This is a genomic window from Sinomonas sp. ASV486 (assembly GCF_030908215.1).
GTDB lineage: Bacteria > Actinomycetota > Actinomycetes > Actinomycetales > Micrococcaceae > Sinomonas > Sinomonas puerhi.
Genome location: NZ_JAVFJK010000014.1, coordinates 1 through 55,372 on the forward strand (window position 1 = coordinate 1; position 55,372 = coordinate 55,372).

The following is a 55,372-nucleotide window of genomic DNA, read 5'->3' on the forward strand; positions in this document are numbered from 1 at the left end:
CCCGCCACACCCCTCCCCCCGACCAGCACCACACCCCGGAACCAGAAGGAGCAACCCATGGCAGAACGCACCGCGACCATCGGCTCACGCGTCGGCCTCCACGCCCGCCCCGCCGCCATCTTCGCCGAAGCCGCCGGACAGGCAGGCCTCGAAGTCACCATCGCCAAGCCCGGCGAGCCCGCCGAGGAGGCCATGGACGCCTCCAGCATCCTCTCCCTCATGTCCCTCGGCGCCGAATACGGCCAACAGGTCATCCTCCGCGCCGACGGACCCGGCGCCGACCAGGCCCTCGACCACCTCGTCACCGTCCTCGAAACCGACCACGACGCCGAATAGGACACCGAATAGATAACCGAACAGACAGCCCGGGAGCGCTGCTGGGGTCTGCACGATCCGGCTTCAGGGCACTGCGACCCGATTGGTAGTCTGGCGAAGTGGACCAACCCAGCTGGCGCGCCGCCGTCATGCGTCACCCCGAGCCGCTCCCGGGCTCGAGCCCGTGGGTGGGTCCGCCGCCCACTCCGGTCCCGATCCGGATCGTGGAGTACGACGCCGCATGGCCGGAGCAGTTCGAGGCCGTCGCCGCCGGGATCCGCGCCGCGTTAGGCCCCGAGGCGCTCTCGATCGAGCATGTGGGCTCCACGTCGGTGCCAGGTCTGCCCGCCAAGCCGGTGATCGACGTCGACCTCACGGTCGCTGACTCTGCCAGCGAGCAGGACTACGTGCCCTTGCTCGAGGGGGCAGGCTACCGGCTGCGGATCCGCGAGCCGGAGTGGCACGAGCACCGCTGCCTCGTCCGCGACAGCCCCGAGGATGACCCGCAGGTCAACCTCCACGTGTTCGGCCCGGGGTGTCCCGAGACAGTGCGCCACCGCATGTTCCGTGACTGGCTGCGTGCCAACCCTGCCAGCCTCGCGGAGTACCGGGACGCCAAAGTCGCTGCCGCAAGCGCGAGCACGGAACAGCGCGTCATGGACTACAACCAGCGCAAGCAACCGGTGATCCGGGCAATCTACGAGCGCCTGTTCCGCGCGGCCGGCTGGCTCGACGGCACCGTATCCAACGCCGAGCCCAGCACCGAGCCCAACCCAGAGGAGTGACCCATGGTCCAGACCTTCGTCTTCGTCGCCTGCGCAGGGGACGGCGCCGTCGACACGCTCGCCCTCAATCCCGCGACCGGCGCGCTCGAGCATCTCTCCCGCACTGACGGCCTCCAGCATGTCTCGACGATGGCGCTCGATCCGGCGGGGACGCTGTTCGCCGGCGTCAACGGGAATCGGGGGGAACCGCACCGCACGGTCGCCCTCGGCTTGGACCCGGAGTCCGGTGCCGCGAGGAGCGGCCCCGCCGAGGAGGTCCCGGCGAGCACATGCTTCATCGCGCTCGGGCCGGACCGCCGCACCATCTTCAGCGCCTCCTACCATGAGGGCCTCATGGTGAGCTACCCAGTCCCCAGGGCCTCGACGGGCCGGCGGTTCACCGAGTATCGGTCCGGCCCCAACACGCACAGTGCCGTCCCGAGCGCCGACGGGCGCTTCGTCTATACGGCGTCGCTCGGCTCTGACCGCATCTCCTGGTTCCCGATCGGATCCCAGACGCCGGGTGGTGCCGAAGAAGCGGCCGGTCACGGCGCCGTCGTACACGCGGCCGGGTCCATCGCCTCGGCCCAGGGGTCGGGACCCCGGCATCTCCGCCACAGCGCGGACGGTACGCGCGTGTACGCGCTGCACGAGCTCTCCGGCGAGGTTGCCGTGTACTCACGGGACGCCGCGACGGGCAGCCTCGAGGAACTGCAGCGAGTCTCGTCGGTCGAGGGCCTGGGGCTCACGCCCGGCCCGGTCAGGTCCCCGAGCACCCCGGATCCGGGTCCCGGCGTCGTGTGGTGCGCTGATCTGCGCCTCACCCCGGACGGACGCTTCCTGTTCGCCACCGAGCGCTCAACGAGCACCATCGCCGCCTTCGCCGTGGGCACCGACGGCCTTCTGACGTACCTGCGGCGCACTGACACCGAGTCCCAGCCGCGCGGCATCGCCGTCGACCCCTCGGGGCGCTGGCTGCTCGCGTGCGGCGAGCGCTCGGACCATGTCACCTCGTACGCGATCGGCCCCGACGGCGAGCTCGACGCCGTCTCACGGGCCGAGACGGCGGCGGGCCCGCTGTGGATCGAATGCTGGGAGGCTCCAGCGCGGGCTTGAATGCAAGGCGCCGACTAGTGTTGACGCATGGGTGACGTGGGGACCAGCACCGCTCCGTCGGCGGGAGGAGAAGCGCCTGCGCGGGGGCTGACGGCCGAGGAGGTGGCCCAGCGGGTCGCGGATGGCAGGACCAACGACGTCCCGCCGCGCGCGAGCCGCAGCACGTGGGAGATCGTGCGGGCGAACGTCTTCACCCGGATCAACGCGATCTTCGCGGTTCTGGCCGTCATCATCTTCTCGACCGGCCACTATCTGGACGGGCTCTTCGCGGGCCTCATCGTGGCCAACAGCATCGTGGGCATCGTCCAGGAGCTGCGCGCGAAGCGCACCTTGGACAAGCTCGCGATCGTCGGCCAGGCGCACCCGCAGGTGCGCCGCGACGGCCGCACGGCCGCGATCCCGCCGCATGGGATCGTGCTCGATGACGTCATAGAACTCGGCCCCGGCGATCAGGCCGTCGTGGACGGCGAGGTCCTCTCCGCGGAAGGCCTCGAGCTCGACGAATCCCTGCTCACCGGGGAGGCGGACCCGATCCCGAAGACCCCCGGCAGCCCGGTCCTCTCCGGCTCCTACGTCTCCTCGGGCACTGGCCTCTACCGCGCCACGAAGGTGGGCCGCGAGGCGTACGCGGCTCAGCTCGAGGCGGAGGCGAGCAAGTTCACGCTCGTGAACTCGGAGCTGCGCAACGGCATCAACACGATCCTCACAGTCATCACGTGGCTGCTCATCCCCGCGGGCATCCTCTCGGTGTACAACCAGCTCACGGGCAGCCAGACGCTCCCCGATGCGCTGCGCGGCATGGTCGCGGCCCTCGTGCCGATGGTCCCCGAGGGCCTCATCCTCATGACGACGATCGCGTTCGCCGTCGGCGTGGTGCGGCTCGGCCGGCGCAATTGCCTCGTGAACGAGCTCCCTGCGATCGAGGGCCTCGCCCGGGTAGACGTAGTGTGCGCGGACAAGACCGGGACGCTCACCGAGAACGCGATGGAGCTGGCCGAGGTGCGCGAGCTCGCCGTTGGCGCGCCCTCCCGAGAGACGACGCACGACGGCGCCGCGCACCCCGTGCCGTCGGGCCTCGGACCCGCGTCCCTCCCCGCAGAAGCACTCCCATCTCTGGCCCTCGCAGCTCTGGCCGCCGCCGACAAGCGACCCAACGCGAGCATGCAGGCCGTCCTCGCCGCATACCCGGAATCCCCCGGCTGGACCGTCGAGGAGACGCTCCCCTTCTCCTCGGCACGCAAGTACGGCGGTGTGCGGTTCGCCGAGCATGGCGCGTGGATCCTCGGGGCGCCGGACGTGCTCCTGCCCGAGGGCTCGCCGGCACGGCACGAGGCCGAGGAAGTCGGCGCCCACGGCCTGCGGGTTCTCCTCCTGGCCCGCGCGGAGGAGCTCCCCGCGTCCGCCCCGTCCGTCGGCGAGCCCGCGAGCGCAAGCCGGGCGGGCGGCGCCGTGCCTCACATGGAGCCCGCAGCGCTCGTGGTCCTCGATCAGAAGGTGCGCGACGACGTGCGTCCCACCCTTGACTTCTTCGAGGCGCAGAAGGTCACGGTCAAGGTCATCTCGGGGGACAACGCGGCCTCGGTCGGAGCCGTGGCGGACCAGCTCGCCCTCCCGGGCGCGGGCTCCCCCGTCGACGCGCGCGGGCTGCCCGAGGACGAGGAGCAGCTGGCCGCCGCGCTCGAGGAGCGGACAGTGTTCGGGCGTGTGAGTCCCGCTCAGAAGCGGGGCATGGTCCGGGCACTGCAGTCGCGCGGGCACACCGTGGCCATGACGGGTGACGGCGTCAATGACGTCCTCGCACTCAAGGACGCGGACATCGGGGTCGCGATGGGCGCCGGCAGCCCGGCAGCCCGCGCGGTCGCGCAGATCGTGCTGCTCGACAACAAGTTCTCGACGCTCCCCCACGTGGTCGGAGAGGGCCGCCGCGTGATCGGGAACATCGAGCGGGTCGCGAACCTGTTCCTCACCAAGACCGTGTACTCGGTGCTGCTCGCGCTCATGGTGGGCGTGCCGGGGCTCATCGGATTCGAGGCCCTGCCGTATCCGTTCCTCCCGCGGCACGTGACGATCACGGGCTGGTTCACGATCGGCCTGCCTGCCTTCGTCCTCTCGCTCGCACCGAACCACGACCGTGCCCGGCCGGGCTTCGTGGGGCGCGTCATGCGGATGGCGATCCCCGCGGGGATCGTGATCGCTGTGGCATCGTTCACGAGCTACCTCCTCGTGCGGCCCTCGGTGGCCGGGGGCGGCACCACCCAAGTGCAGGCCAGCACCTCGGCGCTCATCACCCTCATCGCCATCGCGCTGTGGGTGCTCGCGATCGTTGCCCGCCCGTACGCGTGGTGGAAGGTCGTGCTCGTGGTCGTCATGATGGCGGCATCGTTCGCGATGTTCGCGATGCCGCTCACGCGAACGCTGTTCGAGCTCGACCCCTCGAACTGGGGGCACACATGGACGGCGCTGGCCTGCGCGGGCGCCGGGATCGTGCTCGTGGAGCTCGCGTGGTGGATCGACGGCTGGCTGCGCCGGGCCAAGGCGACCCGGGGATGACTCGCTGACATCGGTCCGGGCTAAGCGGGTGCCGGCGGCTCTCCCAGCCACAGGGTCCAGCGCGTCACACGCTCGGTCACGAGCACCGTGCCATGCCACGGGTCGCCCCTGAACGCCGAAGCCGCGGCCCGCGCGTCGTCGGCTGCTACCAGCACGAGCGCGGGGCCCTCGTCGACGTCGTCACCGAGCGGGCCGCCCAGGAGCACGACGCCGCGGCGCACCAGACCGTCCATGAACGCGGCATGCTCGTCCCACCCGTCCTGGGCGCGCCGCGGACAGTCGGGCGACCACCGGGGGCCGCGGCCGAACGTCACGACGAAGTACGCCACGTTCAGCCCCGATGGCTCCACCCGAGGGGCGCCGATCCGTAGCGCTCGGACGGGTGGGGGTACTCGAGCTGGGTTCCGTCCAGGATCAGCGGGGGCGGGACGAAGTCGAGGCGTCCGTACGCCGAGTCGGCGTGCCGGGTCTCGACGACCAGCGCCACTGGCCCACCTGACGGATCGGGCACGCTGGCCCGGAGCAGCTCGTTGGCCGTTGCGATGAGGCTCAGGCGCGCGCTGCCCGTGACGCCGCGGCTCCGGACTGCGAGCAGCGCGACGGCGGACGCCGCCACGGCCATCCCCGTCGCGTGGTCGAGTGCCTGCACGGGCAATGCTCCCGGCCGCCACGCGGCGTCGCGCGTCGACGGACCGGACGGAGCACGGCCCGGCGGAACGGTGCTGGACGCACCGGTGCCGGCAGGCAAGCCTCCATAGAGGTGCGCGATCCCGCACGCTGCCTGCACGATGCTGTCGAAGCCTCGGCCGTCGGCCCACGGCCCGGTCCATCCCCACGCGCTCAGGGCCACGACGGCAAGGTGGGGGAATGCCTCCCGGAGCGAGTCGATGTCCAGCCCGTACCGCGCGAGCGACGCCTGCCGGTAGCCCAGGAGCACGACGTCGGCCTCGCCTGCGAGCGTGCGCACCCTCGCCGCCTGCTCGGGGTTCCGGAGGTCGGCGACGGCGCTGCGTTTGGCGAAGCCCGTGTCGAGGTGCGCGTCGAGGAGCTCGGGATGCTGCGGCGGATCGACGCGGAGCACGTCGGCTCCGAGCGCGCCGAGGAGCCGCGTGGCGCTCGGACCGGCGATGACGCGTGTGAGGTCGAGGACGCGGATGCCGGACAGCGGGAGGCCGCCCACGCCGTCGTGCGGAAGGGGCCGCGGCGAGGGGGCCTCGTCGAGCGCGAGGCCGACCCATGGCTCGCCCGCCGCGGCGAGTCCCATGGGCGTGGCCGCCCACTCGTCAGGGGTCCGGACGGCCGCCGCCACTCCCCCGCCCGACCGCACGGCGTCCTCGATCTCGAGCGCGTCCCGTTCGAGGAGGGCGGCGTCGAGCTGGTCTGCGGACGTCATGCCCATCGCGGCCAAGAGCCGCTCGGCGTGGTGCGGGTAGTTCGCGTGGAGGCGCACCCAGCCGTCGCGCGTCCGCCGGAACCCGGACATCGGCGCCCAGATGTCCGCCGAATTCCCGTCGACACGAAGGTGGCGGATGGAGTCGAAGGACGCCGCCACGAGCGCGGACGACGTCGCCACGCGGCTGCCGCTGGCGGCGTCGCCCTGGGCGCTGTCCAGCGCCGCAAGGGCCGAGACCAGGGCGCCGATCGAGCCTAGGGCCAACCCCTCGGCGTCGAGCGCACCGGCCCACCAGCGGCGCGGCCCTGACCACCAGCCATCCGGCGCGGGCACGGTCTCGAGGGCAGGGGCGAGATAGCTCCTGAGGTCGAGGAGCCCTGGCTGGCGGTCGGAGTCCACAGCGGCTCAGGCCTTCCCTTCTCGCTGGGACGCGGCCGCTGCGGGATCGAGATCGTTCAGCGTGAGCCTTCGCCGCGGATGGTCCGGGAACGGAAACGTACGGGTCGTCGTCAGGTCGCTGCCCACGTGCAGGAGCGTGCCGGGCTCCATCATCTCCCAGCGGGGATCGTCGGCCATCGGCTCGGTGGCCACGAGGACGTGGTCGCCCACGTCCTTGCCGTGGGCAGAGATCCGGGGGCTCCGGGCGTTGAGGTGGCGGCCGACGTCGGGGGCGTCGCTGATGTTCTCGAGCATGTGCAGCTCATGCGTGTCCGGGTAGCGGACGGCCCAGAGGTCGGTGGCGGTCGTGATGATGCAGTTCAGACTCAGGACGGGCAGGTTCTCAGCGATCCACGTCAGGGCCGCCGCGATGCCAGCGCCGACGTCTCCGCCCGCCCGGCGGGTCTCGGCGGTGATGAGCGCGAACATGCGCTCGCTGTCCGTCTGCCCCTGCACGAGCCCGCTGGCCCCCAGCTCGCGGAGCTGCCCGTCCAGCGTCTGGACCTCGGAGAACGCACCGTTGTGGGCGAAGAGCCTGGCGTCCTGCTCGAAGGGGTGGGTGTTGACGTAGGTGTGGGCGCCGAGGCTCGCGTAGCGCACGTGTGCCAAGAACGTGGTGCTTTCCACATGCCTGGCCTCACGGGCGAACGCGCGGTCCTCCCAGGCGGCGACGGGCTGCTTGTCCACCCGGGGCTGGCCGTCCGCGGTGAAGGTACCGATCCCCGTGCCGTCAGGTTCGCGACGGCTCTGCACCTCGAGGCTGTCCGGGGCGGTGAGGAGCCAGAACGTGGCCCTCACGGCCGCGTGGCCTGCATGCATTCCGAACAGCCGGCACATCGCCCCTCCTCCGGACGTCCGATCACGGCTCAGGCTACCCTCGGCACCCCTGACCGTGCATGAGGTGGCGCGCACGACGGCGGCGGGCCGGTCGCGTACCCGGCCCACCGCCGTCGTGCGCTGGACAGACCAGCAGTTACAGGTTGTACTCGGTGACCCCGCCCTGATGCAGGCTGATGATGTTCCCGTCCGGATCCGCGAACCACGAGCAGCGCTCGCCGCCGAGGTCGAAGATGTGGTGCTCATCGGTCTTGATGTCCGGGAGGTCGTAGTCCTCGAAGTGGATACCGTGGGATTCGAGGTCCGCCATGGCGCCTTCGAGGTTGTCGACCTCGAACTGCACGGCGGTGTGGCCCGTGCGGATGGCATTCTCATCCACCATCAGGCCCAGCAGTGCGGTTCCGTCCAGACTCAGGATGGTCATCCCGGTCGGGTCCTTTCCGCGGACAGGGAGCCCCAGCGCTCCCTCGTAGAAGTCCCTGGCGCGGGCCTCGTCGGCCACCGTCAGGATTGTCATTGCAGGGTTCATCGCCAGAGTCATGGCGCACCTCCACGAAGGGAACTGACGGGAACCAGTTTAAGCCCGGGAGCGGGAATCTAGGCGGCCAAGTGGAAGGTGTTCGCGAAGCGGCCCAGGAGGACATGCGGACCCCGCAGCACCTCGATGACGCCTGCCGCGATCGCGCGGTCCGGGGCGATCTCTCCGGAGATGAGCCGGTGGATGCCCGGCCCCGCTGCGAAGGCGAGGTCGGAGGGCCCGTCTCCGCGGGCCACGTCGAGGTTGGCGCCGTCCACTCGGATGAGCAGCTCGGCCGCGCCGAAGCGCCCGGCGTAGGCGGTCGGGGGCAGGCCAGCGGCCACGTGCGGGCGGAACGCGGTGCGGAGGGCCATCGTCATCGAGTCGGGCGTGATGATCTGCTCCTCGCGCGGCTCTCCCATGGCCTTGAAGCCCCAGGCACCGAGCGCGAGCACCACGGGCTCGAGCTCGCGGCCGTAGTCCGTGAGCTCGTACACGACGACGCGCGAGCGCGGCGCCCGGCGGAGGACGCCGGCCTCCTGCAGCTCCTTGAGCCGCGCCGCCAGGATGTTGCTGGGGATGCGGGGCAGGCCCGCGGCGAGCTCCCCGTAGCGGCGCGGCCCGACCAGCAGATCGCGGACGATCAGCAGGGCCCACCGTTCTCCGACGAGCTCAAGTGCTCGGGTGAGGCCGCAGTACTGCCCGTAGTCGCGTGCGGCCATCAGGCCTGCTGGTTGGCGAAGGCCTCGGGGCCCTGCTCGGCGGCGGCCGGGTCCATCCAGCCGAACTCGAGGAGGTTGCCGTCCGGGTCGGTCAGCTGACGCTGGTACATGAATCCGTAGTCTGCGGCGGGACGCGCTTCCGCGCCTCCCGCGGCGAGGCCGTCGGCGACCGCGGCGTCGACGGCATCACGGCTGTCGAGGAAGATCGCGGTCGAGACCGACGGATTCACCGCAGGGTCGCCGATGGGCAGGTCGGTGAAGGTCTGGAAGAACTCACGCACCAGGATCATGAAGTAGCTGTGGTCTTCTTCCACGACGACACAGGCGGCGTTGTGGTCCGTGAAGAGGGGGTTGATGGTGAATCCGATCGCCGTGTAGAACGCCTTGGCGCGATCCAAGTCGGTCACCGGCAGATTGACGAACATGGCAGTCATTGCGGTCTCCCCTGTGGGTTCGGATGGTGATTGCGTTAACACTTGCAAAAAACAAGTGGATGGTCAAGGGCTCACACAGACCTGCTCCGGAGCGCACGACGGCGGTGGGCTGGGTATGGAACCCGGCCCACCGCCGTCGCCTGTTACGGCCCCACCTCGCACTCACACGGCCCGACCTCGGCGCCACACGGGGTGACCTCGGCGGGAGGGGTCAGGCCTTCTTCGGCCACTCCTTCTCAACGAGCGTCAGGACGTCGTAGTTGGCGATGAGCTCGTCGTCCTGGTTGGTCAGGACGGCGTCCCAGCGGACCTCGCCGTACTCGTCCGTGACCCGCGGGGTGATCTGCTTCGCCGTGAGGGTCACGCGGATCGAATCGCCGGCAGGCACGGGCTGGAGGAAGCGCAGGTTGTCGAGGCCGTAGTTCAGCAGCACCGGGCCGGGCTCGGGCGAGACGAACAGGCCGGCGGCCCAGCTCACGAGCAGGTAGCCGTGCGCCACGATCCCCGGGAACACGCCGGCGGCGCGGGCCGCCTCATCGTCCATGTGGGCGTAGAACGTGTCGCCGGTCTCGGCGGCGAACTTCGAGATGTCCTCGCGCGTGATCTGGCGCAGCTCGGAGCGCATCGCGTCGCCCACGCGGAGCTCCGCGAGCGACTTGCGGAACGGGTGCGTCGACGGGTCGGCAGGGTCCGCGAGGTTCCTGTCCGCACCCGTGTGCCACAGGCCCGTCACCGCGGTGAGCATGTTGGGCGAACCCTGGAGGGCGGTGCGCTGCATGTGGTGCTTGACGGAGCGGATGCCGCCGAGTTCCTCGCCGCCGCCCGCGCGGCCCGGGCCGCCGTGGACGAGGTGCGGGACCGGGGAACCGTGGCCGGTCGAAGTCTTGGCGTCCTCGCGGTTGAGCACGAGCACGCGACCATGGTGCGCGGCGATGCCGGTCACGAGGGTCCGCGCGACCTCCGGGTCGTTCGTGGCGACCGAGGCGACGAGCGAGCCCGCGCCCATCGCCGCGAGCTTCACAGCCTCGTCGAGGCTCGAGTAGCCGACCACGGACGAGACCGGGCCGAACGCCTCGGTGCCGTGCAGGGCCGGAGCGAGCGCGTCTTCCCACGTCAGGACCACGGGAGACATGAACGCGCCGTCTCCGACGACGGCCTTCTGGCCGCTGGCCGTGACGACCTCCGGGGCCTCGAGCGAACCGAACGCGATGCGCCCGCCTGCGGCGACGAGCGATTCGACGGCGCCCCGCACGTCCTTGAGCTGCTCCATCGACGCGAGTGCGCCCATCGTGACGCCCTCGGCCCGAGGGTCGCCGACCACGACGCGCTCCGTCACCCGCGCACCGATGGCGGCAACGACGTCGTCCACGAGTTCCGCGGGGACGATACTGCGGCGCACCGCCGTGCACTTCTGGCCAGCCTTGACCGTCATCTCGGTGACCACGGACTTCACGAACGCGTCGAACTCTGGGGTGCCGGGAACGGCGTCGGGACCGAGGATCGCGGCGTTGAGGGAATCGGTCTCCGAGGTGAAGCGGACCCCGCCGTGCACAACGTTCGGGTGCGACTTGAGGAGGTTCGCGGTGCCGGCCGAGCCGGTGAAGGAGACCATGTCGCGGTAGTCGAGCTCGTCCAGGAGCGTCCGCGCGGAGCCGGAGATGAGCTGGATCGAGCCGGCCGGGAGGATGCCGGACTCGACCATGAGGCGCACCATCGCCTCGGCCACGTAGCCGGTCGGGGTAGCGGGCTTGACGATCGTCGGGACGCCGGCGATGAACGCGGGGGCGAACTTCTCGAGCATGCCCCACACGGGGAAGTTGAACGCGTTGATCTGCGCGGCGACGCCGGGGATACGGGTGTAGATGTGCTCGCCCGCGAATGAGCCGTCCTTGGAGAGGACCTCAAGGGGACCGTCCACGATCACGTTTGAGTTCGGCAGCTCGCGGCGCCCCTTCGAGCCGAACGTGAAGAGCACGCCGATGCCGCCGTCGATGTCCACCATGTTGTCGATCTTCGTTGCGCCGGTCCGGAACGAGAGCTCGTAGAGCTCCTGCTTGCGCCCGTTGAGGAACTGGGCCAGCTCCTTGAGCTTGAGGGCGCGCTCGTGGATGGTGAGCTTGCCGAGCCCCGCCTGGCCCACCGTGCGAGCGTGCTCGACCATGGCCTTCAGGTCGAGGCCGTCCGCATTCACGACGGCGAGCAGCTCGCCCGTGCTCGCATCCCTGACCTCAGTGCCCTTGCTGGTCGATTCGGCGGGCGTCCACCAGGTGTCGCGGATGTAGCTGGGCACGACGGCGACCCGGGTCGCCTCTGGTGCAGTGGTCTCCGGGGCAGTGGTCATCGTCGACGGATCCTTCCGGTCGGGGCGGGGAGCCATGAAGCGACCGGGCCAACCTTCTCAGAGGCATTACTGACCGGCCGTTCGGTAATGGGTCAAGAATACACGGAAGGCCTGCAGGGCACGAGGGGAGCCGAAACAAGCGTCCTCCGCCCCTTCTGCTACAAGACCCCACTGCCTAGGATGACGCGAGTCAGGACTGTTAGCCTCCGCGGCGCCAGTCCACCGGCTGGGGGATGGACGACGGCGTGGGGGCACCTCGAGTGAGGACCTCACATGAACGCGCTCACCAACCACCCGCCCACACGCAGACCATCCCCCATCGCCCGGGCCCTTCTGGCCCTCCTGACGGCCTTCGGGCTCGTCGCGGGCACCGCTGTCCTCCCTGCATCGGCTACACCGCCGTCGGCCTACGTCGGTCTTGGCGACTCAATCGCGGCCGGGACGGGGGGGTCAGACTATGTGGATGCCACGTGCCTTCGCACCGCCGAGGCCTATCCCACGCAGCTCGGCGGTCTGAACAACGCGTGTTTCGGTGCCACCACCTCAATCGTTGTGCAGACCCAACTCGGGGCGCTCAACGGTGCAGTGCGGCGCGTCTCGGTGACCGTGGGGGCAAACGACATCGGCTCCGGCCAGGTAGCGGCCGCCTGTATGAGCGCACCGCAGTCCACGACCTGCCAGCAAGCCCTCGCAAAATCCCTCTTCGTAGACCTGCCCCAGCTTCCGGGGAAGATCCGGACCATGATCACAGCGATCCGAGCCAAGGCCCCGAACGCCGCCATTGTCCTGACCGGCTACCCGCGGCTGTTCACAGTGTCGCCGACCGAGCCGGTTATCCAGCGGACGATGGAAGACACCATCAACTACGCAACGGATCTCCTCAACACCACGATCGCCACCTCGGCCTATGCGAACGGCACCTCGTTCTCCTCAGTGACGTGGGCCTTCATCGGGCACGGCATCGGCTCGGCGGCCCCGTGGATTCACAGCCCGCGGGACACAACCAACCAACTCGAGTGGTTCCACCCGAACGACTCCGGATACACGCTCGGCTATGTGCCGGCCGTCCGACCTTACGTGCAGTAGCCACGGTCAGCCCCGTCCGTCCCCTTCCCGCCCTGCCAAGTCAAGGAGAACCATGAGCCACACCAGCCGGACAGCGTCGCCGATCACCAGAGGGGTCACGGCGCTGGTCGCTGCCATCAGCCTCGTCGCGGGGGTGAGCGCCCTTCCCGCCACCGCAACACCGCCGCCCCCCGTCAACTACGTGAATCTCGGCGACTCCTATTCCGCCGGCTGGGGCGCTGGCGCACCGGAGGTGAACCCGAACTACTCCGCCCCCGTATGCTATGGCTCCGGACCTGACCACGTGACCCTGCTCTCCGCCCTGATGTCGGTGAACTTGGTGGGCGACTTTGCCTGCGCCGGCGCCACGTTAGCGCCCGGAGCCAGCTACCCGAGCATCCCCGATCAGATACGCGTCGCAGTGAACAAGGGGGCGCTCACCACGAGCACGGGCCTCGTCACTCTGACGGGCGGCGGTAACGATCTCGGCTTTGTCGGCCTCCTCGAACAGTGCGGGGCCTTGAAGCAGAGCGGTCAGAGCTGCGTCACCCTCTTCCATAACGGGGCCGAGGCAGCCCCTACCGTGGTCACCCCACTGGTAGCCCGGGTTGCCGCACAGATCCGGGACGCCGCCGAGAATGCGCGCATCGCGTGGCTCGGCTATCCGCACCTCTTCGCGGTGGCTGGCCAGCCGACGACGATCCTCCCAGGCGATGGCTTCCTGACGAATGACGAGGCCGTCGCGCTCAACGAGGCTGCAGATGCGCTCAACTCGTCGATCAAGGATGGCCTGAAAGGCGTAAAGAACGCGCAGTTCGCCAACGTCGTCCCGAAGTTCGACGGCCACGAGCTCGGCTCCTCTGCCCCCTGGATCACCCCACTCGTCCTTAACCCGGCCGATCCCGGATACATCTTCAACCTCCACCCGACGGCAACCGGCTACGCAGAGGGGTATTACCCCGTCGCGGTCAGGCAGGTGAAGCCCGCTCAGATTCCCCAGGCCGCAAAGCTCTGATCCCTGACCGAGCTGCGCCTCACCCCCTGTGGGCGACGCGCAGCTCGAGTCCGTTCCGGACCATGGGCCACTCGGAGGCGACGATCGAATAGACCACCGTGTCCCGGAGCGAGCCGTCGGGCATGAGCTGGTGGCTGCGGAGCACACCGTCCTGCTTCGCGCCGAGTCGCTCGATCGCAGCGCGCGACTGGCGGTTCATCCAGTGCGTTCGGAACTCCACGGCGATGCAGCCGAGCGTCTCGAAAGCGTGCCGCAGCAACAGCAGCTTGGACTCGGGGTTTGTCCCAGTGCCCTGCGCGCTCAGAGCATTCCAGGTGGATCCGATCTCGACGCGGCGGTTCACAGCGTCGACATTCATGTACGTCGTCATGCCGATGATGCGGCCGTCGGAGACGCGTCGCGTCGCGAACGGGAGCATCGAGCCAGCGCTCTGGAGCGCGAGCCTGCGGTCGATCTCGGCCGCCATATCCTCAGGGCGCGGCACTGACGTGTACCAGAGGTTCCACAGGTCGCCGTCGCGCACGGCGTCCTCAAGGGCCTCGCAGTGATCAGAGGAGAGCGGTTCAAGGGTCACGAGGCGGCCCCGCAGAATCACGGGTTCGACGAAGGACATGCGGTGAGTCTATGCGCGGAGCTTTGCTCTCACGGCGGCGAGCTCGGCGCGGCTGAGGCCGTGATCGAGAAGGAACCCCTCGAAGTATTGGCGGCATCCGGTGCGGGCGCTAATATCTCCATCGTATGGATTTAATGACTCGCTCTCAGGGGGAAACCATGTTCCGTCACAATCGCCTCATCCGCGCCTTGTCGGTCATCTCTAGCACACTGCTCATCACAGGCGGCGCAGCCACGCTGTCTGCCGCAGCGCCGCCGCCTCCCGTCAACTACGTCAACCTCGGCGATTCCTTCGGCGCCGGCATGGGCTCCGGGGACGACACTGTCAGACCGGCCTACAACCTGCAGCCACCAAGCCTCTTCGACGGCCAGTGTCTGGGCGGCGGCTACGACCACGTGACGAAGTTCTCCCACCGCAAAGGGATCAACCTCGTGGCCGACGCCGCGTGCGGAGGGGCGACGTCAACGGACATGGCGGCCATCGCCGACATCGCCGCAGGCCGTGGCGAGCTGGGCACGTCGACCCAGCTGGTCAGCATGACGGTCGGCGGCAACGACCTCGGTCTCTACCAGCTCTTCCTCACCTGCTCGAAGTTCCGCGACCAGGCGCCCTTCCCGCTGCCGAGTTGCGCGGACGCCGTCGCCGGCATCGCCACAGCCCTTCCCTCCCAGGCAGCCATCTACGCCGCGAACCTCGCGCACGTGCGCGCGCTCGCGCCGAACGCCAAGGTGGTCTGGCTCGGCTACCCGCGCATCTTCTCGCCTGGATACCTCACGGACGCCGACCCGTTCATCACCCCGGCGAATGCCGCGATGCTCAACGCAGGGATCGACCGGCTCAACGCCACCCTCGCGGCGGTGGCCACGGGCGGTGGCGCGACCTTCGCGGACGTCACGTCCCGATTCGACGGCCACGGCTACGGTTCCCCGACCCCGTGGATCAACTCGGGCCCCTGGGCCAGCCTCGACGACTTCTTCAACAGCCCTGCCCTGCACCCCAACGAGACGGGCTACATCGAGGGATACTACCCGGCGTTGAATAGTTCGGTCGTGGTCCCGGCACTGCAACGCTGACCGGTTCCGGCCGCCGCTGAGGAGGCTCAGCGGCGGCCGAGCTTGGCTCGCACGGCGGCGAGCTCGGCGCGGCTGAGGCCGTGATCGAGAAGGAACCTCTCGACGTCGAGCCCGGCGGCGAACGCTGCGAGCGCCGACTGCCGTTCGGCCAGCAGCGGCGCGAGCTCGGCGTCGTTGTGGTAGCGCTCGTACGGGTGCCTCACCGGGCTGATGCGGTGCCACTCGTTGATGCCCCGCGCGCTCGCCTCGTACTGCTCGGCGGCCGCCGCGCGCGCCGCGGCGGGATCGGCGAGCTGCAGAAGCATCGTGACAATGAGGCCCGTTCGGTCCCGCCCTGCCGAGCAGTGGAGCACGACGCCGCCCTGCGCCTCGCCGATGGCGCGGAAGACCGTGGCAAGACGTTCGGGAAACAGCCGGACGATGCCCGCGTAGCCGCTCGGGTGGCTGAGGTAAGGCGGGCTCTGGCCGGCGAACTGCTCCGCGAGCTCGGGGTGGTCCGGGTCCTCCGTCGGAGCATTGACGACGACGATCCCCGCCATCGCGTCGGGCCGCACCTCAGGATCGGTGGGACGCCGGCGCTGCTCGCCCGGGTTGCGGAGGTCGATGATGGTGCGGACGCCGTCGTCGTGCATCTGCCGCCACCCGCGTTCGGTGAGCCACTCGCGACGGCCCATGCGGTACACGCTCCCGAGAACATGGCGGGCGTTGACGGCGCCCTCCCATCCAACGGGCATCATCCGAGGGGCGCCATGCTGGCGGGGAGCACTCGCCGAACGAGCCGGACTGCGGCCCAGCCCGTCACCGCGGCCATCGCAACGGCCATCGCGGCCGCCCCCAGCGCACCGATGACCAAGACAAGAATCAGTGGCTGGCCCTCGTTCCACAAGGGCGGCGCAATCATGAAGAAGGCGCCCAGGCCCACGCACCATGCGGCAGCCGTCGCGAGGACCCAGATCCAGGCATGGGGCACGTGGCGACGCAGCTCCAGCCACTGGCCCACGCCGATGCTCGCAAGGAGCACGAGTCCGAGCACGAGTCCGACGGCGACCGTGAGCGGCATGGACCAATCGATCCACACCGCGGCGGTGACGACCGGCAGCATGCCGACTGCCCACGCGATGGCCGCCGCCACGGCGGTGAACACGATGAACCTGCGGCGATTCAGCGAGGGTATCCGCCGGGAGAAGCGCCAGGCCATGGCCGTACCGAGCACAGCTCCCTCGCCTAGCCCCGCGACCACGAGCAGTCCCGCGCCCGGAAGGTCCGGCAGGTCCGCGGCGATGACGAGCGACTCGGCGCCCATTGGTATGAGGAAGCCGACGAATTCGCCAAGCGCCACCCAGCCCAGCCACGGCGCGAAGAACGGCTCGGTGCGATCTGGGGCGGCAGCGCGTTGGATGCTCACGCGACCATCTTCCCCCACCCCTTCACTTGCGGGGTCTCTGGCGGGCGCGTGTGGGGTCTCTGGCGCGCCCGTTGACCCGGGCGGGACCGCTCATTGGGTCGCCAAAGACCCCTCAACGCTTTGCCAGGGACCCCTCAACGGCAGGGGTGGGGGGTCAGTTCCAGGTGTAGAAGCCTTTGCCGGTCTTGCGGCCGAGTTCGCCGTTGGCGACCTTGTCGCGCAGGATCTGCGGCGGGGCGAACCGGTCGCCGAGGGTCGAGTGGAGGTATTCGGCGATGCCGAGGCGGACGTCGAGTCCGACGATGTCGGTGGTCTTCAGCGGCCCGGTGGGGTGCTTGTAGCCCAGGACCATGGCGTTGTCGATGTCCTCCGCACTGGCGACGCCCTCTTCGACCATGCGCATCGCCTCCAGCGCGATGGCGACCCCGAGGCGGGAGGACGCGAAGCCGGGGGCGTCGCGGACGACGACGGCGGTCTTGCCCAATGCCTCGGTCCAGGCCTTCGCCGCGGCGGCCAGCTCCGGTGCGGTCTTCTCCGCCACGACGACCTCGATCAGGGTCGAGGCCGGGACGGGGTTGAAGAAGTGCAGGCCCAGGAACCGCTCCGGCCGGGCCAGGGACTCCGCCAGCTTGGACACCGACAGCGAGGACGTGTTCGTGGCCAGGAACGCCCCCGCGCCCAGCACCGCCTCGACGCCGGTCAAGGCCGCCTTCTTGAGGGCCGGGTCCTCGGGGACGGCCTCGACGACCAGGTCGCGGTCGGCGAACGCGGCATAGTCCAGCGAGGTGGTGAACGACTCCAGGATCGCTGCCTTCGCCTCCGGCAGGGCCCCGTCCACTGCGCCGCGCTCGATGGACTTCGCGACGGAGGACTCGACCCGCTCCCGCGCGCCCTCCTCGGCCTGCTCGTCACGCTCGACCACGACCACCTCCGCGCCCTTCATCAGGAACGCGTGGGCGATGCCGGCGCCCATCCTGCCTCCGCCCAGGACCCCCACGCGTGCGGGGAGGCCCTCTGCCAGGTTGATCTTTCCCATCACTGCTTCTTCCCGTCTGTCTTCTTGCTGCCCGTGCCGTTGGTCTTCTTGTCCAGGAATGCCTGCATGCGGTCGAACTTGGCCTGGGACTCGAAGAGCATGCCCTGGGCCAGGGTGTCGATGAGGGGGTGGACCTCCCGGGGGGTGTGGAACACGGCCTTGGAGATCCGCACCGCGAGGGGGTCCTGCGCGGCGATGCGGTCCGCGAGGGCGTGCGCTGCGGGCAGGAGCTGCTCGGGCTCGACGAGTTCGGTGACCAGGCCCGCCGCGAGGCACTGCTCGCCGGTGAGGACCTTGCCCGCGAGGAGGACCTCCTTCGCGAGGGGTTCGCCGACGAGCTCGCGCAGGCGCCAGGTGGCCCCGGCCGCGGCCATGATCCCCAGACCGGTCTCGGGGTTCCCGACCCGCAGCGACTCGGTGCCGATGCGGAAGTCCGCGGCGTAGGCCAGCTCCGCCCCGCCGCCGAGGGCGTACCCCTCCAGGGCGGCGATGACGGGCATCGGGAGCTTCGCGATGCGGTCGAAGACGGCCGAGTTGATCCCGGCCAGGGCGTCGTCTCGGCGGCGTTCGCGCAGCTGGGCGATGTCCGCCCCCGACGCGAAGATCCCCTTCCCTCCCGGGGCCACGGAGGCGGGGGTGCCGGAGAGGATCAGGACCTTCGGATGCGCCTCGAGGTGCGCGCACACGGCGTGCAGCTCGTCCACCATCGTCTGGTCGATCGCGTTCCGCACCGCCGGGCGGTGCAGCCGCGCATGCACCCGGTCGGCCCGCTCCTGAACCACGAGCGTGCTGAACCCGGACGCGTCAAGCCGCGTAGCGTCATTGTTCGACGCTGCGTCGTGCGCCGGGTCGGCGGAGGGCGCGGACGACGGCGCGGCCTCGCCCCCGGGGGTGGCGGAACCCGACGGGGTGCCCGACCCCGCGGGGCCGTCCTGCGCGCCGGTGCCGTCTGCCGGGATGCCCGCAGCTGTCGGCCCGTCCGACGTGGTGCCCGGCCCCGCGGGGCGGCCCTGCGCGCCGGTGCCCTGGGCCATCTAGATGCCCTCGATGAGGAGGGCTGTGCCCTGGCCGACCCCGACGCACATCGTGGCCAGGCCGAGCTTGCGGCCCGGGCCGGTGAGTTCGCGGTCCATGCGGCCCAGCAGGGTCACGACGAGGCGGGACCCGGAGGAGCCCAGGGGGTGGCCCAGGGCGATCGCCCCGCCGTCGCGGTTGACGGTCTCCTGGTCGAGCTTGAGCTCGCGGATCACGGCCAGGGACTGGGAGGCGAAGGCCTCGTTGAGCTCCACCGCGCCCAGATCGGCGACCGAGAGGCCCGCCCGGTCCAGGACCTTGCGGGTCGCCGGGACCGGGCCGATCCCCATGACCTCGGGCGCGACCCCTGCGGAGGCGCCGTCCAGGATGCGGGCGCGCGGGGTCAGGCCGTACCGCTCGATGGCGGCCTCCGAGGCCACCACGACCGCCGAGGCGCCGTCGTTCAGGGTCGAGGCGTTGCCAGCCGTGACCACGGAGCCGCCAGCCACGACCGGGCGGAGCCCTGCGAGGACGTCCATGGTGGTGCCCGCCCGCGGGCCCTCGTCGGTGTCCACGACCGTCTGGGCGCCCTTGCGGCCCGTGACCGTCACCGGGACGATCTCCTCGGCGAAGCGGCCCGCCTGAATCGCGGCGAGCGCCCGCTCGTGGGAGCGGACGGCGAACGCGTCGCAGTCCTCGCGGGAGGTGCCGTAGACGCGGGCGACCTCCTCCGCAGTCTCCGGCATCGAGTACGACGCCTTGCCGTCCCGGGAGAGCTCCCCGGAGAGGAAGGCGGGGTTGGTGAAGCGCCACCCGATCGAGGTGTCGAACACCGCCCCGGGCTTGGCGAACGCCGTGCCGGGCTTCTCCATGACCCACGGGGCGCGGCTCATGGACTCCACCCCGCCGGCGACGACGAGGTCCGCGGCGCCGGCCTTGACCATATGGGAGGCCATGATGATCGCGGACAGGCCCGAGGCGCACAGCCGGTTCACCGTGATCCCCGGCACGCTGTCCGGGTAGTCGGCCAGCAGCCACGCCATCCGGGCCACGTTCCGGTTCTCCTCCCCGGCCCCGTTCGCGTTGCCCAGGACCACCTCGTCCACCAGTGCCGGATCGATCCCGGCCCGCTCCACCGCCGCCCGCACCACCAGGGCGGCCAGGTCATCCGGACGCACCCCCGAGAGCGCACCCCCGTACCGCCCCACCGGGGTCCGCGCCCCACCCACCAGAAACGCCTCAGCCATGTGCACTCCCTCATGCCTCGTCGCGCAGGACACGGCCTCCATCGGCGTGCCGGCACGAATAGTTACCGACCGTTCGTTCTATAAAGATTCTCATTCCCTCCCCCACTGGTCAACCTATGCCCAGGCGCGAACGGAACCCACAGTGCTGCGCATTCGTTCTGACCTTGATGCTCCGATCGTCCTCAACGTCGCCTGCCAAGCCACGACGTTTCTCCCGCTACACGCCCGCTGATGCACTCGCCGTCGTGCTCTACCTCGGCCTGCCGTTGGCCCTCGTGTTCCTCCCGCTCGACCGTCTCCCTTGGCTCACGCGGGACCCGCTGCTCGGCGCGTACCTGCTCAACCTCGGGGTGTATGCGGCGGTCTTCATCGTCGCCATCATCGCCGCACGTCACTACGTGGCCCGCGACCTGCGGATCCTGGCCACTCGACCGTGGTTCACGATCGGGGTCCTCCCGCTGCTGCTCGTGGTGATGCTCATTGTGACGGCGATCGTCGTGGCCCTCGCCGGCGGCGTCGAGGTGTCCGTCAACCAATCGGGCCTCGAGGAGATGACCGCGCATGTCCCGTGGTACCTCACGGCACCGCTGCTCGTGCTCGTGGGGCCGTTCGTCGAGGAGTACGTCTTCCGGCACCTCATGATCGGCAAGCTCAGCCGGTATGTGAACCGCTGGGTCTGCTACGTGACCTCAGTGGTATTATTCGCAGCGCTGCACATCGCGGGCCGCGAGGCCATCACCGTCCAGGCGCTCGCGCCGTACCTGGCGCTGGGTCTCGTGCTCGTCTTCGCTTATGCGTGGACAGCCAACAACCTGATGTTCAGCTACTCACTGCACGCCCTGAAGAACCTGCTGTCCGTGGTGCTCATGTATACGGTGGACATCAGTTCGCTGACCTCCTAGGAACCCGTGACCAAGCGCGCCCTCCTCGTCCCCCTCGGCATTGTGGTGGCGGTGATCCTCGCCGTTGTCATCGGCGGTCCGATCATCTCCTCGGCCCTCAGTCCGAAGCAGGTGGACCCGTTCAGCGTCACGGCCGGCGCCTCTCAGGTGAGCACGACGCCGCGCCCCACCGGCGCGGACAATGGCACCTGGACCGTGGGCAGCGGCTCGCAGGCCGGCTACCGGGTCAACGAAGTGCTCAACGGCAATGCTGTGGCCGTGGTGGGGCGCACGGACAGGGTCACGGGCTCGGCTACCGTGGCCAACGGGAACCTCACGGCCGCAAGCATCGCGGTCGAGGCCGGGACCATCGCCACCGACAACTCCGGCCGCGACAACTACTTCCGCTTCACCGTGATCTCCGCAGGCAAGTACCCTCAGGCAACCTTCACCCTCAACTCCCCCGTGACCCTGCCTGAGATCGGCGGAACGCCGGTTGAGGTCAAGGTTCCGGGGACCCTCGCGCTGGCAGGCGCTCAGCGAGCGGTCACGGCGGACCTGCAGGTGCTGCGCGACGGCGACCGCATCGTCGCCGTCGGCACGATCCCGATCGCGGTGAAGGACTTCGGCATCGACCCCCCGAACTTGGGCTTCGTCAAGGTCGAGGACCACGCCCAGGTCGAGTTCCGGGTGAACCTCTCCCAGGGCGGCTGAGCGCCCCAGCTTCTGAGGGTCGTCTCCTGGGAGTCAGCTCCTCAATGGTGCGCGTGGAGGCGTCCCGCAGACCCGACGGGCTCGAGAGCGAGCCGACGGTGGCCCTCGCGATCTCCCCCGCCGACCGCGGCGCCCGCACCAAGCCCCTCGAACCATCGCGCCATGGCGCGGTCATGGCTCGCCACGACCAGCGTGCCGCGGTACCTCGTGAGGGCATCCTCGAGCTCGCCGACCAACAGCGGGGCGAGGTGGTTGGTTGGCTCGTCGAGGAGGAGCAGCTCGGGCCGTGTTGCCAGCAGGCGCGCGAGGGCGAGCCGCCGGTACTGCCCTGCCGAAAGAGAGCCGACGGGCACGAAGAAGTCCTGGACGCGGAACAGGCCAGTATGCATGAGCGCCTCGGCATGGTCGTCCAGCCCGCCGGTGAGGCCCGCCGCGTAGGCTGCAAGGAGGCGCGCGTTCGGGTTCGCGGGCGGTGGGACCTCTTGGGGCAGGAACCCGACAACGGGGCCTATCGACTCTGCGCCGCCGCGCTCAACCACCGTGACCGCCGCACCTGTGTACGGGACGACACCGGCCAGGATGCCGAGCAGCGTCGACTTCCCCGCACCGTTGGGCCCGGTGACAAGGAGTCGCGCCCCGGGCTTGAGGCTCAGATCGACGGGTGCGAGCCGCCCGGGCGAGGCCACTCGGGACAGCGTCACGCTAGCGCCCGTCTCCACCTCGAAGGCCGCGGCCAGGTGCAGCGGCTTCGACGGGGGCAAAATGGGCTGTGCCTCGAGCCGCCGCAGTCGCTCGCGCGCGGAGCGGATCTGGCTCTCGACCGCCGCCGAGACGCGCTGGCCGAAGTAGTTGTACCCGGACTTGTCGTTGTCCGTCATGCGGCCGTAGGCGACTCGGTCTGTGACCCCGGTGGCCTTGTCGCGCTCGTGCTCCTTGGCCCCGACCCACTCGATGTACGCCCGCTCCCAGCCACGCCGCTCGCGGGCCTTCTCGGCGCGGTACCCCGCGTACCCGGTGCCATAGCGGCGCACGGTGCGGGTATCGGCGTCGACCTCCAGGATCACGCTCGCGAACCGCTCGAGGAAGTCGCGGTCGTGGGAGACCGCCACGACGATCCCCGGCCGCGCAGCGATCTCGGCCTCCAGCCACGCCAGGGCGGCTGCGTCGAGGTGATTGGTGGGCTCGTCGAGGAGCAGGATCGGGGCTGGGTCCGCGAGTGCGAGGGCCAAGGCCACCCTTTCGGCCTCCCCGCCTGAGAGGCTGCCGAGCGTTCGGTCGCGGCCCTCGCGGGCGAGGTGCCCTACCCCGAGGCGCTCGAGCGCGATGGCCGCCGCGACCTCCGCCCGCACGACGGCGCTGGCCGCCTCGTCGGGGTCTGCCTCCTCGCCGCTCTGCTCGCCGCTGCCCGTGGCTGCGGCCGTGCCTGCTCCAGCGACCCCCTCCCATGAGGCCGTTCCCGACGCTGCCGTCTCCGATGCGGCGGTGAGAAGCCCGCCGATGGTCGCGGCGGCGTCCTGCGTCTGGGCAAGGCGTGAAACGCGCCCATGGACCGCAATCGTGCCAGATTCGGGAGGCTCGTCGCCTGCGAGGAGGCGCAGGAGCGTGGACTTTCCCGAGCCGTTCTCGCCCACGACCGCGATGCGCTCGCCGTCGCCGATGACGAGGTCCACTCGGTCAAGGAGGAGCCGGTCGCCGTAGCCGTGGGAGACGCCGGCGGCGGTGATATGGACGGAGCTGCGGGGCGCGATGCCCGCGTGATCGGGCGGTTCGGGGCGACTGGAGTGGAAACGATGGAGAGGCGCATGCATGGCGGGACTCGCTTCGGGGGCTCGCGGGCACACCGATGCCCGGGCGGAACTGGACAGAGAAGCGATCAGCGGAGCATGCGTTATAGCGTCCCGGCCCGTGGCCGGCGTGTCAAGGCGCCCGCCGTCAGAGACCCGACTTGGCGAAGATCTGGTTGACGAAGGCTGCCAGCGCCTCGGCCGCGGGCTGCACCTCTGCCTCGGTGGCACGGACATCGTCCACTTCGATCGTCAGGCTTCCCCGCCGGGCGGCGACCGCAAGGTGCTTCTGCCCGGTGCCGTCTGAAAGCTCATAGACGACGGCGTAGCTCGCGTCGCCACCCGGCACCGCCGTCAGCGGCCTGAGCGACGACCACGCGCGGCCTTGGCTTCCACCCAGGACCTTCTCTGTGATCGACGAGCAGGTCCGGAGCGCCTCTGCACGGGTGTCGAAGGGATAAGGGGTCGCGATCGACCCTGCCATGCTGACCGCGCGGAGAGTCAGGAACGACTTCTTTGCCGGGCTTCCCGAGTAGGTGCCTTGGACCATCGACGAGCCGCCGAGCGCGCCGAGGTATGCGGCGTCGTCAAGGGTGCACGCCGTCTGGCTGGGCGGCGCTGACGCGGCGGCCTCTGCTGGGATGAGCTGGGCGTGGACCAGGGCTGTGCTGCCGTCAGGTCCGGGAATGCCCTGGATCAGGGCTGCCAGCTGCTCAGGCGTGCGGGAGTTGGGCGTGGGCGTGCTCACCGCCGGAGGGTTGGTCGCCGCCTCATCGAGGAGGTCTCGCGCGATGCCTGCCATGGACTCCACAGCAGGCTGCAGGTCGCCGTCCGGCGTCACGCTGAGCGAGAGGGCGAGGGACAGCGTTCCCGCAAGGACGTTGAGCGTTGCTCCGCCAAGATCGCCCGGCCCTCGCGGCTTCGTGGTCTGCACAGCAGCGAAAGAGCGCTCACCGATGGTCGGGGCCGGGAGCAGTCGCACGGTGTACGTCGAGGCGTTCGATCCCTCAGTATGCTGCAGATCGAACTGGCTGCAGCGCGCGAGCAGATCGTCGTTGTAGTTGAAGTCGGAGGAGGCGAGGACGTCCTTGGCCGCGCTTCTGATGGTGAACATGACCGTCGTCGTGGGACCACCGGAGCCGCCCGAGATGGGCAGCGCACCGGTGGCGAAGCTTGTGCCGGCGTCCTTGGCAATGTCTATCGGATCCTTGGCCACAAAGGGCTGGCACTCGCCGGGTGTGGCGACTGTTGTGCGTGCCGGCCACGTGTTTGCCGTGGCGCCGATGCGCAGGCTGCGGGAATCCTGCGCACCATAGGGAACGTTGCGGCGCGCGGCCACTGCGTTGATGACGGCCATGAGTTCTCCGTCGTGAACACCTTCGCGGAAGGAGCTGAAGGCCCGCTAGCCGACGCCGAAGCCGACACCGTTGAACTCGGCGCCGAGCTCCCTGATGAGCAGCCGGCCACGGCAAGTGCGGTCATCGCGAGGGCTGCGGTCCAGGCCAAAGGCCCCCCGCTGTCCCGCCGATCTCCAGTGTTCGGAGGGACCTGGGTCACCCAACGGACTCCTGACATCGCTGGCCTCCTCTAGCCGTCCGGCTCCCAGACTCACCGAAGCCAGGCGGACCGGTTAGAGGACTACGTCCCGAGCCCTCGGCAGGGGTCGAGGAAGCCTTCCCACCATGCGGACACCAGCTGTCCGCTTCTGCCTTCCCTCCCACACCAGCGGAACCCTACCGTGGGGCGCATGGCATACAGATTCCAAGTGGTTATCGACAGCCGCGACCCGCACGCGCAGGCCGATTGGTGGGCGGAAACGATGGGCTGGGTCGTCGAGCCGAGCGACGAGGCGTTCATCCGGCGCATGGTCTCCGAGGGCTTCGCGACGGAGGCCGAGACCACCACCCACCAGGGCGTGCTCGTGTGGGCCAGCGCCCAGGCGATCTGCCCGCCGGACCAGGTCGGACAGAAGGAGCGCCAGCGGTTCCTGTTCCAGACCGTCCCGGAGGGCAAGACGGTCAAGAACCGCGTGCACTGGGACGTCCGTCTCGACGGCGATGACAAGGACGAGATCCGCACCGCGCTCGAGTCCCGCGGCGCAACGTTCCTCTGGGAAGGCCGTGAGGGCCCGCACGGGTGGTACACCATGGCAGATCCGGAGGGCAACGAGTTCTGCATCTCGTGAGCCGCGTCGGTTGAGGCATCGCGGTCGGGCGACGGCGAGCGCGCGGGAAACCCGGGTAGGCTCACCATGTGCGCATCCCGGGTAGCTCGCCGTGACGCCGCTCGTGTGGGTGCTAGCCGGGGCTGCCGCCCTCGCCTCGCTCGTCGACTGGCGGGCGACGGCGCGCGGTGCAACCCGAGTGCGGCACCGCACCAAGCCGGCTCCGATGGTGCTGCTGATCGGCGCCGCTGCCGCGGTCCAGCCGTGGCACGGGTGGACCCAGGTGCTGCTCCTCGCGGCGTTCACGGCGTCGCTAGCAGGCGATGTCCTCCTGCTCCCCGGCCGCTCGCTGGGCCCCGGGCTCGCCGCGTTCCTCTTGGCCCACGTGGCCTTCGTCGCCGCGTTCGTCACGCAGGCAACATCCGTGGCGGGGACGCTGTTCGCCGCCGCGATGCTCGTCGTCGTGCTGCCGCTCGCGGCTCCCCCGCTGCTGCGCGCGGTCAGACGCCAGAGCCCGGGGCTGAGCATCCCGGTCGGGACCTACATCGCAGCGCTGGCCGCGCTCGCGCTCACCGCAGGAACCACCGGCTCACCGTGGGCGCTCGGCGGCGCTGCCCTCTTCCTCGCCTCTGACCTGCTGCTCGGCTGGCGCGCATTCGTCGGGCCGGTATTGAAGGAATGGCACGTCATGGCGACGTACCACGTGGCGCAATTCGCGTTCCTCGTCTGGCTCGCTGGCCTTTCCTAGGGCTCGGTCCTCAGTACCCCAGCGACTGAACCGAGGCCCGCAGCGCATCGGCCGACCGCGCGAGCCGCGCCAGCTCGCCGTCGTCCATCGGAACCTCGAGGACGCGGCGCACGCCGCCGGCCCCCACCACAGACGGCAGGCTCAGCGCGACGCCGTCGATTCCGTACTGCCCCGACAGGACGGTCGAGACGGGCAGCACGGCGTCCTCGCGCCCGAGCACCGCCTCGACGATACGCGCAGTCGAGAGCCCGATCGCGTAGTTCGTGGCGCCCTTGCCCTCGATCACGCGGTAGGCGGCGGTGCGGACCTCGTGGGCAAGAGCCTCGAGGGACTCGGGGGTGAAGGCCCTCGAACCATCCGCGTCGACCCAGTCCTGCAGCGGAACGCCGCCGATCGTCGCGCACGTCCACAGCGGGAACTCGGTGTCGCCGTGCTCGCCCACAATGTAGGCGTGCACGCTCGAGCGGGACACCCCGACGTGCTCGCCCAGGAGCCACCGCAGCCGCGAGGTGTCCAGCACGGTTCCGGAGGCGAAGACGCGGCCCGCGGGCAGCGCCGTGATGCGCTGCGCGATCACCGTGAGCACGTCGCACGGGTTGGTGACGAGGACATATACAGCATCCGGGGACTGCTCGAGGAGCCGCGGCAGGAGGCCTTCGAGGATGCGCGCGTTGGTGCCCGCGAGCTCGAGGCGCGTCTGGCCCGGCTTCTGCTTGGCGCCGGCCGTGATCACGACGACGTCGGCACCCGCTGTGAGCGCAACGTCGGTTCCTCCCGTGATGCTCGAGGCCCCGGTGAACTGGGTGCCGTGGGCGAGGTCCAGTACCTCGGCCTCGACTTTGGACGCGTCGATGTCGTACAGAACCACCTCGCGCGCGGAGGCTCGGATGAGCGCCGCATAGGCGGCCGAGCTCCCCACTGCGCCAGCGCCGACCACCACGAGCTTGCCCGTCTGAGCTGCCATGGGGACAGCGTAGCGCCCGGGAGTCGACTCGCCTCAACCACCCCCGACTAGACTCTTCTCACGTGACCCCCTCTGCCCCGACCGAGCCCCCCGTCCTGCCCGAGAATGTCTCCGACACGTTCGACCCCACACGCTGGCGCGTCGTCGAGGGCTTCGACTTCGAAGACCTCACATACCACCGGCAGGTCGAGCGGGACGAGCGCGGCGCCGTCGTGCGCGACCTGCCCACGGTGCGGATCGCCTTCAACCGACCCGAGGTGCGCAATGCGTTCCGTCCCGGCACGGTCGATGAGCTCTACCGCGCGATGGACCACGCCCGCATGACACCGGACGTCGCAACCGTGCTGCTGACAGGCAACGGCCCGTCCCCCAAGGACGGCGGCCACGCGTTCTGCTCGGGCGGCGACCAGCGGATCCGCGGCCGTGAGGGCTACAAGTACGCCTCGGGTGCGACCGCCGAGACCATTGACCCCGCGCGCGCGGGCCGGCTCCACATCCTCGAGGTGCAGCGGCTCATGCGGACCATGCCCAAGGTGGTCATCGCCGTCGTGAACGGGTGGGCAGCGGGCGGCGGGCACTCGCTGCACGTCGTCTCGGACCTGACCATCGCGAGCCGTGAGCACGGACGATTCAAGCAGACGGACGCGACTGTCGGCTCGTTCGACGCCGGCTACGGCTCCGCGCTCCTGGCCCGCCAGATCGGGCAGAAGAACGCGCGTGCCATCTTCTTCCTCGCCAGGGAGTACTCGGCCGAGGACATGGTCGCGATGGGCGCAGTCAACGAGGCCGTGGACCACGCCCGCCTGGAGGAGGTCGCGCTCGAGTACGCGGCGGACATCGCGCGCCAGTCGCCGCAGGCCATCCGCATGCTCAAGTTCGCGTTCAACCTCGCCGACGACGGCCTCGCGGGCCAGCAGGTGTTCGCTGGCGAGGCGACCCGGCTTGCCTACATGACGGACGAGGCCGTCGAGGGCCGCGACGCGTTCCTCCAGAAGCGGGATCCTGACTGGAGCCCGTTCCCGTACTACTTCTGACCCCGCAAGCCCAAGACGTGACCCCGCAACGAGAGGCGCACCGTGAACCTGGATCCAGTGCTCAAGGCACTCGCCGCCGCACTCGCGGGCGAGGGCCCGGCCGTCGAGTTCGGCCCCGCCGGGGGCGAGAACAGCGGCCGCCCGCGGGACCTCCGGGCCCAGGCGCACGACGGCGCGTGGCGGCTGTGGCGCCGATCGGAAAGCGCCGCGGCACTCCCCGAGGGGACGGCAGTAGTGGTGCGCACGTCGGGGTCGACGGGGGCCCCGAAGGCCACAGCGCTCACCGTCGACGCGCTCGCGGCGTCCTCGATGGCCACCGCGATGGCGCTGAAGGGCGAGGGCCAGTGGCTCCTCGCGCTCCCGCTCGAGTACGTCGCGGGCGTGCAGGTGCTCGTCCGGTCGCTGTTCGCGGGCACGCGGCCGTGGGCCATGGACCTCTCCGGGGGGTTCACTCCGGAAGCGTTCGCGGACGCCGCAGAGCAGCTCACGGACCCGGTCCGGTTCACGTCGCTCGTCCCGACCCAGCTGCGCCGCCTCGTCGACGACGACTCCCCGCGCGTGCAGATCGCGCTCGCGCGGTTCATGGCGATCCTGCTCGGCGGGGCGCCCATCCCGCCCGGGCTCCTGGACCGCGCGCGGGCGGCCGGTGTTCGGGTCGTCACCACATACGGCTCGGCCGAGACCTGCGGCGGGTGCGTGTACGACGGCGAGCCGCTCGAGGGCGTCGAGGTCGAGCTCGTGGACGGCCGGGTGTGGCTCGGCGGCGAGGTGGTCGCGGCCGGATACGTGGGCGACCCAGAGCGCACGGCCGAGCACTTCCGCACCGACGAGGATGGGCAGCGCTGGTATGTGAGCTCGGATGTGGGCGAGATCGCCCCGGACGGCCGACTGCGGATCCTGGGCCGCGCGGACGATGTAGTGATCACGGGCGGCGTGAAGGCCTCCGCCGCGCGGGTGGCCGCCGAGCTCGAGTCGCTCCCCGGCGTGCGTGAGTCGTTCGTGGCCGGCGTCGAGGACCCCGAATGGGGGCAGGCGCTCGCGGCGGCCGTGGTCCTCACGCCGCCGGGCGCGCCCGAAGCAGGCCAGCCCGAGGCGACCTTCACCGCAGTGCGGGAGGCCGCCGTCGTGCGCCTCGGCAGGCTCGCCCCGAAGACCTGGCTTGTCCTCGAGGCCCTCCCCCATCTGCCCAACGGCAAGCCCGACCGGAGGGCGATCACCGACCTCCTGCGGGCCCGACACGCTGGCACGTAAGCCGCCCCGGAACGCCCAACCACCTACCCACCTAGCTAGCTCCAGAGGAACAACCACGTGGCCACAACCGCCCAATGGATCTCCGGCTCGCGGCCGCGCACCCTGCCGATGGCCGTCGCGCCCGTCGTCATCGGCAGCGCTGCCGCGTTCGGACTCGGGGCGTTCAAGCCCGTGAACGCCCTTCTCGCGGCGCTCGTAGCGCTCGCGCTGCAGGTGGGCGTGAACTACGCGAACGACTATTCGGACGGCATCCGCGGCACCGACGATGACCGTGTGGGCCCCTTCAGGCTCACGGGGTCGAAGGCCGCCGAGCCGGCCGCGGTCAAGCGCGCAGCGTTCCTGGCGTTCGGCGTCGCCATGCTGTTCGGCCTGTTCCTCGTGGTGCTCTCCCAGGCGTGGTGGCTGCTTCTCGTGGGGGCCGGCTCCGTGGCCGCGGCCTGGGGCTATACAGGCGGCAAGCACCCGTACGGCTACATGGGCCTCGGCGACGTTTTCGTGTTCATCTTCTTCGGCCTCGTGGCCACGCTCGGCACCACGTTCACGCAGGCGGGCACCCTGAGCCCCGCGGCGTGGGTCGGAGCGATCGGGACCGGGCTCATCGCGGACGCGCTCCTCATGGCCAACAATGTCCGCGACATCCCCACGGACCGCGCGTCCGGCAAGCGGACGCTCGCGGTCCGGCTCGGGGACGCCCGCGCGAGGCGGGCCTACCTCCTGATGCTCGGGGTCGCCGTCCTCGGCCCGCTCGTGCTAGTGCCGTGGAACCCGTGGATGCTCATAGTCCTGCTGCTCGTCCCGGCATGCGTCACACCGTCCTGGATCATGCTCGGCGGGAAGAAGGGTCCCGGGCTCATCCCGGTGCTCCAGCAGACCGGTTTCATCAACCTCGGCTACGCCTCGCTGTTCACGATTGCGATCGTGCTCAGGGTGCTGCTCTAGCACTAGCTGTCGCACGACGGCGCGCCCCACCTATCGCGGGAGGGTCACCCGTCGCGGGAGTGTCGCCCTTCTCGGGCGGGTCACCCTTCTCGGGCCCTGTTGGCGCCGGGCGTTTGGCGCTCGCGGCTGGGTGGCTCGGCGGAGACTGAGGTCCTCGCCCCGAGCTGCGCGAGAAATGTCGGAACCCTCTACTAGGGTTGTTTCATGAGCATCGAACGCGCGTTCGACGATGGATCCACGGGGTCGGGGAAAGCACTCCCCTGGTGGCTAGCGCGCGAACTGGACGATGTCCTCCAGGCCGAGGAGGACGTCGCTGCCGCGGGCGGACCCGTTGAACCCGAGCCGTGGATGGTCAAGGCGTGGGAGCTCAGCGACGATCCTTCGACGCGCCCCGTCAGGTCTCCGCGTCCGGACGACGAGCTTCTGGCCATCATCGCCGCCGACCTCCGCGCCGCGGCGGTCGCCGCCCCCGATGCCCTGGCTGGCGACCTGTTCATCGACGGCGAGCTCCCCTCCCCCGCCGCCATCGTGGCCGAAGTGGAAGCCGAGGCCGCTGGGCTGCTGGTTGCCCGACTCGAGCGGCTGGACAGGGAGGATGCCTCACGGGCCGCCGAGCGGACGATGGCCCTGGCCGCCCTCGTGCGGGCCGTGGGTGGATGGCGCGACGACCCGTTCCGACGCATTGAAGCGCCGTCGATCGCGGCCTCCGAGGTGTCCGCTGCCCTCAAGATCTCCGCCCGTACCGCCAAGGGCATGGTCAGCGAGGCGCTCGAGCTCTCCCGGCCGTCTTGGGCGCCGCTCGTCGCCGCGATGAGCGCTGGACGCCTGCCCCAGCGGCGCGTGCGGACCATCCTGGACGCAGCGATTCCGATCCCGAGCGCGAACCTGGGTGCGTTCGTCGCCGAGGCAGTCGATGTTGCGGCGCCGACCGATTCGCATGGCACCGCGGACCCAGACAGGATCCCGAGCCCCGGAGCACTGGGCCGGCGCCTGCGGCGTCTGGCCGAGAAGCACTCCGCCGAACCACTGGCCGCCCGCAAGGCGAAGGCACGTGAGCACCGTCGCGTTGACGTGGAGCCAGCCGGAGACGCAATGTGCTGGCTGACGGCGTACCTGCCGCTTGAGGACGCGGCGGCCATCGATTCGCGCCTTGAGAGCCTCGCCCGCTCGCTGAAGGGGCCCACCGAAGGCCGCACACTCCCTCAGCTGAGGGCCGATGTGTTCACGGATCTCCTCGGCGAGGCCACCCTGGCAGGAGAGGGATCCCTAGGAGGATTTCGCGCCCAGATCATCGCCACGATTCCAGCCGGAACGCTTGCGGGCACCTGCAACGCGGCCACCGAGATCCTCGGATACGGGCCCATCGACCCCGATGCCGCACGACTCCTGGCCTCGCAGGCCGCCACATGGACCCGCATGTGGGTCGACCCTGGAACAGGCGCCCCGCTTGCTATCGGCCGCACTCGTTACACTCCGACTGCCGCAATGCGCAGACAGCTCGGGGTGAGGGACATGGTGTGCCGGTTTCCTGGCTGCGACAAGCCGGCTTCTGCGACGGAGGCAGACCACACCACGTCATGGGCCAGCGGCGGCGAGACGAGCACTGACAATCTGGCGCTCCTCTGCCCCGAACACCATCGGCTGAAGAGCGAGGGATATTGGTCGGCGCGCCAGATAGGGCGGCCCCAAGACGCCGCGGCGGCGGAACGGTTTGCACGCACCGACGAGTCCGCGGCTCAACCCCACAGCATCGCGGACACGCGGGGACGCAGTGCCCGCGCGGCAGACTCCCACGCCACGGAACCCGAAGGCGCCGACTCCAGAGGGGCGCCATCCCGCCCACCCGCACCACCGCCCGGGACCATCGAATGGATCTCTCCCACGGGGCGCCGATACATCACCTACCCCGAGGGAGACCCGCCGCCGCCCTTCTAGATCACGGTTGCCGGGCTCACAGACGGGTCTGCGCTCCAACTCACCGCTTGGGCGACGACCCCGGGTGGGCATCGTTGGGCACCCCGGCAACGGGCCCCTCGACCGACTCCCTACCGTCGGCGCTCCAACTCACAGTTTGGGCGACGATCCCGGGTCGGCATCGTTGGGCTCGCCGCTAACGTGCCCCTCGACCGACTCCCCACCGTCGGCGCCATTGGCAGTGCGCTCACCCGAAGCAACAATCCGCTCTGCCGAAGCAGCAGTGCGCTCACCCGAAGCAGTGCGCTCACCCGAAGTGCTGCCTGCGCTCGCATCCATGGGTCCCTGAGCGTCGCCCGCCTGACCACGCTGGGCGTCGTCGAGGGCGTCCTCAACCTCGGCGTCCTTCAGCTCCTGCTTGGTGCGGACCTCCTTGCGGCCACTGAACACATCCCGCACCTCGCCCGCCGCGGCGTTGCGCTGACGGTTCAGAAACAGGAAGTTAACCGCGAACGCGAAGATGACAGCGAAGATCGCCGAGAGGATGGCGCCGATCCCGATCACCATGAAGACTGCGAACGGAACAACAAACAGGACGGTACGGATCAGGAAGTACTTGAGTGATGCCACTGGACGAGTTTACTAAAATGGCCCTATGGTCCGCGTTCTTCCCTGGCTCATCGTTCTAGTCGCCTGGCTGTATGGCATGGTCGACTGCGCCCTGAGCGACCGGAACGGTGTCCGCGGCGGGATCTCGAAGACAGTCTGGTTCCTCATCGCTGTGCTGCCCGCCGTCGGCACCGCGCTCTGGTTCATCTACGGCCGTCCGCGCGGCACGACGCCGCCACGCACCGGGAGCGACAAGGGTCGTCGTCCGGTGGCACCAGACGACGACCCTGACTTCCTGCGCGGCCTCTGAACCGCCGCAGTCCTCGACGACCGCGGGTTCCAGGCCGCTGGGCCGCTACTTCTTGGCGTTCTTGATGAGCATGTCGGCGTCATTCTTGAACGCCGCTGCCGAGGCCTGAGCGTCCGCCCGGCCGAAGAGCACGTCCGTCACGCGGCGGCCCAGGGCGTCGGCGACCTTGCTCGTGCCCACCGGCGGAACGGCCGGCGCCGACCCTACCTCGGGCTTGATCGCAGTAAGGAATCCGAGCGCCGTCTTATCCGTCGGGGTGAGGAGCGGTTTGATCGCGTCCTGCACCTTCTGCGACGTCGAGAATCCCCGCTCAGTGGTGATCACCTTGGCCACGTCCGTGCTGTTGACGAGATAGTCGATGAACGTTGCAGCCTCTGCCGGGTGCTTCGAGCGTGACGATGCCGACCAGTACATCGAGGGCTTGTAGAACAGCCCGTTATCCTTCGAACTGCCGTCCTGACTCGGGACGCGGAGAAGCTTGATGTCGCTGCCCGTGGCCTTGGTGAGGGCCCCTAGCTGGTTGGTCCACCAGAACGACATGCCTGTCTTGTTGGTCGCCGCGAGCGTCTGCTCGACAGCAGCGCCGATATCCTCCTGCGCGACGCTAGCCGGCGGGGCCGCCTTGGCATCGAGCAACTTCTTCTGGAAGGCCATGAAGGAGGCGACGCCGTCCACCGTGAAGCCAGTCTGGCCGTCGTTCGTGTAAAGGGACTCCCCACGCTGCCGCAGCCACATGCTCAGATTCTGGTCCGTGATGCCGTACGAGGCGCCATAGTTGGTTGCCCCGCCCTGCGAGGCCCCAGCGCCAAGGGCCTTCGCGGTGGCGAGGTAGCCGTCCCAAGTCCATGTGGCGTCGTTTGGGAGCGGGACCCCTGCCGCTTGGAAGACCTTGACGTTGGCGAAGATCGCGAGCGCGTTCTGGCCGGTGCTGACCCCGTAGAGCTTGCCCCCGTATTGGCCGGCCGCGAGCGTGTTCGCATCGAAGGACGATGTGTCGAGTTCCTTCTGCTTCGTGAGGTCGAGGAGCGCCCCCCGCCCGCCGTACTCCGCGATATAGGCCAGATCCATCTGGATGACGTCCGGGGCATCATTGGCAGCCGTCTGGGTTGCGAGCTTGTCCCAATAGCCTGACCAGACGCCGGGCTCCGCCTGGATCTTGATATTGGGGTGGGCTGCCTGGAACGCGTCGATGACTTGTTGCGTCTGCTTGTTGCGCACGTCGTTGCCCCACCACGTGAAGCGGAGAGTCACGGATCCGTCGGCGTTCTTGCCGCCGCCAGTGCCGCAACCAGCGAGGAGACCCACAGCCGCCGTGCCGGCGAAGAGCTTGAGTGCTGTGCGTCGCGTCAGAGTCGTCATCGTCTCTCCAAGGTGAAGTGGATGGTTGTCCGAGAAATCGGTTTCTGATTTACTGAGTATGCCCAAGGTCACACCCGTCGTCAAGGACTAAGGAAAACGCATTCCACCTGTAATGGCAAGGCCTTGACTCCCCAGCTAGACCGGAACTATCTTGCGTGAAAGCGCATTCCGACCAGAGGAGGTCACACCGTGTCCAACCCGCATGCGACACCAGCGCTCCAGCCCGGCGCTCCTGCTATGAATCGGTTCATACCATGAGCGCCCTCGCCGAGCTCGGAAACCTCGGCAAGAGCTCCGCGGCACGCCCCACCAAGGGCGCTCCCAACGGACACCGGCCCAAGGCCACCCGGCCCAAGGACAACAGGGCCGCCTTCATCTTCCTCGCACCGTGGATCGTGGGCCTGATAGCCATCACGGTCGGCCCGATGCTCGTCTCGCTCTATCTTTCCTTCACGGACTACAACCTCATCCAGGACCCGAACTGGATCGGGCTGGACAACTTCACCCGCATGTTCGGCGACGAGCGGTTCTGGAACTCCCTCGGCGTGACCCTCACGTACGTCATCGTCGGCGTCCCGCTCCAGCTCGGCCTCGCGCTCATTGTGGCCCTCGCCTTGGACAAGGGCCTCAAGGGGCTCGCCTTCTACCGCTCGGTGTTCTACCTGCCCTCCCTGCTCGGCTCGTCCGTGGCGGTGGCCATCCTGTGGAAGCAGATGTTCGGCACCTCCGGCCTCGTCAACCAGCTCCTGGCCGTCTTCGGTATCCACGGCCCGGGCTGGATCTCCGATCCGAGCACCGCGCTGGGCAGCATCATCCTGCTCCACGTCTGGACTTTCGGCTCCCCCATGATCATCTTCCTCGCGGGGCTGCGGCAGATCCCCACGATGTACTACGAAGCGGCCGCCGTCGACGGTGCCGGCCGGATCACCCGCTTCCTCAAGATCACCCTGCCGCTGCTGAGCCCGATCATCTTCTTCAACCTCGTCCTGCAGATCATCGGCGCTTTCCAGTCGTTCACGCAGGCCTTCATCGTCTCCGGGGGCACCGGCGGCCCGAGCGACTCGACGATGTTCTTCACGCTCTACCTGTACCAGCGCGGCTTCGGCCAGTTCGACATGGGCTACGCCTCCGCCATGGCCTGGGTCCTGGTGATCATCGTCGGAGCCTTCACTGCAATCAACTTCTACGCATCGAAATTCTGGGTGTTCTATGACGACTGAAGCAGCCCCTCACAGCAACGTCCCGAGCGCCGCCACAGCGCACCGCACGGGCGCCGCGCCGGGCGCCCCACGCGCCGTCGTGCGCCCCGTCCCGCCCAGCAACGACGCGGGCCAGGGCAGCAACGGCGACGCCCCGCCAGCCCGCAGGCGCCGGCTTCCCCGAGGAGACCTGGCCCTCAGCCCGCGCCAACGGGTCAAGAGCCTCCTGAAACACGTGGTGCTGATCGCGGCAGCGATCGTGATGATCTACCCGCTGCTGTGGATGCTCGTCTCCTCGTTCCGCCCGAGCGACGACGTCTTCCGCGCCCCTGGCCTGTGGCTGGCCGAGGCGCACCCCGAGAACTACGCCAACGGCTGGAACGCCCTCAGCTCCCCCTTCGGGACCTACCTGCTCAACTCCACGATCGTCGTCCTTGGCGCGATCATCGGCAATCTCGTCTCGTGCTCGATGGCCGCCTACGCCTTCGCGCGGCTGGACTTCTCGGGCAAGAAGTGGATGTTCGCGGCGATGCTCATCACGATCATGCTGCCCATCCACGTGATCATAGTGCCGCAGTACATCCTGTTCTCGCAGATCGGCTGGATCAATACGTTCTGGCCGCTCATCGTGCCCAAGCTCCTGGCCACCGACGCGTTCTTCGTCTTCCTGATGGTCCAGTTCATCCGCGGCATCCCCCGCGAGCTCGACGAGGCTGCCAGAATCGACGGCGCGGGCCACCCCCGTATCTTCCTGCGCGTGATCCTTCCCCTCATGACCCCTGCGCTGGCCACCACAACGATCTTCACGTTCATCTGGACTTGGAGCGACTTCTTCAGCCAGCTGATCTACCTCACCTCCCCGGACGTCTTCACCGTCCCCGTGGCGCTTCGCGCCTTCGTCGATGCCCAGTCCAGCACCGACTGGGGCTCGATGTTCGCCATGTCGGTCGTTTCCCTCCTGCCCGTCTTCATCGCCTTCCTCATCGGCCAGAAGTTCCTCGTCAAGGGCATCGCAACCACCGGCATCAAGTAGACGGGCAACACGTAGACGGCAACACGCAGAGGGCAACAAGGAGGGAGTCCCGGCAGGACGTTCGGCACTGTGGTCACCATGCTGTCCTCCCGACCATGGGTAGTGACCGACGAAGCCCGGCCAAAGGCACGCGGTCTACTATCTGGAAGGAGAAGAGAGATGCCGAAGGTATCAAAATCAAGTGCGTCGTCGCACTTGGTCGTCCCCGGTCTCACAGAATCCCACGGAGAAGACATCAACGGCTGGAACGTCTCGCTGGCGGCCGACGACAAGGACCTCGATCTGGCGCGGCTCTTCAAGGGAGCGCCGAACAACCTGTGCCAAGCGTCTCACCTCGGTTACGTCATCAAGGGGAAGTTCGGTGTCCGGAAGGCGGACGGAACCGAGGAGATCTACGAGGCCGGAGACGCATTCGTCATCGAGCCAGGCCACACCCCACTCTCGTTCGCGGGAGGAGAATACGTGGCTTTCACCTCCAGCGAGGATGCGAAGTGGCAGGCGGCCGTCATGATGCCGAACATGCCTCAGTTCGCCAAGGACCAGGGAGTCGAACTCCCGGAGGATCTGGCCATGCCGTCGTAGCACCCAGCACAACACACATCTCGACGTTCACGAGAAAGGCCCGGTCCCGTGGTGGGACCGGGCCTTTCTCGTGCATCGGGGCGCCCAGCTTCCGGCAGTGGCTCTCGGGAGGCGGCGGCCAGCAAGAGGGTGTCAGCCCGCGCTGACGCCCCCGTAGGAGTGGAGGCCCGAGAAGTACACGTTGACGATTGTGAAGTTGAAGAGCACGCACAGGTAGCCGACGATCGAGAGCCACGCGGCACGCGCGCCGGTCCAGCCGCGGGTGGCCCGAGCGTGCAGGTAGGCCGCGTAGACCACCCAGATCACGAAGCTCCAGACTTCCTTCGTGTCCCAGCCCCAGAAACGGCCCCAGGCCTTCTCGGCCCAGATGGCGCCGAACATCACGGTGAGGGTCCACCCGACGAACGCGATCGTGTTGATCCGATAGGAGAGGGCCTCAAGCGTCATGGAGCCGGGAACGAGCCGCATGAATCCGCCGGTGTCGAGCCCGCCTGCGGCGATCTTCGCCTCACGGCGGCTCTGGATCAGCTGGAGAACGGCCATCGAGAACGTGAGGGTGAACAGCGCCGAGGACATCACGGCGATGGACACGTGGATCACGAGCCAGTAGCTCTGCAGTGCCGGGACGAGGTGCCCCACCGGGATGTAGAAGGCGACGGCCGCGGCCACCATCATGACCACCGCGAGGCCGAGCACGAACGTGCCGAGGAATCGCAGGTCGCGGCGGATGAGGACCAAGAGGAAGACGGCAACCACGAGGAGGGCACCGGTCGTGCAGAACTCGTACATGTTGCCCCACGGGACGCGGCCAGCGGCGATCCCACGGGTGACGACGCCCGCGGCGTGGATCACGAGGCCCAAGATGCTCAACGAGACGCCCACGCGGGCGGCCTTGCGCCGCGAGCGGTACTTCAGGTCGGCGTCGGCCACCTCGACAGGGGCAACCCCGCCGTTCGGGGAACCGGAATTCTTCACCGAGGACGACGGCGCGCCGCCAGCAGCGCCGTCACTGGCATCACCGCCTGTGCCACCTCCTGCGCCACCGCCCGCAGCGGACCCTACGCCAGCCAGCGCCGGCCTCTTCGCCGCCGTCTCGGCCTGCGTAACCAGGGCCTTCTGCCCGGCCAACAGGGCTGCGTCGCGCTGGGCGACCTTGCCGCTGGTGGCCATGTCCCACGCGAAGGCGAGGAACGCGACCACGTAGGTGCCTGCGGCAAGCAGCATGAACAGCTCGCTGTACGCGCCGAGCGTGAAATTGATGGTGGGCATCAGGCGTCCTTCTGAGTGCTGTCTATTGCGTTCTGAGGGTTCTTAGTCTGCTCGTTCGGTCCATCGTCGGGTACCCCCCACGCCATGGCGAGGGCGGCCCGCACGGACTTCCCCTCGGCGCCGAGACCGCCGTGGTCTTCGCCGCGGGTGATCAGCCCATACTCGACCATGGTGCGCCCATCCTCGTGGTTCCCCGCGCGGACCCAGAGGCGGCGGCGCGTCAGGAACAGCGAGGCAATGAGTCCGGCCAAGGAGAAGAGGGCGAAGCCGAGCGCCCATTCCTGACCGGGGTTGTGGTGGACGTCCAGCGCGACGTACCGCTTGAGTCCGTCGAAGCTGATCGATCCTTGGCCGTCCGGCAGGGTGTAGGACTGCCCCGCACCGAGGACGATGCCGCCCGCGGGCTTGTCGCGGCCGTTGACCTGGGTGAGCTTGGCGACGTCGAGCGCGTAGACGTTCTGGGGGGTGCCCTTGTCGAGTCCGAGGTTGCCGATGTACGAGTTGAGGTTCAGCTGGGCGTTGAGCGGGTCAGGGTCGGCGCTGAACGCGACGTTGTTCGCACCCTTCTCCGCGGTGGGGAGGAAGAAGCCGACGAATCCGAGCTGGCCCGGCTTCGCGTCCGGGGCCTTGATGACGATCGTCGACGTGTAGACCGCGTCGGTGGGGATCGCGGGCACCGGCCCCTGGAAGGCGATCTTCCCGTCGCCACCCCGCACCGTGACGACCGGCGCATAGCCGTTGCCGACCAGGTACACGTTGGTGCCGCCGATCGAGAGCGGGTCGTTGACCTTGACATCCTCCTGCTTCTCGGGAGCGTCCGGGGAGTCCTTTGTGGTCACGTGCGCAGTGAAGTCGAGCGGCTGTCCGAACTGCTTGACGGACTCCCTGTCATAGCGGACATCGAACTTGTCGAGTCGGAACGAGTACGGGGCCAGCCAGCCCGACTGGAAGTTCGAGCCAGGGTTGAACGTGTCGTAGCCCACGAGGGTGTTGACGAAGGTCTCGCCCTCGACGAGCGTGCGCTGCCCGCTGTAGCCGAACAGCCCGCCGACCGCCACGGACACGAGCACGCCAACGAGGCCCGAGTGGAAGCACAGGTTGCCGAGCTCCTTGAGGTAGCCCTTCTCGGCCCCCACGGAGGGAAGGTCGCCCGCGGACCGCAGGTCCACACGGTAGCCGCGCTTCTTCAGGAGGGCGGCGGCCTGCACAGCGGCGTCCGACGCCGTCAGGCCGGCTTCCGCGGACACCACGAGGGTTCCGTACACGGGCAGCCGCGAGAGGCGTGCCGGGGTGCGCGGGGGCTTGGAACGCCACGACTTCCAGTGCGCGATCGCACGCGGAACCACGCAGCCGATGAGCGAGATGAAGAGCAGCAGGTACACGGCGGAGAACCAGGCCGACGAATAGACGTCGAACATCTGGAGCTTGTCCAGGATCGGGCCGTAGTCGGCGTGGTCCTTGAGGTACTGCGTCACGATCGCGGGGTTCGCGGGCCGCTGCGGGAACAGGGAGCCCGGAACGGCTGCGACGGCGAGCAGGAGAAGCAGGAAGAGCGCGGTCTTCATGCTCGTGAGCTGGGTCCATGCCCAGCGCAGCATCCCGAGCACGCCAAGGGTGGGCAGCGCGACGTCGGTGCGCTTGGCCTGCTTGCCCCTGTTGCCTGCCGCTTTCGACGCCTTCGACTGCTTCGAAGGCTTGGCAGACTTCGGGGCCTCGTGCCCGTTCTGGTTCTCAGTCTTGGTATCGGTCATCAGACAGGCAGCTCCACAGTTCCGATCCAAATCTGCACTTGGCTGATCCAATAGCTCCACACGCCGGAGACCATGAGGACTCCGACGAGGATCAGCAGCCCGCCGCCGGAGACCTGGAGGGCCCGGCGGTGCTTCTTGAAGAACGCCAGCGCTCCGAGGCCCCGGCGGATGCCCAGCGCGATGAGCAGGAACGGCACGCCGAGGCCCAGGCAGTAGACGAACGTCAGGAGGGCGCCCTTGTACGCCGTCGGCCCGTCCGAGAAGGCGAGCACCTGCACGGCAGCGAGGGTCGGGCCGATGCACGGGACCCAGCCGAGCCCGAACGTGATGCCCAGCAGCGGCGCGCCCCACAGGCCCGCCGGCGGGCGGGCGTGCACGCGGGCCTCACGCTGGAAGATGCCGAGCCCGCCCATGAAGACGATGCCCATGAGCACCACGACGATGCCGAGCACCCGCGTCAGCCAGCCCGAGGAGATCGCAAGCCACCGGCCCACCCCCCCGAACACCGCGCCTGTCGCCACGAACACGAGCGTGAACCCAAGGATGAACAGCAGGATCCCCGCAACCATGCGCCCGCGCCTCTGCTTCGCGAGGTCCACGCCCGTCAGGCCCGTGACGTAGCCGAGGTAGCCGGGCACGAGCGGCAGGACGCACGGGGACAGGAACGAGACGACGCCCGCGAGCAGCGCCACGGGCAGCGCGAGCAGGAGCGAGCCGTTGAGCACCGTGTCGCTGAAGATCCCGCCCACGCTACTCGGCCGCCGCGGAGGTGATGAGGGTCTTGAGGGTGCCCCGCTCGAGCTGGCCCAGGACGCGCGAGGCCACGCGGCCCTGCTTGTCGAGCACGAGGGTGGTGGGGACGGCGCCGGGCGGGACCATCCCGGACATGGCCAGGAGGACCTGGCCGTCCTTGTCGTTGAAGCTCGGGTAGGTCAGCTTGAAGCTCTGCTCGAACGCCTCGGCCGTGCCCTGTTCGTCCCGGAGGTTGACGCCGTAGAAGACGATCCCCTGCGGCTTGAACTCCGTGTGCAGGGCCTCGAGCTCGGGGGCCTCGACGCGGCATGGAGCGCACGCCGCGAACCAGAAGTTCAGCACAGTGACGTGGCCCACAAGGTCCTTGGAACCGAGCTTCGTGCCGTCGTACAGCACTCCCGTGAAGTCCACCGGCGGCTTGCGGGTGTCCTTCGCGTACTCGGTGACCGAGCCGTCGCCGGCAACGTAGTTCTTGTTGTCCCCCGCGCGGGCCTGCTGCGCGAGGGGATCATCGGCGGCACACCCGGAGAGGGCCGCTGCGATGCCGACGGCGCCTAGGGCACCTGCCGCGGTCAGGAGCCGACGGCGGGACAGGCCTCCGGGGGCATTGAGGGCATCCGTCATTCAGGCCCCCGGCGTGGTGGCCGCGCCCGGAAGGAGCCGGGCGGCTGGCTCGGTGTAGCGGAGCGAGACCACAGAACCTGTCGAGGTATCGATCGTGAGGGAGGTCAGGGACGTCAGGGTGCACTCGCGCTTGCGCGGATCGTGGGCGAGCGGGCGGCCCTCGGCCTTGAGCCGGGCGGCCCAGATGGGCAGCTGGTGCGCAACGAGGATCGCCTCAGAGCCCTCTCCCCCGCGCTCGTAGGCAGTGCGTGCCGCGTCCCGCGCCGCGGCGAGCACGCGGGCAGCCTGAGCCTCGTAGGGCTCACCCCATGAGGGCCGCAGCGGATTGAGGATGTACGGCCAGTGCTTCGGCTTGAGCAGCTCGCGCGGCGTCACCTTGAGGCCCTCGAAGTGGTTCTCCGCTTCGATGATGCGCGGCTCGGTACCGACCTCGAGGCCGAGCGCCGCAGCCGTGGGCGCCGCCGTCTCCTGGGCACGGATCAGCGGCGAGGCTGCAAGCAGGACGATCCGCGCGCCGTCGTGCGCTCGCCGCGCGAAGTGCTCCGCGAGGCAGTCCGCCATCTGCCGGCCCAGCTCGGACAGGTGGAAATCCGGGAGCCGGCCGTAGAGCACGCCCGCGGGGTTGTACACCTCGCCGTGCCGCAGCAGATGAACGGTTGATGAAGGCATGACATCCAGTTTCTCAAACATGGCGGGCGGCAGGGAAATCGCGTGGACGGTGTGGGTGGAGGACCCGATGGAGGCGACTCGGAGCAACCGCCAACCGATTCTACAGGGAGTAGAACTATCACGGACACCCTAGAGTTCCCTGTGTAAGGCTCGCCACAGCCCTTGCGTGTGCATGCATCTGCATGTTTTCATAGATATCAGCGGTTACTTGACGCTTCAATCACTTTCTAGAAGGAGATATCCCGTGACTCTGCCCCACGGCCTCACCACCGGCACCTGGACCCTCGACCCCTCGCACAGCGAGATCGGCTTCACCGTCCGCCACGCGGGCATCAGCAAGGTCCGCGGACGCTTCGCGGACGCCTCGGCAACCGTCGAGGTCGGCGCGACCCGTGACGAGACGAAGGCGACGGCAGCCATCAAGACCGCGTCCTTCGACTCGGGAGACGCGAACCGCGACGGCCACGTCAAGAGCGCCGACTTCTTCGACGTCGAGCAGTTCCCGGAAATCACCTTCACCTCCACCGCACTCGAGGCGAAGGGCGACGACTACGACCTGACCGGCGATCTCACGATCAAGGGCGTCACCAAGTCCGTCACGATCGAGACCGAGTTCAACGGCATCGCCGTGGACCCGTTCGGCAACACCCGCGCGGGTGTCTCTGGCGAGACGACGATCTCCCGCAAGGACTTCGGCCTCACGTGGAACGCCGTCCTCGAGACCGGCGGCGTGCTGGTCTCCGACAAGGTCGTCATCTCCCTCGACCTCGCGTTCATCGCACCGCAGGCCTGACACCTGCCAGGGCGCGCACGAGCGCGTCCTACGCGGGCCGGGCCCGCTGAGATCCGGCCCCGCTGAGATCCGGCCCCGCCGCCAGTGAAGATCTGGCTGCGGGGCCGGACGCCGTTAATCGCCAACTTCAATCGCTACCTTGACCATCAACTTTGATCAACAACTTTGATCAACAGCCCAGCGCTCACCGCCACCCCGTGTCATGTGCGAGCCTCGGTGATGACAAACCGGTGACCAGACCGCACCGATACAGTGGGCGCCATGAGCGAACCCCTCCCGTCCGCCCACGAGCCCCCAGACATCATGCGAATCTTCAGCCTCGACGGCGTTCCAGCCGAGGTGCAGTCGTCCTACTGGATCTCGGTCGTGGGCGGCTTCATCGGTGTGATCATCGGGATCGTCACGGGCATCACCTCCTTCGCCTTCCTGCACCTGCTCGGCCCGATGTGGCTCATCCGGATGGTGCTCGACGTCGTGGCCGTCGCGTTCGCGTCGGCCCAGATCCTTCTGGGGGTGGCCGCTAAGCAGCGGAAGGAGTGGGCACGGCTCCAGCTCACGGCGCTTGCGGCCATAGAGGTCGCCCTGGTGGTCGGGATCGTTCTCGGCGGGGTTCCTGCCGGTTACTGGTACGGGTTCGGGCTCACGGTGGTCGCCGCGGCGCTTCTGTGGCTCCCCAGCTCGAACAGGTGGTTCGGCGGCAGATCCGCCGAAGCCGAAGCGGCACTGCTCACAGACCCTGCGCGGGAGATAGGGTGGGATCAACGCATCGGGGACGCGGAGGCGCTCCCCACCGGGCCACCTTCGACGATTGGACCCTCATGAGCACGCCTGACGTCCCTCCGAACGGCTCTGAGCAGCCGGAAGAGGGGGCGCCGACGCACCGGCCGTCCGAGCCACAGGACACGCAGGGCAGTCGTCAAGAGCCTAGCGCCCCGGCAGGACGTCCTGCCCCCCGCTACGGACAGTACGCGCCCGGGTTCGAGCCGAATGCGCAGCAGCAGCCCCCCGCCTACGGCCAGCCCCAGTACGGACAGCCTCCGTACGGGCAGCAGCAGCCCCCCGCCCACGGCCAACCCAACTACGGCCAACCCCAGTACGGACAGCAGCCCCCGGCTTACGGCCAACCTCAGTACGGCCAGCCTCCGTATGGACAGCAGCCGCCCTACTCCCCCCAGCCGCCCACCTACGGCTACGGAGGGCCGGGCTATGGGGCCCCAGGTCCCGAGGCGCAGCAGGCGGCGGTGCGCCGAGCGTCCCTCCTGCTCTTCGTGACGGCGGCGGTCGAGGTCGTCATTGGCTTCATCGCCACTATGGCCGAGCTCAACTTGCCGGCGAGCGCACTCCGCGATCTGTTCAACCGGGCTGGCGGCGCGCAGGCGGGAATCACCTTCGAGCAGTTCCGCCAGATCATCAGCACGTTCGTGTGGGTGGCGATGAGCGGAGCGGTGGTCAACGCCATTGTCCTTGTCCTGTGCGGCGTGTTCCTCTCCCGGGGCCGCCGGTGGGCCAGGGTCCTCGGCACGGTATTCCTGTGCCTCACGATCTTGGCGTTTTTTGCCGGCGGACTGTTCTCGCTCCTCACAATGGCGCTCGCGGTCGCCTCGATGGTGATGATGTTCCGGCCAGCCGTCACGGCATTCCTGAACGCAAACAACCAGTTCGCCAACCCCTACACCCCGAAGGGACCCACCTTCGGCAATCCGTACGGCCAGTGACCCTGCGCGGTGTACGGCCAATGGAGGTGCGACAAGTGAGAGTGCGGAGCGTGTGATGAGCCAGCCGACCCCACCGCCCTATCAGCCGGGCCCCCCGTACCAGAACCAGAGCCCGCAGCAGTATGCCCCCGTGCCCCCGCAGGGTCCGTACCAGGGCCCGTGGCCTAGCCAGCTACCCGGGGGAATGTTCCCCGGAATGCCCACTACGGGCATCGTCCGGCCCGTCACCATCACCCTCGCGTTCTGGATGCTCGTGGTCAGCGCGGTCCTTCCTCTGGCGGGCATCCCGGCCGCTCTGGACTGGATGCACACGTACCTGCGCGCGGCGATCCTCGAGGCCACGGCGCCGTCGGGCAGGGCCAAGGCCTTGACCTTCATCGAGCAGTTCAACGCGACGTCCGCGCCTCTCGTGTGGATCTCGGCACTCGTCGGGATCGCAGTCAGCGTCCTCATTGCCTTGGGCATCCGTGCTGGCATGAACTGGGTACGCATCCTCCTCACGGTGTTCGCGGGACTCTCACTCCTGGGCTACCTCGGCAACGCTGCCGTCGCCCTGATGGTCTCGATCCCCAGAGCCGTGATGTTCGTGCCGCCCGTGATCGTCTACGTCTTTTCCATCCTCTCGGCCATCCTGTACATCGCGGCAACGGTGCTGACGTGGCTGCGCCCCTCGAACGAGTACGTCGCCGCCCGCCGAGCCGCGGCCCTCGGCGGCGGCTACCTCCGCTGAGGACCCGCATCGCAGGTCGGATCCTGCGCCCTCGCGCGCACGACGGCGAGCAGTCGCCTCAGGTGCGCCGCTCGCCCCGGTGAGGGGCGGCGTCGTGCGCCGTGGGCGCAGTGTCCGCAGGCGCCACGAACGCGGGCGACCCGTCAGTCAGCAGGCGGCGGCATGTCCGCCGGCGCAGTGTCCACAGGCGCCACTAACGCGGGCGACCCGTCAGTCAGCAGGCGGCGGCATGTCCGCGGGCCGCGTGTCAGCGGGTGGCTGTATGTCCGCGGGCGCCACGTCCACGGCCTCGGGCGCGCCGGCGGACGGTTGCCCGGTCTCGCCGCCCGACTCACCGCGCTGGGCGTGATACGCGAGGATCTGGAGCTCCGTGGCCATGTCCACCTTGCGCAGGGTCACGCCCGGAGGCACCTGCAGGATCGTGGGCGCGAAGCTCAGGATGCTGCGGACCCCTGCGGCGACCACGCGGTCGCAGACGAACTGGGCCGCGGACGCGGGGAGCGCGAGGACCGCCATATTGGTCCTGGTGCGCTCGAAGACGGCCTCGAGGTTGGCCGCATCCGAGACACGCAGCCAGCCGATCTCGTTGCCGATGATCTGCGGGTCGGTGTCGAGGAGCGCCACGACGTCGAAGCCGCGCGTCTCGAACCCGCCGTACCGGGCCAGTGCGCGGCCCAGGTTGCCCGCGCCGACGATCGCGACGCGCCAATCACGCGTGAGCCCCATCGCGACCGAGAGGTGCGTCAGAAGGTTCTCGACCTCGTAGCCGACCCCACGTGTGCCATAGGAACCGAGCTGCGAGAGGTCTTTGCGCAGGGTCGACGAGCTCACACCCGAGGCCTCGGCGAGGGCATCAGAGGAGACGCGGTCCACGTCGTCGGCCAGGAACGAATTGAGCGCGCGGAGGTAGACGGTGAGTCGGGCGACGACGGCCGGTGGGAGCCCCTTGCCCTCGGACAGCGAGACGGACGGCTCCCCCTCGTGACTCGCCCGACGTACCACTGACACTCCTCAGTCCTGCTGCTCCGGGGCCCTGAAGGGCCGCCGCACTCACTCTAAGTTCCGTCCGCAGGCCGGGCCAAATGGGCCTCAGCCCTGCCGGGCCGCCTCGACGGTGCGGCGCAGACGGGCCTCGTTGATGGTCCAGAAGTCGCGTTGGACCCCATCCACGAGGACCACGGGCACCTCCTCGGCGAAGCGGTCGCGCAGCGCGTCGTCGTCATCGATACGGCGCTCCTGCCATCCCACGCCTGCCTCCGACGCCACCCGGGAGACGACCTCCCTCGCGGCTTCGCACAGGTGACACTCGCTCTTGGTCACGAGAATGATCTCGGGGATACGCATGCCTCCCACGGTAGCGCGGCCCGGTCCCTGCGCCGCGAATGGCTAGACTCTGACCATGCCCGGAGAGAAGAAGGCGCAGGCCCCGGTGCGCCCCGCGCCGGTGGAACGCTCACGCGAGGCGGCCTTCTTCGACGTCGACAACACGCTCATGAAGGGTGCGAGCCTCTTCCATGTGGCGCGCAAGATGTACGAGCGCAAGGCGTTCACCCTCCGCGATGCGGCAGGCTTCGCGTGGAAGCACCTCGCGTTCATGCTGCGAGGCGAGAACCTCGAGGACGTGCATTCGATCCAAGCGTCCGCGCTGTCCCTGGCTGCGGGCATCCTCACGGTTGACGTCGCCACCGTGGGCCACGAGGTCTACGACGAATTCATCGAGTCCCGCATCTGGCCCGGTACCAAGGCGCTTGCCGAGCAGCACCTCCGCATCGGCAGGCGTGTGTGGCTCGTGACGGCGACGCCGATCGAGATCGCCTCCGTCATTTCCGAGAGGCTCGGCCTCACGGGTGCCCTCGGCACCGTGGGCGAGATCGTGGACGGCACCTACACGGGACGTCTCGTCGGGGAGATCCTGCATGGCCAGGCGAAGGCGGACGCCGTGGCGGAGCTCGCCGAGCGCGAGGGTCTGGACCTGCGGCAGTGCTGGGCGTACTCCGACTCGCACAACGACATCCCGCTCCTGACCCTCGTTGGGCACCCGGTGGCGATCAACCCGGATGTGCGGCTCCGGGCCCACGCGAACGCGAACAACTGGCCGATCTACGACTTCCGCGCGGGACGCCGGGCCGCAACGCTCGGGCTCAAGGCCGCCACCGTGGGCGGCGTGCTGTACGGGCTGTGGCGGGGATATACGCGCATCCGCAAGTAGCCCCGCCGGCTCCTCGGGCGTCGAGATCGGGTGCTGGACCCCCAACTCTGCCCCGCGCGGAGTCCACGAAACGTCCACGAACCCTGCCACGCTCCACGAACGCCACGAGGCCCGCCCCCAACAGGGACGGGCCTCGCATCACCTCGCCCGTGTCGGGCAGGCGCCTACTTCTTGTTGCGGCGCTGGTGACGAGTCTTGCGAAGCAGCTTGCGGTGCTTCTTCTTGGCCATGCGCTTGCGCCGCTTCTTGATGACTGAACCCACGTGCAGTTCCTAACCGATAGTTGGTGTCCCGGCCGCTGGCCGGCGCGCTCGGGGCGGCTTTCAACCAACTGCTGGTGACGGGACGTTAAACGTTCCTCAACAGGATACCGTACACGTCAGGCGGTCTCACTCCGGCCGTCGACCACCGCATTGCGCAGGTACTCCTCCACTGCGGCCTCAGGCACCCGGTACGAGCGGCCGAAGCGCACGGCCGGCATCTCTCCAGAGTGGACAAGACGGTAGACCGTCATCTTGGACACGCGCATCATCTCCGCAACCTCAGCAACGGTGAGGAACCGGGAAGTGGAGAAATCAGCCATACAAAATACTCTAGTTGCTGGAGTGGCTCTTGTGAACGCGGCGCTGTCTGGCCGCACCCGCGAGGCCAGTCAGGACCTGCGCGGTGACGTCCCACTCCATACATTTGTCGGTCACGCTCTGCCCGTAGACGAGCTGCGTGCGACCGGCGGCGAACTGCGCGACGTCGAGTGCCTGCGCCCCGCCCACGAGGAAGCTCTCGAGCATGACACCCGCGACCGCGTCGGCGCTGGCGCCCCCCGTAGCGAGGTGGCTTCCGATCTCGAGGGCGACCTCAGCCTGGCGGTGATGGTCCTTGCCACTGTTGGCGTGGCTCGCGTCCACGATGAGGCGCGGGTTGAGCCCCTTGCCGGCCATCTTGGCCGACGCCGCCGCGACGTGCTCCGCGCCGTAGTTGGGTCCGTCCGAGCCGCCGCGGAGGATGAGGTGGGTGTCCGGGTTGCCGGAGGTCGCCACGAGGGCGGCGCGACCGCCATCGTCAATGCCGAGGAAGGCCTGCGCGGCGGCCGCGGCGCCGCATGCGTCGATCGCGACCTGCAGCCCGCCGTCAGTGCCGTTCTTGAACCCGACCGGCATGGACAGGCCCGAGACGAGCTGGCGGTGGATCTGGCTCTCGGTGGTGCGCGCACCGATGGCGCCCCACACGATCGCATCGGCCGTGTACTGCGGGCTGATCGGCTCGAGGAACTCGGTCGCGGTGGGCAGACCAAGCTCGAGCACGTCCAGGAGGAAGCGACGGGAGGCACGGAGGCCGGCAGCGATGTCGTGGCTGCCGTCGAGATTCGGGTCATTGATGAGGCCCTTCCACCCGACAGTCGTGCGCGGCTTCTCGAAGTACGTGCGCATCACCACGAGCATGTCCTCGCGGTGTTCGCGGGCGACGGCGGCGAGCCGGGTCGCGTACTCGAGGCCCGCCTCGGGGTCGTGGATGGAACAGGGGCCAGCGATCACGAGGAGGCGATCGTCGAGGCCGTCCATGATGGCGCGCACCTCGTCACGTCCGCGGGCCACGGTGCTGGCAGCGGCCTCGCTGAGGGGCAGCTCCGAGAGGAGGTCGGCCGGCGCGGGAAGGGGGGTGAACTCGGCGACGCGGAGGTTTCCGGTCGAGGAGTCGATGGTGGTGCTCTGGGTGCGGGGCGGGGTCATGGTCAGTCCTTGTCCTGACAGGCCCCCAGGGATCCAGAGCCTGCCATTGAAATGGCAAAGGGCAAGGACCGTGTGGTCCCTGCCCTGTTGGCTCTGGAGTCGGTACGCGAGGATCTACGCTTGGCCCTCCAGAGCCAACGCAAAATACGCATACCAACGCTTGAACATGCTCGCACTCTAGGCGCGGGAGTCTTAGCCCGCAAACAGCCGTCCGCATGCTGGACGCCTGCGGTCGCAGAGGGGATGGATTGCGGCCTCGATCTCGGCGAGGCGCCGCCCGGTCAGACCAGGCGCTTCCGCAGCCACACGAGCTGCCGCGCGACGTGATGCTCTCCCCCGCCCTCGTGGTTGTTGAACTGGTACTCCTCGATCGACTTCTCAACGGACTCCCCGGACGACGCCGCGTGCCCAGCGCGGGCCGCTTCCTCGCCGTAGCGGTTGAACGCCGCGTAGACGGTCGATGGCGGGCACGTCGTGTCGCGCAGTGCCACCGAGAAGTACGCCGGAACCCGCGCGAAGCGGGCGTGGTTCACGGCGTCGAAGTACGGCAGCGTCATGAGGGCCGCCTCGACGTGATCGCGGTGGCGCACGAGGTACCGCTCGAGTTCGGGGTACGGCCCAGTCGAGGCGACCTCGAGGGCGCGGGGGTAGTCGCACAGGAACGGGACGTCCGGCAGGCAGCCGACCACGCCGTCGAGCCTGCCCGCCGCAAGGCCCGCCGCAGCGAGCGCGAGGCCACCGCCCTGCGAGACGCCTTGCACCACCACCCGGGCGGCGTCGACGGCCGGGTGCGCCTGGACGGCCTCGATGGCCCGGAGGGCATCGGCGTAGATGCGCCGGTAGTAGTAGTCCTCGCGGGACAGGAGCCCGCGAGTCATGACGCCCGGATACTGGTTACCTCCGGAGCTCGGATGGGGATCAGGTGTGTGGCCGAGCTGGCCCCCGTAGCCCTGACCCCGCGAATCCATGATGAGCATCGCGTAGCCGGCCTGCGCCCAGAGGGTGTTCTGGTGCGGCAGCCCTCGCCCGCCTGAATACCCGAGATAGGTGACGACCGCAGGGAGCCGCCCCGCGGCGTCGTGCGTGGAGGGCGGCGCGTCCCGCGGGAGCCGCCCCGCGGCGTCGTGCGTGGAGGGCGGCGCGTCCCGCGGGAGCCGCCCCGCGGCGTCGTGCGTAAGGGTCTGCGCGTCCCAACCAGCGGGGAGGTGCAGCCACGCCTTGATGGGCTGCCCTCCGAAGCCGGCGAAGGTGACGTCGAAGGTGTCGATGAGGGGCAGGAGCGTCTCGACGCCCTCGAACCGCACGTCGAGGGGGTGGGCCCGCGCCTCGGCGATGGTCGCGTCCCAGAACTCGGAGAAGTCGGCGGGGATGGCCGCGCCGCCGGCGTAGGCGCGGAGCTGATCGGACGGAAGGTCGACGACGGGCATGAACGGCCTTTCTGCGGTGGTGTCCCGACCGGCAGGATATCGCTTTCCCGTCTGCTGCGTAACCGGTTGCTATGCTGTGCCCAACCCACCATCGGAGGATCCATGGCCCGCATGAGCACGCGCCCCTCGGGGCGCGTCACCATCGCCCACGTCGCCGCGGAGGCGGGCGTCTCCCGCGCCACTGTCTCCCGGGTCATGAACGGCCTCGCCACGGTGGACCCCGCGATCGGCACACGAGTCCGGGCCGCCGCCGAGAAGCTCAACTACACCCCCAACACGGTGGCCCGCAGCCTCGCAATCGGGCGCACGCAGACCGTCGCGATCGTGGTCCCGGACCTAGCGAACCCCATGTTCCAGGAGACCCTGCGCGGGCTCTCGCGGGCAGCCGCCAAGGACGACTACCGGGTTCTCGTGGCCGACTCGGTCGAGAACCCCGAAGAGGAGGTCATCCTCGCGCGCGAGGCCCGGCGGCGCTGCGACGGGCTCGTGCTCGTCGCGCCCCGCATGGACGCCGCCCGGCTGGACGCGCTCCTGCCGGAGCTCGCTCCGGTGGTTCTGGTCAACCGATCGTCGGGGGTGCCGGGGGTGCCTGTACTCGCGGTCGACTACGCATCTGGAATCCGCAGCATCATCGCGCATCTGAGCCAGCTCGGGCACCGGCGCATCGCGTACGTGGCCGGACCGAGCGCGAGCGCGGGCGACCGGGCCCGGCGCGAGGGACTCCAGCATCCACTGCCCACGGCCGAGGGTGCCGAGATCGTCGTGATCCCGTGCGGGGCGATGTTCGAGGACGGCTACGCCGCGCGCGACGCCGTCATGGACTCCCGCGCAACGGCCGCCGTGTGCTTCAACGACCTCGTGGCCATGGGACTCCTGGGCGCGCTGCATGAGGCCGGCGTTGCGGTTCCCGAGCAGCTGTCCGTCACCGGCTTCGACGATATCCAGTTCGCCCGTTACACGGTCCCGGCGCTCACGACGGCCTCCGTCCCGCAGAACGAGCTCGGCGAGCAGGCGTGGCAGCGGCTCCGGGCCCTCCTCGATGGGCGCGAACCGGATGAGGACGTCGACGTCAAACCCCACCTCGAGCCTCGCGCGAGCACCGGCCCGGCGCCTGGCGCCGAGGCTCCGGCTGGCCGGACGCCGCGCGAGGCTCCAGCCGACTGGATGCCGCGCGGGACGCGAACCGAGGCCTGACGTGGCGAACGACGCCTGGGCGGGCTGGCAGCGCGAGGTTGCCGGCGTCGTCGTGCGCAGCAAGCCCCTCTTCGCCGAGCGCGCCGCGGAGCCTCCCGAGGAGCTCCGCGAGGCACTGACGGCGGCCCTGGGGGTGCCGGGATTGCGGGCGGATCCCGACGTGCGCGTCGAGGACACCTTCCGGCGCGACGGCCTCGAGGGCGCTGACCTGAGCTGGACCTGCGGCTACGGGCCGCGGGCCCGGGCCTGGCTCCTCCGACCCGATGGCGCTGGAGAGCCGCTGCCTGGCGTCCTCGCGCTGTTCGAACACGGCGGAGTCAAGATGCTCGGTCGCGAGAAGCTCTCCGATGGCGCGGGGCTGGCGGGGCCGGTGGCGCTCGCCGCATCCGCGCACAGGGAGGCATGCTCGGACGGCCGGGCCTGGGCGGAGGAGCTGGCGCGGCGGGGCGTGGCGGTGCTCGTGCACGACGCGTTCGGCTTCGGATCGCGGCGGCTGCCCGCGGCGGAGGCTTCGGCGCGGACCGTGCGGGCGGCGCTCGCGCAGGGGTCGCTCGCGCGCGAGGAGGCTGCCGAGGCGTCCGGTGACCCGGCGGCGTCGAGCCCTGCCGTGGACCCCGAGGCCTTGCACGCGGGCTTCGAGGGCGAAGCCGCAAAGGCCGCGGGAGTCCTGGGGACCTCGTGGGCCGGGCTGCTCGCCGCCGAGGACCTCCTCGCGCTCGACGTGCTCGGCTCGCTTCCCTGGGTCGATGGCGCACGGCTCGCCGCGGCGGGAATGTCCGGCGGCGGCGCGAGGGCCGGAGTGCTGCGCGTGCTTGCGCCGCAGCTTCGCGCCACCGCGATCGTGGCGATGATGAGCACACTCCCCGAGCTCATGGCCGGGCACGCGGATGCACATTCGTGGACGTGGCTGAGCCCCGGTCTCGGCACGGTGGGTGACTGGCCGTCGGTCGTTGCCTCGTGGACCTCGAACCCCCTGCTGGTGCAGTACGGGCTCGCGGACCACCTGTTTCCCCGGTCCGGCATGGAGCGCGCACACGAGCAGATCCGACGGCGGTTCGAGCACTTCAGGGACGCCAGCAACTACACGGGTGCGTTCTATCCCTCCGGCCATGTGTTCACGGCCGCGATGCAGAACGAAGCGTTCGGGTGGCTCGTAACCAGACTAGGGCCCTGAGCCGTTCCTGAAACCGGTTACTCGGATCCGTTGACGGGCCTCTCCCGCCCATCTAGGGTGGAGAGAAATCGGTTTCTCCACGATCCGAGGGATTCTTCATGCCGTTCCCCAATACCCATGCCCCCTACGCGCGGGTCCCCCACACGGACGCCTCCCACATGGACGCCTCCGTCGCCGCCCGGTCCGCTGACACAAGCGGCGGCGAGCATGCCGAAAAACGCCGCCGCGTCCTGGCCCTGCTGGATGCGGCCAGCGCGAACGCCGTCGCCCTCACCTCACAGGCTGCGCTCGCGTGGTACCTGCAGGGGGCACGGACCCACGTGAGCCTCGCGGGCGGCCCGATCGTCGCCGCAGTCGTGGACCGCGACGGTGAAGCGGTGCACGTGACGTCGAACGAGGAGCACCGGCTCGTGGCCGAGGAGCTGCCCTCGTGGGCGCAGCCCGTCGTCGTCGCACACCCGTGGCACCGCGACGTCGTCGCCACCGCCGAGGCGCAGGCCCTCGCTGCGGGCGGGCTACGGGAGGAGGCACTCGCCGCCGGGCTCCGGAACGCGCGGCAGTCGCTCCACGCGGAGGAGGCCGCGCGGTACCGGATCCTGGGTCGCGACGTCGCACGGCTCCTCACGCGTGAGCTCGCCGCGGCCCGACCCGACGAAGCCGAGGCGGATCTGGCCGCACGGCTGACTGCAGGGGTTGTGGACCTCGGGGCCGAGCCACTCGTGGTCCTCGTGGGCGGGGACTCGCGCGCAGCCCACCGGCATCCCCTCCCGACGCGAGCCCCGCTCGGCCGGCGCGCCATGGCCGTGGTGTGCGCGCGGCGGCACGGTCTCATCCTCAACATCACGCGCTGGGTGCGCTTCGGTCCACGGACCGCCGACGAGCGGACCGCAGATGCCAGGATCCTCGGGGTCGAGGCCGTTTACCTCTCAGGATCCCGGCCCGGTGGGTCCCTCCAGCGGGCCTTCGACGCCGGCACCGCGGCCTACCTCGCCAACGGATTCGCCTCCGACGAGTGGACTCGCCACCATCAGGGCGGCGTCGCCGGATACGCAGGGCGGGATCCGCGCGCCCTGCCGGGGCTCGATCTGGGCCTCGGTACGGACGTTGCCTTCGCGTGGAATCCCACGGCAGCGGGCTGCAAGGTCGAAGACACGATTCTCAGCACCCAGGGGGGCTTCGAGGTCCTCTCCGTTGACCCGGAGTGGCCGACCGTCGCCTCTGTGGTCCCTGCCTCGCACGACGGCGCGTGGGCGCCGCAGGTGCTGGACCGCCCCGACGTTCTCGAGCTCTGACCCGGAGTCACCTCCCACGGATGCGGAGTCACCTCCCAAGGGATTTGGCAAAGCGAGGAACTAGCGTCGCTGGTGAGATGACCCCGCATCGCAGAGACATGACCCCTCATCGGGGGGGGGGGGAGGTGACCTCGCGTTGCTAGGTGAGGGGCGCCGTCGTGAGCTTGCCGTCGACGCGGCGGACGATGCTTCGCGGGTTGTCGTCGCGCAGGGCCTCCGGCAGGACGGACGCGGGCGCGTCCTGGAACACGACCGGCCGCTGGAACCGGCGCACCGCAGTGGCCCCGACCGATGTGTGGAGCGCGGACGTCGTCGCCGGCCACGGGCCGCCGTGGTGCTGCGACCACGTCACCGCGACCCCCGTGGGCCAACCGCCGAACAGAACGCGACCGGCGCGCTCGGCCAGCCGGGCGGCAAGCTCGGTGACGTCCTCGTCCGGTTCGGCGTGGACGGTGGCGGTCAGCGAGCCGCCGACGGCGTCGAGCACCGCGTCCCGCTCAGCGTCCGACGCGTACCGCACGAGCAGCGTCACGGGCCCGAAGCACTCCTCGAGCAACACCTCTGGCCGCGCGAGGACGCGGGCGGCGTCGGCCATGAGGACCGCAGGACGTGCCACGCCGTCGGAGGCGTCCTGACCGGGATTCCCGATCAGGAGGTCTGCCTTG

57 protein-coding genes (1 of these 57 cut by a window edge) are annotated in these 55,372 nt (G+C 69.4%); 27 read left to right on the forward strand and 30 right to left on the reverse strand.

Annotation, left to right across the window (positions count from 1 at the left end):
- Positions 1–57: 57 nt before the first annotated feature.
- The 4 genes from RBS60_RS17500 to RBS60_RS17515 all read left to right on the forward strand — a co-directional run bounded on the left by RBS60_RS17500 (position 58) and on the right by RBS60_RS17515 (position 4,745).
- Positions 58–336 (forward strand): HPr family phosphocarrier protein, encoded by a 279-nt coding sequence (locus RBS60_RS17500; RefSeq protein WP_307958822.1) that lies wholly within the window; start codon positions 58–60, stop codon positions 334–336.
- 98 nt (positions 337–434) lie between these two features.
- Positions 435–1,100 carry a GrpB family protein gene (locus RBS60_RS17505; RefSeq protein ID WP_307958823.1) on the forward strand — a complete coding sequence of 222 codons (666 nt, stop codon included), beginning with the start codon at positions 435–437 and terminating at the stop codon, positions 1,098–1,100.
- A 3-nt stretch (positions 1,101–1,103) separates the two neighbouring features.
- Positions 1,104–2,195, forward strand: coding sequence for a beta-propeller fold lactonase family protein (locus tag RBS60_RS17510; RefSeq protein ID WP_307958824.1), 1,092 nt, complete (start codon positions 1,104–1,106; stop codon positions 2,193–2,195).
- A 27-nt stretch (positions 2,196–2,222) separates the two neighbouring features.
- The gene (locus RBS60_RS17515; RefSeq protein WP_307958825.1) at positions 2,223–4,745 is read left to right on the forward strand and encodes an HAD-IC family P-type ATPase; all 2,523 of its coding nucleotides are present in this window, start codon (positions 2,223–2,225) and stop codon (positions 4,743–4,745) included.
- Positions 4,746–4,765: 20 nt separating this feature from the next.
- Here RBS60_RS17515 and RBS60_RS17520 read toward each other — a convergent pair whose 3' ends face one another.
- The 7 genes from RBS60_RS17520 to paaZ all read right to left on the reverse strand — a co-directional run bounded on the left by RBS60_RS17520 (position 4,766) and on the right by paaZ (position 11,427).
- Complete coding sequence (locus tag RBS60_RS17520; RefSeq protein WP_307958826.1) at positions 4,766–5,074, reverse strand: hypothetical protein; 309 nt, start codon at positions 5,072–5,074, stop codon at positions 4,766–4,768.
- A gap of 2 nt (positions 5,075–5,076) precedes the next feature.
- Positions 5,077–6,537 carry a CoA transferase gene (locus RBS60_RS17525; RefSeq protein ID WP_307958827.1) on the reverse strand — a complete coding sequence of 487 codons (1,461 nt, stop codon included), beginning with the start codon at positions 6,535–6,537 and terminating at the stop codon, positions 5,077–5,079.
- A 6-nt stretch (positions 6,538–6,543) separates the two neighbouring features.
- The gene (locus RBS60_RS17530; RefSeq protein ID WP_307958828.1) at positions 6,544–7,413 is read right to left on the reverse strand and encodes a class II glutamine amidotransferase; all 870 of its coding nucleotides are present in this window, start codon (positions 7,411–7,413) and stop codon (positions 6,544–6,546) included.
- Between the two features lie 136 nt (positions 7,414–7,549).
- Positions 7,550–7,954, reverse strand: coding sequence for a VOC family protein (locus RBS60_RS17535; RefSeq protein WP_307958829.1), 405 nt, complete (start codon positions 7,952–7,954; stop codon positions 7,550–7,552).
- Between the two features lie 56 nt (positions 7,955–8,010).
- A complete protein-coding gene (locus tag RBS60_RS17540; RefSeq protein WP_307958830.1) occupies positions 8,011–8,652 on the reverse strand; it encodes a helix-turn-helix domain-containing protein in 642 nt (213 codons plus the stop codon).
- The gene (locus RBS60_RS17545) at positions 8,652–9,086 is read right to left on the reverse strand and encodes a VOC family protein (RefSeq protein ID WP_307958831.1); all 435 of its coding nucleotides are present in this window, start codon (positions 9,084–9,086) and stop codon (positions 8,652–8,654) included. Before RBS60_RS17545 ends, RBS60_RS17540 begins: the two co-directional genes overlap by 1 nt.
- 211 nt (positions 9,087–9,297) lie before the next feature.
- A complete protein-coding gene (gene paaZ / locus RBS60_RS17550) occupies positions 9,298–11,427 on the reverse strand; it encodes a phenylacetic acid degradation bifunctional protein PaaZ (RefSeq protein WP_307958832.1) in 2,130 nt (709 codons plus the stop codon).
- A 273-nt stretch (positions 11,428–11,700) separates the two neighbouring features.
- Here paaZ and RBS60_RS17555 point away from each other — a divergent pair, with 273 nt between their 5' ends.
- Both RBS60_RS17555 and RBS60_RS17560 read left to right on the forward strand, forming a co-directional pair.
- Positions 11,701–12,513: an SGNH/GDSL hydrolase family protein gene (locus tag RBS60_RS17555; RefSeq protein WP_307958833.1), complete on the forward strand. Its 813-nt coding sequence runs from the start codon at positions 11,701–11,703 to the stop codon at positions 12,511–12,513.
- 52 nt (positions 12,514–12,565) lie between these two features.
- Positions 12,566–13,507, forward strand: coding sequence for an SGNH/GDSL hydrolase family protein (locus RBS60_RS17560; protein WP_307958834.1), 942 nt, complete (start codon positions 12,566–12,568; stop codon positions 13,505–13,507).
- A gap of 19 nt (positions 13,508–13,526) precedes the next feature.
- Here RBS60_RS17560 and RBS60_RS17565 read toward each other — a convergent pair whose 3' ends face one another.
- On the reverse strand, positions 13,527–14,120 hold the full coding sequence (locus RBS60_RS17565; RefSeq protein WP_307958835.1) for a GNAT family protein: 594 nt from the start codon (positions 14,118–14,120) through the stop codon (positions 13,527–13,529).
- Positions 14,121–14,278: 158 nt separating this feature from the next.
- On the opposite strand from RBS60_RS17565, the gene RBS60_RS17570 reads away from it, so the two are divergent.
- Entirely contained in the window at positions 14,279–15,193 is a 915-nt protein-coding gene (locus tag RBS60_RS17570; RefSeq protein WP_307958836.1) for an SGNH/GDSL hydrolase family protein, read from the forward strand.
- Positions 15,194–15,219: 26 nt separating this feature from the next.
- Here RBS60_RS17570 and RBS60_RS17575 read toward each other — a convergent pair whose 3' ends face one another.
- The 5 genes from RBS60_RS17575 to RBS60_RS17595 form a co-directional block, all read right to left on the reverse strand.
- Complete coding sequence (locus RBS60_RS17575) at positions 15,220–15,927, reverse strand: tyrosine-protein phosphatase (RefSeq protein WP_307958837.1); 708 nt, start codon at positions 15,925–15,927, stop codon at positions 15,220–15,222.
- Positions 15,927–16,598: a hypothetical protein gene (locus RBS60_RS17580; protein WP_307958838.1), complete on the reverse strand. Its 672-nt coding sequence runs from the start codon at positions 16,596–16,598 to the stop codon at positions 15,927–15,929. Before RBS60_RS17580 ends, RBS60_RS17575 begins: the two co-directional genes overlap by 1 nt.
- Before the next feature lie 154 nt (positions 16,599–16,752).
- Positions 16,753–17,634, reverse strand: a complete 882-nt coding sequence (locus tag RBS60_RS17585; RefSeq protein WP_307958839.1) for a 3-hydroxyacyl-CoA dehydrogenase family protein — start codon at positions 17,632–17,634, stop codon at positions 16,753–16,755.
- On the reverse strand, positions 17,634–18,668 hold the full coding sequence (locus RBS60_RS17590) for an enoyl-CoA hydratase/isomerase family protein (RefSeq protein WP_374049304.1): 1,035 nt from the start codon (positions 18,666–18,668) through the stop codon (positions 17,634–17,636). Before RBS60_RS17590 ends, RBS60_RS17585 begins: the two co-directional genes overlap by 1 nt.
- A complete protein-coding gene (locus RBS60_RS17595; protein ID WP_307958840.1) occupies positions 18,669–19,895 on the reverse strand; it encodes an acetyl-CoA C-acyltransferase in 1,227 nt (408 codons plus the stop codon).
- Positions 19,896–20,062: 167 nt separating this feature from the next.
- On the opposite strand from RBS60_RS17595, the gene RBS60_RS17600 reads away from it, so the two are divergent.
- On the forward strand, positions 20,063–20,797 hold the full coding sequence (locus RBS60_RS17600; RefSeq protein ID WP_307958938.1) for a type II CAAX endopeptidase family protein: 735 nt from the start codon (positions 20,063–20,065) through the stop codon (positions 20,795–20,797).
- Between the two features lie 6 nt (positions 20,798–20,803).
- Complete coding sequence (locus tag RBS60_RS17605) at positions 20,804–21,490, forward strand: YceI family protein (protein ID WP_307958841.1); 687 nt, start codon at positions 20,804–20,806, stop codon at positions 21,488–21,490.
- 41 nt (positions 21,491–21,531) lie between these two features.
- On the opposite strand, the gene RBS60_RS17610 is transcribed toward RBS60_RS17605, so the two are convergent.
- Both RBS60_RS17610 and RBS60_RS17615 read right to left on the reverse strand, forming a co-directional pair.
- Positions 21,532–23,298, reverse strand: coding sequence for an ATP-binding cassette domain-containing protein (locus RBS60_RS17610; protein WP_307958842.1), 1,767 nt, complete (start codon positions 23,296–23,298; stop codon positions 21,532–21,534).
- A 124-nt stretch (positions 23,299–23,422) separates the two neighbouring features.
- Entirely contained in the window at positions 23,423–24,631 is a 1,209-nt protein-coding gene (locus tag RBS60_RS17615) for a hypothetical protein (RefSeq protein ID WP_307958843.1), read from the reverse strand.
- A 390-nt stretch (positions 24,632–25,021) separates the two neighbouring features.
- Here RBS60_RS17615 and RBS60_RS17620 point away from each other — a divergent pair, with 390 nt between their 5' ends.
- Complete coding sequence (locus RBS60_RS17620; RefSeq protein WP_307958844.1) at positions 25,022–25,459, forward strand: VOC family protein; 438 nt, start codon at positions 25,022–25,024, stop codon at positions 25,457–25,459.
- Between the two features lie 91 nt (positions 25,460–25,550).
- Positions 25,551–26,186, forward strand: a complete 636-nt coding sequence (locus tag RBS60_RS17625) for a lysoplasmalogenase (RefSeq protein WP_307958845.1) — start codon at positions 25,551–25,553, stop codon at positions 26,184–26,186.
- Positions 26,187–26,196: 10 nt separating this feature from the next.
- On the opposite strand, the gene RBS60_RS17630 is transcribed toward RBS60_RS17625, so the two are convergent.
- On the reverse strand, positions 26,197–27,150 hold the full coding sequence (locus RBS60_RS17630) for an L-lactate dehydrogenase (protein ID WP_307958846.1): 954 nt from the start codon (positions 27,148–27,150) through the stop codon (positions 26,197–26,199).
- A gap of 62 nt (positions 27,151–27,212) precedes the next feature.
- Between RBS60_RS17630 and RBS60_RS17635 the strand changes: the two genes are divergently transcribed.
- The 4 genes from RBS60_RS17635 (at position 27,213) to RBS60_RS17650 (ending at position 32,309) form a co-directional block, all read left to right on the forward strand.
- Complete coding sequence (locus RBS60_RS17635) at positions 27,213–28,184, forward strand: 1,4-dihydroxy-2-naphthoyl-CoA synthase (RefSeq protein ID WP_307958847.1); 972 nt, start codon at positions 27,213–27,215, stop codon at positions 28,182–28,184.
- Between the two features lie 42 nt (positions 28,185–28,226).
- Complete coding sequence (locus RBS60_RS17640) at positions 28,227–29,435, forward strand: AMP-binding protein (RefSeq protein ID WP_307958848.1); 1,209 nt, start codon at positions 28,227–28,229, stop codon at positions 29,433–29,435.
- Positions 29,436–29,492: 57 nt separating this feature from the next.
- Positions 29,493–30,374 carry a 1,4-dihydroxy-2-naphthoate polyprenyltransferase gene (locus RBS60_RS17645; protein ID WP_307958849.1) on the forward strand — a complete coding sequence of 294 codons (882 nt, stop codon included), beginning with the start codon at positions 29,493–29,495 and terminating at the stop codon, positions 30,372–30,374.
- A 204-nt stretch (positions 30,375–30,578) separates the two neighbouring features.
- A complete protein-coding gene (locus RBS60_RS17650) occupies positions 30,579–32,309 on the forward strand; it encodes a DUF222 domain-containing protein (protein WP_307958850.1) in 1,731 nt (576 codons plus the stop codon).
- Between the two features lie 129 nt (positions 32,310–32,438).
- Here RBS60_RS17650 and RBS60_RS17655 read toward each other — a convergent pair whose 3' ends face one another.
- The gene (locus tag RBS60_RS17655; protein ID WP_307958851.1) at positions 32,439–32,918 is read right to left on the reverse strand and encodes a DUF4229 domain-containing protein; all 480 of its coding nucleotides are present in this window, start codon (positions 32,916–32,918) and stop codon (positions 32,439–32,441) included.
- 25 nt (positions 32,919–32,943) lie between these two features.
- Here RBS60_RS17655 and RBS60_RS17660 point away from each other — a divergent pair, with 25 nt between their 5' ends.
- Positions 32,944–33,207 (forward strand): PLDc N-terminal domain-containing protein, encoded by a 264-nt coding sequence (locus RBS60_RS17660; RefSeq protein WP_307958852.1) that lies wholly within the window; start codon positions 32,944–32,946, stop codon positions 33,205–33,207.
- Between the two features lie 45 nt (positions 33,208–33,252).
- Here RBS60_RS17660 and RBS60_RS17665 read toward each other — a convergent pair whose 3' ends face one another.
- The gene (locus tag RBS60_RS17665; protein WP_307958853.1) at positions 33,253–34,566 is read right to left on the reverse strand and encodes an extracellular solute-binding protein; all 1,314 of its coding nucleotides are present in this window, start codon (positions 34,564–34,566) and stop codon (positions 33,253–33,255) included.
- 254 nt (positions 34,567–34,820) lie between these two features.
- Here RBS60_RS17665 and RBS60_RS17670 point away from each other — a divergent pair, with 254 nt between their 5' ends.
- The 3 genes from RBS60_RS17670 (at position 34,821) to RBS60_RS17680 (ending at position 37,380) form a co-directional block, all read left to right on the forward strand.
- Positions 34,821–35,786 (forward strand): sugar ABC transporter permease, encoded by a 966-nt coding sequence (locus tag RBS60_RS17670; protein ID WP_307958854.1) that lies wholly within the window; start codon positions 34,821–34,823, stop codon positions 35,784–35,786.
- The gene (locus RBS60_RS17675) at positions 35,776–36,798 is read left to right on the forward strand and encodes a carbohydrate ABC transporter permease (RefSeq protein WP_307958855.1); all 1,023 of its coding nucleotides are present in this window, start codon (positions 35,776–35,778) and stop codon (positions 36,796–36,798) included. Before RBS60_RS17670 ends, RBS60_RS17675 begins: the two co-directional genes overlap by 11 nt.
- A 159-nt stretch (positions 36,799–36,957) precedes the next feature.
- Positions 36,958–37,380, forward strand: a complete 423-nt coding sequence (locus RBS60_RS17680) for a hypothetical protein (protein ID WP_307958856.1) — start codon at positions 36,958–36,960, stop codon at positions 37,378–37,380.
- A 132-nt stretch (positions 37,381–37,512) separates the two neighbouring features.
- Here RBS60_RS17680 and ccsB read toward each other — a convergent pair whose 3' ends face one another.
- The 5 genes from ccsB to RBS60_RS17705 are packed head-to-tail and all read right to left on the reverse strand — an operon-like array spanning position 37,513 to position 42,446.
- A complete protein-coding gene (gene ccsB, locus RBS60_RS17685; RefSeq protein WP_307958857.1) occupies positions 37,513–38,649 on the reverse strand; it encodes a c-type cytochrome biogenesis protein CcsB in 1,137 nt (378 codons plus the stop codon).
- Positions 38,649–40,400 carry a cytochrome c biogenesis protein ResB gene (locus RBS60_RS17690; RefSeq protein WP_374049305.1) on the reverse strand — a complete coding sequence of 584 codons (1,752 nt, stop codon included), beginning with the start codon at positions 40,398–40,400 and terminating at the stop codon, positions 38,649–38,651. Before RBS60_RS17690 ends, ccsB begins: the two co-directional genes overlap by 1 nt.
- Positions 40,400–41,149 carry a cytochrome c biogenesis protein CcdA gene (locus tag RBS60_RS17695; protein WP_307958858.1) on the reverse strand — a complete coding sequence of 250 codons (750 nt, stop codon included), beginning with the start codon at positions 41,147–41,149 and terminating at the stop codon, positions 40,400–40,402. Before RBS60_RS17695 ends, RBS60_RS17690 begins: the two co-directional genes overlap by 1 nt.
- Position 41,150: 1 nt before the next feature.
- Complete coding sequence (locus RBS60_RS17700; protein ID WP_307958859.1) at positions 41,151–41,777, reverse strand: redoxin domain-containing protein; 627 nt, start codon at positions 41,775–41,777, stop codon at positions 41,151–41,153.
- Complete coding sequence (locus RBS60_RS17705) at positions 41,778–42,446, reverse strand: histidine phosphatase family protein (protein WP_307958860.1); 669 nt, start codon at positions 42,444–42,446, stop codon at positions 41,778–41,780.
- A 244-nt stretch (positions 42,447–42,690) separates the two neighbouring features.
- Here RBS60_RS17705 and RBS60_RS17710 point away from each other — a divergent pair, with 244 nt between their 5' ends.
- From RBS60_RS17710 to RBS60_RS17725, 4 genes are all read left to right on the forward strand, one after another.
- Positions 42,691–43,239, forward strand: coding sequence for a YceI family protein (locus RBS60_RS17710; protein ID WP_307958861.1), 549 nt, complete (start codon positions 42,691–42,693; stop codon positions 43,237–43,239).
- A 261-nt stretch (positions 43,240–43,500) separates the two neighbouring features.
- Positions 43,501–44,061, forward strand: a complete 561-nt coding sequence (locus RBS60_RS17715) for a hypothetical protein (protein WP_307958862.1) — start codon at positions 43,501–43,503, stop codon at positions 44,059–44,061.
- Complete coding sequence (locus RBS60_RS17720; RefSeq protein WP_307958863.1) at positions 44,058–44,954, forward strand: hypothetical protein; 897 nt, start codon at positions 44,058–44,060, stop codon at positions 44,952–44,954. The genes RBS60_RS17715 and RBS60_RS17720 overlap by 4 nt, the downstream gene beginning before the upstream one ends.
- Positions 44,955–45,150: 196 nt before the next feature.
- Positions 45,151–45,684 (forward strand): hypothetical protein, encoded by a 534-nt coding sequence (locus RBS60_RS17725; RefSeq protein WP_307958864.1) that lies wholly within the window; start codon positions 45,151–45,153, stop codon positions 45,682–45,684.
- Between the two features lie 210 nt (positions 45,685–45,894).
- On the opposite strand, the gene RBS60_RS17730 is transcribed toward RBS60_RS17725, so the two are convergent.
- The gene (locus tag RBS60_RS17730) at positions 45,895–46,686 is read right to left on the reverse strand and encodes a redox-sensing transcriptional repressor Rex (protein ID WP_307958865.1); all 792 of its coding nucleotides are present in this window, start codon (positions 46,684–46,686) and stop codon (positions 45,895–45,897) included.
- Between the two features lie 87 nt (positions 46,687–46,773).
- On the reverse strand, positions 46,774–47,028 hold the full coding sequence (locus RBS60_RS17735; RefSeq protein WP_307958866.1) for a glutaredoxin family protein: 255 nt from the start codon (positions 47,026–47,028) through the stop codon (positions 46,774–46,776).
- Between the two features lie 55 nt (positions 47,029–47,083).
- Between RBS60_RS17735 and RBS60_RS17740 the strand changes: the two genes are divergently transcribed.
- Positions 47,084–47,893 carry an HAD-IB family hydrolase gene (locus RBS60_RS17740; protein ID WP_307958867.1) on the forward strand — a complete coding sequence of 270 codons (810 nt, stop codon included), beginning with the start codon at positions 47,084–47,086 and terminating at the stop codon, positions 47,891–47,893.
- Between the two features lie 164 nt (positions 47,894–48,057).
- On the opposite strand, the gene RBS60_RS17745 is transcribed toward RBS60_RS17740, so the two are convergent.
- The 4 genes from RBS60_RS17745 to RBS60_RS17760 form a co-directional block, all read right to left on the reverse strand.
- Positions 48,058–48,156 (reverse strand): 30S ribosomal protein bS22, encoded by a 99-nt coding sequence (locus RBS60_RS17745; RefSeq protein WP_003792170.1) that lies wholly within the window; start codon positions 48,154–48,156, stop codon positions 48,058–48,060.
- 116 nt (positions 48,157–48,272) lie between these two features.
- On the reverse strand, positions 48,273–48,476 hold the full coding sequence (locus RBS60_RS17750) for a helix-turn-helix domain-containing protein (protein ID WP_307958868.1): 204 nt from the start codon (positions 48,474–48,476) through the stop codon (positions 48,273–48,275).
- Positions 48,477–48,486: 10 nt separating this feature from the next.
- Positions 48,487–49,620, reverse strand: a complete 1,134-nt coding sequence (locus RBS60_RS17755) for a 3-deoxy-7-phosphoheptulonate synthase (RefSeq protein ID WP_307958869.1) — start codon at positions 49,618–49,620, stop codon at positions 48,487–48,489.
- Positions 49,621–49,901: 281 nt separating this feature from the next.
- Positions 49,902–51,047 carry an acetylxylan esterase gene (locus RBS60_RS17760; RefSeq protein ID WP_307958870.1) on the reverse strand — a complete coding sequence of 382 codons (1,146 nt, stop codon included), beginning with the start codon at positions 51,045–51,047 and terminating at the stop codon, positions 49,902–49,904.
- A gap of 111 nt (positions 51,048–51,158) precedes the next feature.
- On the opposite strand from RBS60_RS17760, the gene RBS60_RS17765 reads away from it, so the two are divergent.
- The 3 genes from RBS60_RS17765 (at position 51,159) to RBS60_RS17775 (ending at position 54,707) form a co-directional block, all read left to right on the forward strand.
- A complete protein-coding gene (locus RBS60_RS17765) occupies positions 51,159–52,241 on the forward strand; it encodes a LacI family DNA-binding transcriptional regulator (protein WP_307958871.1) in 1,083 nt (360 codons plus the stop codon).
- 1 nt (position 52,242) lies between these two features.
- Complete coding sequence (locus RBS60_RS17770; RefSeq protein ID WP_307958872.1) at positions 52,243–53,415, forward strand: acetylesterase; 1,173 nt, start codon at positions 52,243–52,245, stop codon at positions 53,413–53,415.
- A gap of 98 nt (positions 53,416–53,513) precedes the next feature.
- Positions 53,514–54,707 carry a peptidase M24 gene (locus RBS60_RS17775; protein WP_307958873.1) on the forward strand — a complete coding sequence of 398 codons (1,194 nt, stop codon included), beginning with the start codon at positions 53,514–53,516 and terminating at the stop codon, positions 54,705–54,707.
- Positions 54,708–54,846: 139 nt separating this feature from the next.
- On the opposite strand, the gene RBS60_RS17780 is transcribed toward RBS60_RS17775, so the two are convergent.
- Positions 54,847–55,372, reverse strand: partial view of an aldehyde dehydrogenase (NADP(+)) gene (locus RBS60_RS17780; protein WP_307958874.1) — the 3' end only. 974 nt of this gene lie beyond the right edge of the window; 526 of the gene's 1,500 nt are visible here — the last part of the coding sequence; its start codon lies beyond the right edge, outside the window; its stop codon occupies positions 54,847–54,849.

Bases quoted from the DNA above. Each gene is read 5' to 3' on its own strand.
- RBS60_RS17500 (WP_307958822.1), top strand. From the start codon at position 58: ATGGCAGAACGCACCGCGACCATCGGCTCACGCGTCGGCCTCCACGCC.
- RBS60_RS17510 (WP_307958824.1), top strand. From the start codon at position 1,104: ATGGTCCAGACCTTCGTCTTCGTCGCCTGCGCAGGGGACGGCGCCGTC.
- RBS60_RS17515 (WP_307958825.1), top strand. From the start codon at position 2,223: ATGGGTGACGTGGGGACCAGCACCGCTCCGTCGGCGGGAGGAGAAGCG.
- RBS60_RS17530 (WP_307958828.1), bottom strand. From the start codon at position 7,413: ATGTGCCGGCTGTTCGGAATGCATGCAGGCCACGCGGCCGTGAGGGCC.
- RBS60_RS17535 (WP_307958829.1), bottom strand. From the start codon at position 7,954: ATGACTCTGGCGATGAACCCTGCAATGACAATCCTGACGGTGGCCGAC.
- RBS60_RS17540 (WP_307958830.1), bottom strand. From the start codon at position 8,652: ATGGCCGCACGCGACTACGGGCAGTACTGCGGCCTCACCCGAGCACTT.
- RBS60_RS17545 (WP_307958831.1), bottom strand. From the start codon at position 9,086: ATGACTGCCATGTTCGTCAATCTGCCGGTGACCGACTTGGATCGCGCC.
- paaZ (WP_307958832.1), bottom strand. From the start codon at position 11,427: ATGACCACTGCCCCGGAGACCACTGCACCAGAGGCGACCCGGGTCGCC.
- RBS60_RS17555 (WP_307958833.1), top strand. From the start codon at position 11,701: ATGAACGCGCTCACCAACCACCCGCCCACACGCAGACCATCCCCCATC.
- RBS60_RS17560 (WP_307958834.1), top strand. From the start codon at position 12,566: ATGAGCCACACCAGCCGGACAGCGTCGCCGATCACCAGAGGGGTCACG.
- RBS60_RS17565 (WP_307958835.1), bottom strand. From the start codon at position 14,120: ATGTCCTTCGTCGAACCCGTGATTCTGCGGGGCCGCCTCGTGACCCTT.
- RBS60_RS17570 (WP_307958836.1), top strand. From the start codon at position 14,279: ATGTTCCGTCACAATCGCCTCATCCGCGCCTTGTCGGTCATCTCTAGC.
- RBS60_RS17575 (WP_307958837.1), bottom strand. From the start codon at position 15,927: ATGCCCGTTGGATGGGAGGGCGCCGTCAACGCCCGCCATGTTCTCGGG.
- RBS60_RS17585 (WP_307958839.1), bottom strand. From the start codon at position 17,634: ATGGGAAAGATCAACCTGGCAGAGGGCCTCCCCGCACGCGTGGGGGTC.
- RBS60_RS17590 (WP_374049304.1), bottom strand. From the start codon at position 18,668: ATGGCCCAGGGCACCGGCGCGCAGGGCCGCCCCGCGGGGCCGGGCACC.
- RBS60_RS17595 (WP_307958840.1), bottom strand. From the start codon at position 19,895: ATGGCTGAGGCGTTTCTGGTGGGTGGGGCGCGGACCCCGGTGGGGCGG.
- RBS60_RS17600 (WP_307958938.1), top strand. From the start codon at position 20,063: ATGCTCCGATCGTCCTCAACGTCGCCTGCCAAGCCACGACGTTTCTCC.
- RBS60_RS17610 (WP_307958842.1), bottom strand. From the start codon at position 23,298: ATGCATGCGCCTCTCCATCGTTTCCACTCCAGTCGCCCCGAACCGCCC.
- RBS60_RS17615 (WP_307958843.1), bottom strand. From the start codon at position 24,631: ATGGCCGTCATCAACGCAGTGGCCGCGCGCCGCAACGTTCCCTATGGT.
- RBS60_RS17620 (WP_307958844.1), top strand. From the start codon at position 25,022: ATGGCATACAGATTCCAAGTGGTTATCGACAGCCGCGACCCGCACGCG.
- RBS60_RS17630 (WP_307958846.1), bottom strand. From the start codon at position 27,150: ATGGCAGCTCAGACGGGCAAGCTCGTGGTGGTCGGCGCTGGCGCAGTG.
- RBS60_RS17650 (WP_307958850.1), top strand. From the start codon at position 30,579: ATGAGCATCGAACGCGCGTTCGACGATGGATCCACGGGGTCGGGGAAA.
- RBS60_RS17660 (WP_307958852.1), top strand. From the start codon at position 32,944: ATGGTCCGCGTTCTTCCCTGGCTCATCGTTCTAGTCGCCTGGCTGTAT.
- RBS60_RS17665 (WP_307958853.1), bottom strand. From the start codon at position 34,566: ATGACGACTCTGACGCGACGCACAGCACTCAAGCTCTTCGCCGGCACG.
- RBS60_RS17670 (WP_307958854.1), top strand. From the start codon at position 34,821: ATGAGCGCCCTCGCCGAGCTCGGAAACCTCGGCAAGAGCTCCGCGGCA.
- RBS60_RS17675 (WP_307958855.1), top strand. From the start codon at position 35,776: ATGACGACTGAAGCAGCCCCTCACAGCAACGTCCCGAGCGCCGCCACA.
- RBS60_RS17680 (WP_307958856.1), top strand. From the start codon at position 36,958: ATGCCGAAGGTATCAAAATCAAGTGCGTCGTCGCACTTGGTCGTCCCC.
- ccsB (WP_307958857.1), bottom strand. From the start codon at position 38,649: ATGCCCACCATCAATTTCACGCTCGGCGCGTACAGCGAGCTGTTCATG.
- RBS60_RS17690 (WP_374049305.1), bottom strand. From the start codon at position 40,400: ATGACCGATACCAAGACTGAGAACCAGAACGGGCACGAGGCCCCGAAG.
- RBS60_RS17700 (WP_307958859.1), bottom strand. From the start codon at position 41,777: ATGACGGATGCCCTCAATGCCCCCGGAGGCCTGTCCCGCCGTCGGCTC.
- RBS60_RS17705 (WP_307958860.1), bottom strand. From the start codon at position 42,446: ATGCCTTCATCAACCGTTCATCTGCTGCGGCACGGCGAGGTGTACAAC.
- RBS60_RS17715 (WP_307958862.1), top strand. From the start codon at position 43,501: ATGAGCGAACCCCTCCCGTCCGCCCACGAGCCCCCAGACATCATGCGA.
- RBS60_RS17720 (WP_307958863.1), top strand. From the start codon at position 44,058: ATGAGCACGCCTGACGTCCCTCCGAACGGCTCTGAGCAGCCGGAAGAG.
- RBS60_RS17725 (WP_307958864.1), top strand. From the start codon at position 45,151: ATGCCCACTACGGGCATCGTCCGGCCCGTCACCATCACCCTCGCGTTC.
- RBS60_RS17735 (WP_307958866.1), bottom strand. From the start codon at position 47,028: ATGCGTATCCCCGAGATCATTCTCGTGACCAAGAGCGAGTGTCACCTG.
- RBS60_RS17740 (WP_307958867.1), top strand. From the start codon at position 47,084: ATGCCCGGAGAGAAGAAGGCGCAGGCCCCGGTGCGCCCCGCGCCGGTG.
- RBS60_RS17750 (WP_307958868.1), bottom strand. From the start codon at position 48,476: ATGGCTGATTTCTCCACTTCCCGGTTCCTCACCGTTGCTGAGGTTGCG.
- RBS60_RS17755 (WP_307958869.1), bottom strand. From the start codon at position 49,620: ATGACCCCGCCCCGCACCCAGAGCACCACCATCGACTCCTCGACCGGA.
- RBS60_RS17760 (WP_307958870.1), bottom strand. From the start codon at position 51,047: ATGCCCGTCGTCGACCTTCCGTCCGATCAGCTCCGCGCCTACGCCGGC.
- RBS60_RS17765 (WP_307958871.1), top strand. From the start codon at position 51,159: ATGAGCACGCGCCCCTCGGGGCGCGTCACCATCGCCCACGTCGCCGCG.
- RBS60_RS17775 (WP_307958873.1), top strand. From the start codon at position 53,514: ATGCCGTTCCCCAATACCCATGCCCCCTACGCGCGGGTCCCCCACACG.